Below are 57671 nucleotides of genomic sequence, written 5' to 3'. Positions count from 1 at the left end.
TTCTTGCTCGGGCTCACGGTTGGCAGGCCGTCGGGTGCGGCCTGCCGGGGCGATCAGGGAATGCGCCTCAGCACTCCACCCAGTTCACAGCCAGGCCGCCCCGTGAAGTCTCTTTGTATTTGTCATGCATGTCGGCGCCGGTATCGCGCATGGTGCGGATCACCCGGTCGAGGGAAATGAAGTGGTTGCCGTCGCCGCGCAGGGCCATTTGCGTGGCGTTGATCGCCTTCACCGCAGCGATCGCATTGCGCTCGATGCACGGCACTTGCACCAAGCCACCGACGGGGTCGCAGGTCAGGCCAAGGTTGTGCTCAAGGCCGATTTCGGCGGCGTTTTCCAGTTGCTCTGGCGTGGCGCCGAGCACGTCGGCAAGACCGGCAGCGGCCATGGCGCAGGCCGAACCGACTTCGCCCTGACAGCCAACTTCGGCGCCGGAAATCGAGGCATTTTTCTTACACAGAATGCCGACGGCGGCCGCGCCCAAAAAGAACGCGACGACGTCATCGTCAGACGCCTCAGGGTTGAATTTCATGTAGTAGTGCAGAACGGCCGGAATGATCCCGGCTGCGCCGTTGGTCGGCGCGGTGACCATGCGCCCGCCAGCAGCGTTCTCTTCGTTGACTGCGAGGGCGAACAGGTTGACCCACTCCATCGCCGACAGAGTCGAACTGATCACATTCGGCTTGCCGATTTCCAACAGGCTGCGGTGCAGTTTCGCCGCGCGGCGCGGCACATTCAGGCCGCCGGGCAGAATGCCTTCGTGGCGCAGGCCTTGTTCGACGCACTCGCGCATCACCGACCAGATGTGCAGCAGCCCTTGGCGGATTTCGGCGTCAGTGCGCCACGCGCGCTCATTGGCCATCATCAGTTCGGACACGCGCAGGTTGTGCTTCTTGCACAGTGACAGCAGCTCGGCGGCGCTGGAAAAATCATACGGCAACACCACGTCGCCGGCCGGCGCGACACCGGATTCGGCTTCCGCTGCCTCGATAATGAAACCGCCACCCACCGAATAGTACGTCTGCGTGAACAGCTCGGCGCTTTCGCCAAAGGCTGTCAGCGACATGGCGTTGGGGTGGTAGGGCAGGCTCTCGTCGAGCAGCAGGAGATCGCTTTGCCAGTTGAAGGCAATGTCTCTTTGACCCGCGAGAGACAGTGATCCGGTTTCGCGCAGTTGCTGGATGCGAGGATCGATGGTCGACGGATCAATGCTGTCCGGCCATTCGCCCATCAGCCCCATGACCGTGGCACGGTCGGTCGCGTGGCCGACGCCGGTGGCCGACAGCGAACCGTACAAACGGATTTCGACACGGCGCACATCGTTGAGCAAATGCTGGTCGATCAGCGCCTGGGCGAAGGTCGCAGCGGCGCGCATCGGGCCGACAGTGTGGGAGCTGGACGGACCGATGCCGACTTTGAATAGATCGAAAACACTGATAGCCATGCTAAAGCCTTACAAGGAATGGTAGAGGAATCGCCGCCATTTTTTGTAGGACAAGCGCAATGTCGGCGATACTGCCTACCTCGGTCCGACGTGACTAACGAAACTTCCTAAGTAAGCCTTTAGCAGGACTAAACGATGAGTCGTCAATTGCATGCCCAGACCTATGTCTGGCTGCAGGTGTTTTCCTGTGCCGCGCGGCACCTGTCATTTACCCGTTGCGCAGAAGAACTGCACATCACGCCGGGGGCGGTCAGCCAGCAAATTCGTCAGTTGGAGGAGCGTCTCGGGTTTCGCCTGTTCCACCGGCGCGCGCGCGGCGTGGAGCTGAGTGCGGAAGGGCAACGCCTGGCCATTACCGTCAACGAGGCGTACGGCAGCATTGATGCGGAGCTGCGCCGACTCGACGCCGGGATGATCAGCGGGATTTTACGTCTGCGATCGATTCCGTCGTTCCTCAGCAAATGGCTGACGCCGCGTCTGCCACGCTTGCAACAGCGCTATCCGGACATCCAGTTGCGGCTGGTCGCCGAGGACAGCAGCGTGCCGTTGCATGAGGGCGACTTTGATCTGGCGATTGATCTGAACGACGGCAGTTATCCAGGGTTGTTATCCACAGCCTTGCTCGACGAGCAGATTTTCCCGGTGTGTGCGCCGAGTCTGTTGCGCGGACGTCCGCCACTGCATGGCCCGGCGGACCTGCTGCATTTCCCGTTACTGCACGACATCACTGCCTGGCGCGGCAGTTACGAATATGCGGAGTGGGAGTTTTATCTGAATGCGATCGGTTTTGAAGGGGCCGACGTACGGCGCGGGCATACCTTCAATCGGAATCATCTGACCATCGAAGCGGCGATTGCCGGTATGGGCGTGGCGATTGCCCGGCGCACGCTGCTCAATGATGAGCTGGAGCGAGGGACTTTGATCGTGCCGTTCGGGTTGTCAGTGCCCAACCACAAACGTTACGTATTGCTCTATGCACCGGGGGCGTTGAGCCATCCGGGCGTGCGTGCGGTGCATGATTGGCTGGTCGAAGAGGCGGGGATTTTTCGCAGTTTGCACCCGTTGAATGACGGGCAATTGTGAGCAAATTTTGCAGGGTTGCGAGGCGACCCAACTCCCGACCTTACCAGCGCTTTGCTTGGTTGTCCGGCTTTTTTTGCGAATGAATATTTTTCTTTTTTCAGGGGTTGAAATGTTTGGCAGTCGGGCCGATTGTTGTAACCAAGGGGTCAGGAAATTCAATTCAAGGCCCCTCGCGAGCTAGCTGAAATAAGGGATGAACTATGCAAATCCAAGTCAACAGCGATAACCATATTCAAAGTAGTCAACGACTGGAGGAGTGGGTACGTACAACCATTGAGAGCACGCTCGAACGTTATGAAGAAGACCTGACCCGTGTCGAAGTCCACCTGAGCGACGAGAACGGTGACAAACCTGGTCCCCATGACATGCGCTGCCAACTGGAAGCGCGGCCAAAAGGCCATCAACCGATTTCCGTGACCCACAAAGCCGATTCGCTGGAACAGGCGATCGACGGCGCCGCCGAAAAACTCGAGCACGCCCTGGAGCACCTTTTCGGCAAACTGCGAGGTAAACCGCGCGCCGCTGTGGTGCCAATCACCGGCAAGGCCAACGACAAGCTGTTGGCGGAAGAGTTTGATGAGAACGAACAGGCAGCGATCAACAGCTGATACGCTGATTTTATAAGCCAACCTAATGAGAACGGGCCTGCGAATGCAGGCCCGTTTTTGTTTGCGTGGCGCTTTTTTGCGCAGGGCATTAGAGGTCAGCCCCTCACCCCAGCCCTCTCCCGGAAGGAGAGGGAGCCGACCGAGGTGTCTGAAGAGGTGCATCGACCTGAAAGACCGAGTCGATTATGGATTCGGCACAGTACTTTCAGGTCGATGTATTTCTGCGGCCCCCCCAATCAGCCACCTCTCCCGGAAGGAGAGGAAGCCGACCGAGGTGTTTGAAGAGGTACATCGACCTGAAAGACCGAGTCGATTATGGATTCGGCACAGTACTTTCAGGTCGATGTATTTCTGCGGCCCCCCCAATCAGCCACCTCTCCCGGAAGGAGAGAGGGCCGGCGAGGTGCCTGAAGAGGTACATCGACCTGAAAGACCGAGTCGATTATGGATTCGGCACAGTACTTTCAGGTCGATGTATTTCTGCAGCTCCCCCAATCAGCCAGCTCTCCCGGAAGGAGAGGGAGCCGACCGAGGTGTCTGAAGAGGTACATCGACCTGAAAGACTGAGTCGATTATGGATTCGGCATAGCACGTTCAGGTCGGCGAAAAATCATCAGCATCCCCCAATCTGTCCCCTCTCCCTCCGGGAGAGGGTTAGGGTGAGGGCGATCTTCGAATTGCCGCAATTCGCATGATCTGATCAAGTACTTCATCCATCTGCTGAATTACCTCCAGATTACTGAAGCGCACGACTTCAATGCCTTGCTTATACAGATGATCTGTTCGGCGCTGGTCGTACATCAATCCCGGCGTTTCATAGTGCTGGCCACCATCCAGCTCAATCGCCAATTTCAGCTCAGTACAGTAAAAGTCCAGCACGTAGGGCGGACAGGGAAACTGCCGACGAAATTTCAGGTGGGCGATTTGACGTGAGCGCAATCTCTGCCAGAGCAGATGCTCGCAGTCGGTTTGATTAAGGCGTAACTGGCGGGCGAATTGGGCGAGGGTGGGGCGAGTTTGCATGCTTCACGATCCTTGTGAAGTTGATTTGAAATTTTACTGTAGACCATGACCCTCTCCCCAGCCCTCTCCCGGAAGGAGAGGGAGCCGACCGAGGTGTCTGAAGAGGTACATCGACCTGAAAGACCGAGTCGATTGTGGATTCCGTACAGTACTTTCAGGTCGATGTATTTCTGCAGCCCCCCAAATCAGCCACCTCTCCCGGAAGGAGAGGGAGCCGACCGAGGTGTCTGAAGAGGTACATCGACCTGAAAAACCACGTCGACTATGTATTCGGCACAGCACCTTCAGGTCGGCGAAAAATCATCAGCATCCCCCAATCTGTCTCCTCTCCCTCCCGGAGAGGAGTAGGCGGGCGACGTTCCGATGAGGGGCTTTTCAATTTCAAAACGCTACGGAAGTCTGCACATAAACCGTGCGCGGTTCCCCCACATATTTACCTTTGTTGTTGTCATCAAACGAGCGCGTGAAGTACTGCGTGTTGAAGATGTTCTTCACGCCCACTGCCACGTTCAAATCCGATAACTGCGGGCCGAAGTCGTAGCCTGCGCGGCTGCTGAACAGCATGTACCCCGGGATTTTGCCGGTGCTGCCATCGGCGCTTTCTTTGGTGGTGTTGGCGTTGTCGGCGAACTGGTCGCTCTGGAAGCTGCTGTCCAGATTGAGCTTCCACGCCCCTTCGGTGTAACCCACGCCAATCGTGCCTTTGTGTTTCGAGGAGAACGGCACGCGATTGCCTTCGTTCGGGCCATCTTCGCGAATGGTCGCGTCAACGAATGCGTACGTGGCGTAGACATCGAAGCCGGCCAGCGCCGGGCTCAAGTCATCCAGCGCGTAGTTGACGCTGGTCTCGATGCCCTGGTGACGGGTTTCGCCACGGGCGATCACCGAGTCATTGGTCTGGTTGCTTTCGTACTGGTTATCGAAGTTGATCAGGAACGCACCGATTTCCGCGCGCAACGCACCGTTGTCGTAGCGAGTACCGAGTTCCCAGGTGCGCGCCTTCTCCGGTTTCACTTCGCCGCTGCTCACACGATTGGGCATCTGGCTGTATTGCACGCTGCCGAACGAGCCTTCGGTGTTGGCGTACAGATTCCAGCTGTCGGTGAGGTGATAAAGCACGTTCAGTGCCGGCAGTGCGGTGTTGTAGTCACCCTTGTATTTGACGTTGGTCAGGTTGTTGGTCTGTTGCGACTCGATCATCTCGTAGCGCACGCCCGGGGTGATCGTCCATTTGCCGATGTCGATGCGGTCATCGACGAAGAACGCGTTGGCCTCGGTGCCGCCGCGCGTATCACGGTCGTTGCGGCTATTGGTGGTCGGGTATTCATTGCTGGCGATCGGCGTGCGATAGCGCAGTTCGTGGCCGGCCTCGTTGATGTAACGATAGCCGACGCCGACCTCGTGGCTGGTCGGGCCGAGGTCGAAGCCTTGGGCGAAACGGGTTTCCAGGCCACGTACCCAGTACTCGCGTGGCGACAGCGAGAGGAAGCTGCCCTGATCCAGATAACCACTGCGCAAGGTCTTGGTGAAGAAGGTGTTGGCGGTGAACTCGCGGCGATCTTCCTGATAGCGATAGCCGAAGTTGAACATCGTGCGTCGGCCCCAGAACTGGTCTTTGGGGCGCGTCGACTGATAGGGATCAGCATCGTAGTCGGCGACGTTCAGGCCACCGGGCATATCGGCCTTGCCTTCGTAATATTGGGCCATGGCATTGAAGCTATTGGCTTCGTCGAGCTGGTATTTGCCCTTGAGGATCAGGTCGTCGATTTCGGTGTCGCTGTGTTCACGCCAGTCACCGCCGCGGGTGCCGGAATACAGCAATGCGCCACCCAGACCATTGTCGGCGGTGCCACCGGCCAACAGATTGGCGTTGGTCTTGAAGCCGTCATGGCTCGACGAAGGGCTGGTTTCAGTCTGCAAGCCACCTTTGACGGTGGGCTCATCGGGAAGTGCGCGGGTCACGAAGTTGACCACGCCACCGACGTTCTGTGGGCCGTAGCGCACCGCGCCGCCGCCACGCACGACGTCGACGGCGTCCATGTTGCCCATGCTGATTGGCGCGAAGGAAAGTTGCGGCTGACCGTAAGGTGCGAATGGCACCGGAATACCGTCCATCAGCACGGTCGAGCGTGCCGCCAGGCGTGGGTTCAAACCACGAATGCCAAAGTTCAGCGCCATGTCGTGGCTGCCGGTGCCATTGTTTTCCGGGGCGTTGACGCCGGGGATGCGGTTGAGCACATCGCGTGCTTGAGTCGCGCCCTGACGTTCAAATTCTTCGCGGCGGATCACGTCACGGGCACCGGGATGTTCGAAGACGTTGATTTGCGCGGCGTCACCGAGCCAGTCGCCGACGACTTTCGAGGTGTCCAGTTCCAGTGTCGCTTCGCTCAAGGGTTGCAGGCTGAAGGCGTTATTGCCTTCGGCGCGCGCTTGCAGGCCGGTGCCTTCAAGCAACGCATTGAGGCCTTGTTCCGGCGTGTAACTGCCTTCCAGACCACGGCTTTGCACACCACGGGTGACTTGCGAGCCAAAGGAAATCAGCACGCCCGCTTCACGGCCAAACTGGTTGAGCGCATTTTCCAGCGACGACGGCGCGATGTGATACGCCTTGGCGTCGGCAGCCAGTGCGGCGGGCAGGGCGCTGAAGCTCAGGCTGGCGCCGAGAACGAGATTGCGCAGGGTGCGCGCCAGTGGCGTGAGGCGGGTGGGGTGCATGGTGGGTGATCCTGAGAAGGTTGAATCAAGGGGGCTTTCCTTCTCTGTCACGCCAGATCTGAAAAACGGCTCATTTATTTTTTTGCAGATCAAAAGATCGCAGTCTGCGGCAGCGCTTGCATTGCAAACGCGTCCACCCAGGTAGGCGTTGCCGAAGGTTGCGATCTTTTGATCTTTGCGGGTTAAACCCGTGCCTCGACGGTCACCCAATAACGGGTAAAGCGCTTCACCTTCACCGGCAGACTGATTTCCAGCAGATCAAGAATCCGCTCACTGTCATCCAGTGGATAAGTCCCCGAGATCAGCAAGTCGGCGACGTTCTTGTCGCAATGCAACTGCCCGCGACGATAACGTCCAAGCTCATCAAGGAAGTCACCCAGACGCATGTGCGCTGCCACCAGCATGCCGTCGGCCCAGGCACCGCTGTTGGCGTCCAACGGTCTGGCTTCGCTGACCGACGTCGAGGTGAAGTTCAGTTGCCGGGCGACGGGCAGCAGCATTGGCGGGCGTCCGCTGGCGGTCAGCTCGACCCGACCTTCAAACACCGCCACCTGCGTGCGATCGGCAAACTGCCGCACATTGAGGCGCGCGCCCTGGGTTTTCAGAATGCCCTGAGCCGTGCGCACTTCGAACGGTTGCGTGGCCGTCAGGAGGATTTCGCCTTCGAGCAAGCGGATCAGCCGCTGCGCTCCATCGACATCCGCCGCACTGGCCGTGTTGAGTTGCAACTGACTGCCCGCATCCAACGCCACCTTGCGCCGTTGGCCAATCGGGCTGCGATAGTCGGCGAGCAGCGACGGCAGCGGATTGTGCTCGCGCATGCCCCAGGTCACTGCCGAGCCGGCGCCAAGAATCAGCAGCAGTTTCAGTGCCTGGCGGCGGCTGCCGGACTTCGGCGCGTTCAACGCTGCATGCGCCAGCGGCGAAGACACACCACGCAAGCGCTGGTTGACCCGTTGAATGTGTTCCCACGCCCTTCGGTGCTCGCTGTGAGCATCCATCCACTGCTGCCACGCCTGTTGCTGGCGCGGGGTGAATGCACCTTGCTGCATTTCCATCAGCCAGTGCACTGCCTGCTCGGCCACTAGCGAGGAAAAATCCGCAGTGCGGTTCATAGCGCGAAGTAGCAGCGCAGCGCCGCTTTGTTCAGGTGACGTTTGACCGTGGCTACAGATATGTCCAGTTCTGCAGCGATCTGTGGATACGTCAGGCCGTCGACCTGCGCCAGCAAAAACGCGCGTTTGACCTGACGCGGCAAGCCATCAAGCAACTCATCCAGCTCGATCAGGGTTTGCAGGATGATTGCTTTGTGTTCTTCCGACGGCGCGACCATTTCCGGCATTTGCGCCAGCGTGTCGAGATAGGCGCGCTCCAGATCCTGACGGCGGTAATGATTGAACAAAACCCGCTTGGCGAGCGTAGTGAGGAACGCGCGTGGTTCGATGATTACCGGTGGTTCGCGGGCGGTCAGTACCTTGATGAACGTGTCCTGCGCCAGATCTGCTGCGCTGTCCGGGCAGCCGAGTTTGCGCCGCAGCCAGCCGGTGAGCCAGCTGTGGTGGGCCTGGTAGAGCGATTCGACAGGGTGGGCGGACGACAACGGTATGACTCCGGGCGCTTTCGTGACGCGGTTGAGAGCATGCGTTAGAGAACAAGAACTGTTCGCATTGTAGGGGGCGAAGACCCTGGCCGGCAATCAGATGCTTTTGCGTATGAGAATATTTATCATTAATATTGCTCGCCTGTGGGTTCGGCTTGTCGGCCGGCCATTTTCGTTTCAGGGTCGAAACATGAAAGCCAAACTCGCCACACTTCCCATGTCCTATCGTCTGGCCGTCACCTCGCGGGTGCTGGCGGCGGTGTTTGGTGGTTATCTGGTAGCGGCGCTGGCGAGTGTCACGCTGACGCTGTGGTTGCCGATGAACCGCGCCGAAGCCGTGGTGACCGGCATGACCGTTTCGTTTCTGGTCTATCTGGTGGCGGTGCTCTGGTGCTTCGCCTGCCGCACCGCGTGGTCGGCGTGGGTCGGTTTGCTGGTGCCGAGCGTGATTCTGGCAACTGTCTCTGGCGCGGCGCGCGGCTTGGGTTACGCATGAAAGAGGGTTTTCGTCAGGCGATGGCCTGGTTGCACACCTGGACGGGACTGATCTTCGGCTGGCTGTTGTTCGCGATTTTCCTGACCGGCACCCTGGCCTACTTCAAGGATGAAATCAGTCACTGGATGCAGCCGGAAATTGCGGCGCGATCAGTCAATGCCGAAACCAGCCTGACGTTGGCCGAGGACTATCTGCAACAACATGCGGCCGGCGCCTCACGCTGGCTGATCGATTTGCCCGATGCCCGTGATCCCGGCCTCACGGTGCGTTGGCAGCAGGCACCGGCAAAAACCGGCGAGCGCGGGCGCTTCGAATCGAAAACCCTCGACGCGCAAACCGGCGCTGAAGTGCAGGGCCGCGAAAGCATGGGCGGCGAGTTCTTTTACCGCTTTCATTTCCAGTTGCAGATGCCTTATCCGTGGGGACGCTGGCTGTCGACCATCGCGGCCATGGTGATGTTTGTCGCACTGATCACCGGGATCATCACCCACAAGAAAATCTTCAAGGACTTCTTCACCTTCCGACCGCGCAAAGGCCAGCGTTCCTGGCTCGACGGGCATAACGCCGTGGGCGTGCTGGTGTTGCCGTTTCACTTGATGATCACCTACAGCAGCCTGGTGATTTTCATGTCGATGGTCATGCCCGCCAGCATCGTGGCGTCCTATGGCAGTGACGTGCGCACGTTCTATGACGAAGTTTTCCCGGCCTCGAAGACGCCGGAACGGGCGAATGTCGCTGCGCCGCTGGCAGCCATGGCGCCGCTGTTGAGCAAAGCCAGTGAGCAATGGTCAGGCGGCCACACTGCACGGCTTTCGGTGAACAATCCGGGGGATGCCAATGCCACGGTAGTGTTGTCCCGGGCGGGTGATCGCATCGTCCACGATTTCGGCAGTGCCGTGACCTTTAACGGTGTCACTGGCGAAATGCTCGGCAGCACACCTGATCAACCGGCGGCGATGGCGGTGGGTGGGACGTTCTATGGCTTACACATGGGGCACTTCGCCGGTCCGCTGTTGCGTTGGCTGTATTTCATCTGCGGTCTGGCCGGCACGGCGATGATCGGCACCGGACTGGTGATCTGGCTCGGCAAGCGTCAGCTCAAACACGCCAAGAGCGGCGTCATGCCGTTCGAACTGCGTTTGGTAGAAGTGCTGAACATTGCCAGCATGAGCGGCCTGGTGGCAGCGGTGGCGATGTTTTTCCTCGCCAACCGTCTACTGCCAGTGAGCATGGCCGAGCGTGCGGACTGGGAAGTGAATGCATTTTTCACCACCTGGGGTTTGAGTGTTGTGCATGCCTTGCTGCGTCGGGGGCGCAGGGCTTGGGTTGAGCAACTTGCGTCCGGCGCGCTGCTGTTTATTGCGCTGCCGCTGATCAATGCGCTGACTCCGTGGAATCTCGCGGCCACCTTGGCGCAGGGCGATTGGGCGCTGGCGGGGTTCGACCTGACGTGTCTCGCAACAGGCCTGTTGCTGGTTTGGGCGGCGATGAAAATGCACCGCGCCGGCAACACCGTCAGGGTCAAAAGAACATCGCGCGAAGCCAGTCGGCCGGTCACGCTTGAGCAAGGGGCAAACTGATGTTGTTGCCGCTATTGCTCACTTACGCCGGGTTCAGCGCACTGTGCCTGTCGATGCCTCGGCACCACGATGAATTGCTCGGCAACAAACCGTCTGTTCGCCGCGCTCAGGCCTTGAAACTGGTTGGCTGGTCGTTGCTGGCATTGTCGCTGTGGGCGGCGGTGGCGGCGGGCGGCTGGAGTTTCGGTCTGGTCGACTGGTTCGCGGTGTTGATGCTCAGCGCACTCGTGCTGGTGTTGCTGCTGCCTTACCGCCCGCGTCTGGCGTTGGCGTTGGCCGCTGCGAGCCTGTTGGCCAGTCCGGTCGCCGCATGGGCGCTGAGCTGAAATGCTGATCGGTCTGCCGCCGGATTCACGCGACGACGAGCCACGTGGCGCGCGTGCGCATTTTCTTCAGGTGTTCCTGTCCCAGCGTTCGCAAATGGAAGCCTTGGTCAACCGGCGAGTCGGCTGCCGGGCGACGGCGGCGGATCTGGTGCAGGATTTGTTTTTGCGTTTCTGGCGCCGGCCGTTGGTGCAGGTCGAGGAACTCGGCACGTATCTGCTGCGCTGCGCCGGCAATATCGCCATCGACCATTTGCGCAGCGAAGGCACGCGCACGCGCGTCAACGAAGGCTGGCAACCGGACGCGCCGGACAGTCACGGCAGCGAGCCGCAAGCCGCGCTAGAAGCGGGCAATGATCTGCGCCATGTCGAAGCGGCATTGCGCGCGTTGCCCGAGCGCACGCGGCAGATCTTTTTGCTCAATCGCATCCACGGTCGCAAATACGCGGAAATCGCCAAAGCCATGGGCCTGTCCCAAAGTGCCGTGGAAAAACATATGATGCGCGCCCTCGAGGCCTGCAAGGCCAGCCTGCGCGAACCCGCGCCACGCACGCCAGGGAAAGCACCGTGACTCACATCGACCGCGTCAGCCCGACGCCCGCTCAGGAGCAGGCGGCTTTTGCCTGGCTGAGCCTGTTGCATGATCGACCGAGTGCTGGCGATCAACTGATTTTCAGCCAATGGCTGCGTGCAGATCCGGCGCATGCCGAGGCGTACGCCCAGGCCCAGGTCGTGTGGGAATTGAGCGAAGGCCCGGCGCAGATTTTGGCCGCTGAAGACGCCTTGGCGTTGCAAGGCTATCTCAATGCCATGGAGCGTCCGCGTCGTACGCCGCTGCTGCGTTGGTCGGGAGTGCTGGCGATGGCGGCGTGTCTGCTGCTGATGGTCAGCCTCGGTACGGGATGGCAACCGCAACGCTGGGCCGACGATCTGGGCGCTGATTATGTCTCGGCACCTGGCGAGATCCGCACGGTGACCCTGGCGGATCAATCGCAAGTGACCCTCGATGCCGACAGCGCCATCGCCGTGGACTTCAGCAAAGGTGAGCGGCATGTTCAGTTACGTCGCGGTGCCGGTTTTTTCAGCGTCACGCACACGGGTGATCCGTTTGTAGTAGCAGCGGAAAAAGGTGAGGCGCGGGTGCTCGGGACGCAATTTGAAGTGCGTCTGCAGCCGCACGGCGCGCAGGTCACGGTGTTGTCGGGACGCGTTGGCGTGAAGGCGGATCGTCAAGGCGAACAGCAGATTGTTACGGCGGGGCAGCAAGTCGCCTACGGTCAGGGCGCAGCGCAAAAACTGCATGCGGTGGACAGTGAGGCGCAACTGGCCTGGCGTCAGGGCTGGCTGACTTACTACAAGTCGACGCTGGCGGATGTCGTGGAAGATTTGCGCCGGTATTACCCCGGACGGATCGTGCTACTCAACGATGAGCTGGCAGCGCGCAAGGTCAGTGGCAGTTTCCCGAGCAAGGATCCGCAGGCTGTGTTGAGTTCCCTGCAAGGGGTGTTGGGGTTTGAGCAGCATCAGGTGTTGGGGCATCTGATTATTTTGCGTTGAGGCCACTGGCCTCTTCGCGAGCAGGCTCGCTCCCACACTGGATCTGTTATCGATAAAAAATCCCTGTGGGAGCGAGCCTGCCCGCGAAGGCGTCGGGCCCGACAACACACCCCCAAAAATATTTTCAGATTTGTGGTGAGGTAAACCCGAGTCCCATCCGTGTAGTGACTGAAACTGCGAGTCATTCGCATCCGTTGCGGTTCTACACAGGTCATAGAGCAATGAAGTCCAGGGCAAAATCGGGTTCGGTCAAACAGTGGTTGGGCGTGTCGGCGTTGAGTTTTTCGGCGTTGGCGCTGTTGCCGATGAGCGTCGCTCTCGCGGCTGAAACCGTCAGCAGTCAGGCGCAGAAACAGTTCAATTTCGCACTGGGTGCCAAGCCGTTGCCGCAAGCCCTGAACGACTTCAGTCGGGTCACCGGGCAAAGCGTGGTCTACACCGATGAAGCGCCTTACGGTCTCACTGCCCCTGCGGTCAATGGTCAGATGAGCGCCGAGCAAGCGCTGCAACGGCTGCTCAGCGGCTCGGGTCTGAGCTTCCGTCGTACCGACAGCCACACCCTGGCGCTGGAGCCAAAACCGACCGAGGGCGCGCTCAACCTCGGCGCCACCACCATCACCTCGATGCGCGATGATTCGATGAGTTATCAGCCGCCGGAAACCAGTTCGGTGATGCGCTCCTCGGCGTCGTTGCAGGAAACCCCGCAGACCGTCAACGTCATCCCGGCGCAGGTCATCCGCGATCAGGCGCCGCGCAACCTCGACGATGCGCTGGCCAACGTCAGCGGTATCACTCAAGGGAATACGTTGGGCAGCACCCAGGATTCGGTGATGACGCGTGGTTTCGGCGACAACCGCAACGGCTCGATCATGCGTGACGGCATGCCGATCGTGCAGGGCCGTGGCATGAACGCCACGGTCGATCGCGTCGAAGTGCTCAAGGGGCCGGCCTCCTTGCTCTACGGGATCCAAGACCCGGGCGGCGTGGTCAACATGGTCAGCAAAAAGCCTCAGCTGGCCCAGTACAACGCCCTGACCTTGCGCGGTTCGACCTATGGCCACGGCAAGAACGGCAGCGGCGGCACCTTCGACAGTACCGGCGCACTGGGCGATTCCGGGCTGGCCTATCGCATGGTGCTGGATCACGAAGATGAAGATTACTGGCGCAATTTCGGCACTCACCGCGAAACGTTGATCGCCCCTTCGCTGGCCTGGTTCGGCGAAAACACCCAGCTGACGTTCGGCTACGAACACCGTGAATTTCTCACGCCGTTCGACCGTGGCACGCTGATCGATCCGCGCACCAATCACCCACTGGACATCTCGCGCAACGAGCGCCTCGACGAGCCGTTCAACAACATGGAAGGCCGCTCGGATCTGTACCACTTCGAAGCTGACCATGAACTGAATGACGACTGGAAAGCTCACTTCGGCTACAGCTGGAACCGCGAAACCTACGACGCCAGTCAAGTGCGCGTAACCGCTATCGACACCAAGAAAGGCACGCTGACCCGCAGCATGGACGGCACGCAAAACGCGATCAGCACCGACCGTTTCACCACGGCCAGCCTCGAAGGCAAAGTCAATGTGCTGGGCATGCAGCATGATCTGGTGTTTGGCGTTGACGACGAGTACCGCAAGATCTACCGCGCCGACCTGATCCGCCAGAAAAGCCTGAGCACCTTCAGCTACGTCAATCCGGTCTATGGCCGTGAAGTCGCAGGCACCACGGTCAGTGCCGCCGACAGCGCGCAGACCGATGAACTGCGCAGCGATTCGGTGTTCATGCAGGACTCGATTCACCTCACCGATCAGTGGATTCTGGTCGCGGGCGGGCGCTTTCAGGAGTACGACCAGTACGCCGGCAAAGGCGTGCCGTTCAAGGCCAACACCGACAGCAACGGGCAGAAATGGGTACCTCGTGCGGGTCTGGTCTATCGCTACACCGACGCCTTGTCGTTCTACGGCAGCTACACCGAATCGTTCAAACCCAACTCGACGATCGCGCCGCTGAGTGGCAGCAGCACGGTGCTCGACGGCAGCATTGCGCCGGAAGAAGCCAAGTCGTGGGAGTTGGGCGCGCGACTGGATCTGCCGGGGAGAATCACCGGCAACATCGCGCTGTTCGACATCAAGAAACGCAACGTGCTGGTGGCCAACGCTGAAGGCCCGACGACGATCTACAGCGCCGCCGGCGAAGTGCGTTCGCGTGGTCTTGAACTGGATCTGAGCGGTCAACTGAGTGAGCGCTGGAGCATGATCGGCAGCTACGCCTACACCGATGCCGAAGTCACCGAAGACCCGGATTACAAAGGCAAGCGTTTGCAGAACGTAGCGAAGAACAGCGGCTCATTGTCGGCGGTGTATGACTTCGGCAGTGTGATCGGTGGCGATCAATTGCGCGTCGGCGCCGGGGCGCGTTATGTCGGCGAACGTGCGGGCAACGCGGTGAATGATTTTGATCTGCCGAGCTACACCGTGGCCGATGCGTTTGCCACGTATGACACCAAAGTCGAGGGGCAGAAGGTCAAGTTTCAGCTCAACGTGAAGAACCTGTTTGATCGCACTTATTACACCTCGGCGGCGAGCCGGTTCTTTGTGTCGATGGGGGATTCGCGGCAGATTTCCTTGTCCAGCACCTTGGAGTTTTAGGTCAGAATCAAGAGCTGACCCTCACCCCAGCCCTCTCCCGGAGGGAGAGGGGGCCGACCACGGTGTCTTGCGTTGTCCTCCGACCTGAAATACCGAGTCGATTATGGATTCGGTAAAGTGTTTTCGGGTCGGTGTAATGCTTACGATGTCCTCCGACCTGAAATACCGAGTCGATTATGGATTCGGTACAGTGTTTTCAGGTCGGTGTAATGCTTGAGCATCCCCCATTCAGTCCCCTCTCCCTCGGGAGAGGGCTAGGGTGAGGGGAAAGGCCTCAACGCAAAAACGCCTGGCGATATTCGCCAGGCGTCCCACCCAACACCTGCTTGAAGCGATTGGTAAAGTGGCTCGCACTGGCAAACCCACAGGCCAGCGCAATTTCCCCCAACGGCAATGCCGTGCTGCGCAACAACTCCCGCGCTCGACTCAAGCGTCGCGCCAGCACGTACTGATGCGGCGGCAAACCGAAGCTCACGCGAAACATTCGTGCAAAGTGATATTCCGATAACGCACACAAACCGGCGAGTTGCCCAAGGCTGATCGGTTCGGCCAACTGACTGTCGATGAACTCGACCAATTGCCGACGCTGATGCGGTGCGAGGCCGCCCTTTAGCCGCAAGCCCTGACGCGCGCCAACCTGGCTGAGCAATGTGTGGCTGATCAGTTCGTGAGCGAGGCTGCTGATCAGCAGACGTTCAGCGGGTTCGTCCCAGTTCAGCGTCAGTAACTGCCGAAAGCGTTGAGCCTGCTGCGGGTCTTCGAGAAAGGTCTGCTCGCGCAACTGCATTTCTCGGGGTTCGCGATCAAGCAACGTGACACAACCGAGGGCGAACTGTTCTGCGCTGAAATACAGGTGCGCGAGACGAATGTCGCCATTGATCACCCAACCCGATTGGTGATCGGCCGGCAGAATGCACAATTTGTCCGGCCCACCCTTGAGGCCCGGTTGACCACGACGAAACGTGCCGGTGCCGCCGGCGATGTAGCAGGACAGCGTGTGGTGGCTGGGCGCTTCGTATTCCTGGGCGTCGTGGTGGTTGGTCCACAGCGCTGCAGACAAGCCGTCACCGAGCTCGGCGCTGTGCACAAGGCGAGCGTTCTGCGAGCGGTTAAGGGCTTGAAAGACTTGCAGGCTATCGATTGCGGTCATGATCGGTTCTCTCCAACGCCTTGCATCCTACTCCGTAGGCGTCGCGCTGCCAGCCAGCCGGCCGACAAAAGCGCAAGATTGTGCAAGCGCTCCAACCTTCGGTGCAGCACCCTGATTCTCAATTCAGCGCAAACCTTGTGGTGAGGGAGCTTGGCGCAACGTCCCGCTTGAGTGCGTAGCGCTCACAAGTTTTTGGGGCAGCTTCGCAGCCCTTCGGGGATAAATCCCCTCGCCACAACAGCGCTTGGCATTGCCTTCGGGAGTTCTCCATTATGAATCTGTCGTTGTATCTGTTGACCGTGCTGATCTGGGGCACTACCTGGATTGCCTTGAAATGGCAGTTGGGGGTGGTGGCGATTCCGGTGTCGATCGTTTATCGCTTCGGCCTCGCCGCGTTGATCCTGTTCGTGTTGTTGCTGCTGAGTCGTCGGCTGCAACCGATGAATCGCCGCGGGCATCTGATTTGCGTGGCGCAGGGGCTGTGCCTGTTCTGCGTGAACTTTATGTGCTTCCTGACCGCCAGCCAGTGGATTCCGAGCGGTCTGGTGGCGGTGGTGTTTTCCACGGCAACCTTGTGGAATGCCCTCAATGCGCGGGTGTTCTTCGGTCAACGCATCGCTCGCAACGTGTTGATGGGCGGAGCACTGGGGTTGTTCGGTCTGGGCATGCTGTTCTGGCCGGAGCTGGCCGGGCATCACGCCAGCCCGCAGACCTTGCTGGGCCTGGGTCTGGCACTGTGTGGCACGTTGTGTTTTTCGGCGGGCAACATGCTGTCGAGCCTGCAACAGAAGGCCGGCCTGAAACCGTTGACCACCAATGCCTGGGGCATGGCGTATGGCGCGGCGATGTTGTCGATGTGGTGCCTGGTCAAGGGCATTCCGTTCGACATGGACTGGTCGCCGCGTTACGTCGGTGCGCTGCTTTACCTGGTTATTCCCGGTTCCGTGATCGGCTTCACTGCGTACCTGACGCTGGTCGGGCGCATGGGCCCGGAGCGCGCGGCATATTGCACGGTATTGTTCCCGGTGGTCGCCCTTAATGTTTCGGCGTTTGCCGAAGGTTATCAGTGGACTGCGCCAGCGCTGGTCGGGCTGGTGTTGGTGATGCTGGGGAATGTGCTGGTGTTTCGTAAACCGAAAGCCACGATCATGCCGAGAGCTTATAGCGCTGAAGTTTGAGTGGGGCTGTTGTTGAATTTCAAGTTGTGTAGTCAGTTGGAACGGGCAAGTGCATGTTTGCACTTGCCCGTTTCTTTATCCGCGCCAGACTTGTGGGTTGACCAGATCCTGCGGGCGTTCGCCGAGCAGGGCGCTGCGCAGGTTGGCGAGGGCACGGTTGGCCATGGCTTCGCGGGTTTCGTTAGTTGCGGAGCCAATGTGCGGTAGGGTCACGGCGTTTTTCAGCTGGAACAGTGGCGATTCGGCCAGCGGTTCTTTTTCGTAGACGTCCAGACCGGCGCCGCGGATGCGGTTGTTTTGCAGGGCTTCGATCAGCGCGGGTTCGTCGACCACCGGGCCACGGGAGATGTTGACGAGGATGGCGCTTGGTTTCATCAGGGCCAGTTCGCGGTGGCTGATGAGGTGGCGGGTTTTGTCACTGAGTGGCACGACCAGACAGACGAAATCGGCTTCGGCGAGCAGTTGGTCGAGGCTGCGAAATTGTGCGCCGAGTTGCTGTTCGAGTTCGGTTTTACGGCTGTTGCCGCTGTAGAGGATCGGCATGTTGAAGCCGAGGTGGCCACGGCGGGCGATGGCGGCGCCGATGTTGCCCATGCCGACAATGCCGAGGGTTTTGCCGTGGACGTCACAGCCGAAGAGGGGAGCGCCGACGCTGGCTTGCCATTGGCCGGCTTTGGTCCAGGCGTCGAGTTCGGCGACGCGGCGGGCGCTGCTCATGATCAGGGCGAAGGCGAGGTCGGCGGTGCTTTCGGTGAGGACGTCGGGGGTGTTGGTGAGCATGATCCCGCGTTGGTTGAAGTAGGCGAGGTCGTAGTTGTCGTAGCCGACGGAGACGCTGGAGACCACTTCGAGTTTTGTCGCGGTTTCGAGTTGGGCCTGGCCGAGTTTGCGGCCGACGCCGATGAGGCCGTGTGCGTGGGGCAGGGCTTCGTTGAATTGGGCGTTGATGTCGCCGGCTTTTGGGTTGGGGACGATGACGTCGAACTCTTGTTGCAGGCGCTCGATCATTGGCGGGGTGATGCGGCTGAAGGCCAGGACAGTCTTTTTCATTGCTGAGGGCTCGACGGGCTTGATTGCAAGCAAGCTAACATTTTCTCGCTTTGATTGTCTTGGTGGGCTTGGCGGCCTTTGGGCCGACCATGCTCTTGGGGGGTTGGGTGTATATCCGTTTTTTTGGTGATGGGGGATTAAGGTTTCGCCCTTACGGCGAGTCACCTTTTCCAAACGCCGAAAAGGTAACCGAAAAGGCTTTGCTCCTGCGTGCGGCCCGCTCGCTGGGGCTCGGGGTTCCTTCGCTGCGGGATTGATCCGGGCGCATCGCCTACGGTTTGCTGCGCTGCACCTCCTCTCGATGTGTTTGGCTGCGCCAAACGGTCGCTGCGCTCCCACCCCCGGATCATTCCCTCCACTCAGCCTTCCGACGTCGCCCTTGGATCAAGATCAAGGGCTGCTGTCGAGCTAACGCTCATCCTGTTGAGTGGGGCGGCTGCGCCGCGAATTTTTTGTAGGAGCTGCCGCAGGATGCGATCTTTTGATCTGGCGTTTGATCTGGCGTTTGATCTGGCGTTTGATCTGGCGTTTGATCTGGCGTTTGATCTGGCGTTTGATCTGGCGTTTGATCTGGCGTTTGATCTGGCGTTTGATCTGGCGTTTGATCTGGCGTTTGATCTGGCATTTGATCTGGCTTTTGTAGGAGCTGAGCTTGCTCGCGATGGCGGCCTGACAACCGACCAATCTCTGACTGAATGCACCCTGTCCACTTGTGGGAGCTAGCCCTGCTGGCGATAGCGGTGTGTCCGCCACCCTACATGTTGGAGTTCCCGACGCCTTCGCGAGCAGGCTCGCTTCCACAAGGCTCGGTGCTGAGGGCTGGCGAATTTCGACGTTATCCAGCACCTGACTCACCGCCAGTTCCGCGAGCATGATGATCTGCTGAATGCAGTTCACCAGAGACGGCGAGCTGTTGATGGTGATCATTTCCCGGCCACTCAGCCTTCCGACGTCGCCTGTGGATCAAGACCAGGAGCGGCAGCCGAGCTATCGCTCATCCTGTTGAGTGGTCAGAAGGGTGCGCTGAGCTTTTGATGGTTTTCTTATAACAATAAGACTTTGTTTTGTCGTGGTTTATTGCGGACTGATATATAGGCCTGTTAGTTCTGACAGGTGTGGAAGAGGACTAATTACGGCAGTCTTCTGTTTCGTAATCTTGCGATGATTAATTTCTGATAAAGGGACTTCTTATGAAAAATGAATTTTTTCTAACTTCAAAAAAACAAATGGCCGTGAAAGGTACAGCCAGTGTACTCATTGATAGTCTTGCTCCATTCACTGGAGTGGTTGACACCTTCGCCACGGATGGTGAGTACGTGGTTGTAATTGCAAAGCAGCAGTTTGATGCAAAACGATCAGCGAGCCTGCACTGCGAATTCAAGGCTGACATCACCAATGGCAAGCATAATTATGAGGAGGACTCGGGACTGCGTATTAGTTATATGCTGTCCGAGGAAGTCGAATTGGGAACTAAATTCACTCCGTATCCGGCTGTTTATGGGAGTGGGACGTTAGATGTGACTTTCGATTTAGTTAAAGGTACGTTGGCGCTTGGATTTGACCTGGATGTTCAAAACAATCCAACGGAACCACGGTTGAAAGCGAAGGGCGCATTCCGAGATGTCTCTGATCTCGATCATCTCAAGAAGTAACAGATCTGTTTTTACGCAATACGGGCTTTGCTGACTGCCATGGTCCAGCGGGACTTCCTCGTTGATCAATAGACGTGGAAGTTCCGTTCTGAACAGAGGCTGCTCTAAGGGATCAGCGGTGCATGGCTGGCAGTATCACTTCCAAATGATCCAGCCCCGATCCACCGGCAATTCCGCCAGCATTATGATTTGCTGAATCGCCAGAATCGCATTCCGCTGTGGCGGATCGACGTCAGCAGCAATGTCACTGCGCTGGCCAAAGCCTGCATCCCCCGAAAACATATTCAACTCACTTGCGAGGGACAACCGAGGCGACCCGTCGCAAACGTCCAAACATTCACCCGCGTCTGCAGAGCGCCAATTTCAGTTCGCCACCCGAGCACCCGCCAGACTTCCACTCAACTCATATGCCGCCAGTTCCGCCTGATGCGCCGCCAATATTTCTGGCAGCGACCCGCGCAAATACTCGACCCACGTCTTGATCTTCGCATCCAGATATTGCCGCGACGGGTAGATCGCGTACAGGTTCAGCTCCTGTGAGCGGTAGTTCGGCATCACGCGAACGAGAGTGCCGTTGCGCAACCCTTCAATCGCTGCGTACACCGGCAATACGCCAAGGCCCATGCCGCTGATGATCGCGGTTTTCATCGCGTCGGCGGAGTTCACCAGAAACGGTGAGCTGTTGATGGTGACCATTTCCTGGCCTTCCGGGCCGTCAAAGGCCCATTTCTCCAGCGGGATCACCGGGCTGACCAGACGCAGGCAGGCGTGGTTGAGCAGGTCGCTGGGCTTTTGTGCGCAGCCGTTGGCTTTCACGTAGGCCGGGGAGGCGCAGACGATGCTGTAGGTGATGCCGAGGCGTTGCGAGACGAAGCCTGAGTCCGGCAGTTCGCTGGCGAGCACGATGGAGACGTCGTAGCCCTCGTCGAGCAGATCCGGCACGCGGTTGGCCAGGGTCAGGTCGAAGGTCACGTCCGGGTGGGTTTTGCGGTAGCGGGCGATGGCGTCGATGACGAAGTGCTGGCCGATACCGGTCATGGTGTGCACTTTCAACTGCCCGGCCGGGCGGGCGTGGGCGTCGCTGGCTTCGGCTTCGGCCTCTTCGACGTAGGCGAGGATCTGTTCGCAGCGCAACAGGTAGCGCTTGCCGGCTTCGGTCAGGGCGATGCGCCGGGTCGTGCGGTTGAGCAAGCGGGTTTGCAGGTGGGCTTCCAGATTGGAGACCGCGCGCGAGACGTTGGCGGTGGTGGTGTCGAGTTGCACGGCGGCGGCGGTGAAGCTGCCGGCTTCGGCGACGCAACAGAAGGCGCGCATGTTTTGCAAAGTGTCCATGGGGTGCTCTCAAGGGAGATGGCAAATTGTGACACGAAGTTTCAGGGGCTGAGACCCCCGACCAAGGGATTATCTCGTTAACGGTAACAAAGATTCACAAGAATCCCAGCTTATCGCCATTGAGGGCGCCCCCTAGAATTGCGCCGATCCCTGTAGGAGCTGCCGCAGGCTCGGGCCGCGTTCGGACGATCTTTTGATTTTGGTTTAAGGGAATCTAGATCAAAAGATCGCAGCCTGCGGCAGCTCCTACAGAGGAACCCTCGATGTCCCCTCTTCTCAGGAATTCGCAGCTGTGCCGCGTCGCATCAACAGAGCGCTTTTGCCGCTCAGTGTTCTGGCTTTAATCTTCGGTCTCAGCGGCTGCATTTCAACGCAAGGCATTGCCCCGCAGGGCAAAGCGCTGGAAGCCAATGCGCTGGCCACCGACGACGCCATTGCCCACGCCGCCCGCGATGCAAACTGGCCCACCGGGCAATGGTGGCAAGCCTACGGCGACCCGCAACTGAACCGCTGGATCGAGCTCGCCGTACAAGACAGCCCGAGCATGGCCATGGCCGCTGCGCGCGTGCGTCAGGCCAAGGCCATGGCCGGCGTCGCCGAAGCGGCCGAGTCGTTGCAGATCAATGGCGAGTCGACGCTCAAGCGCCACAACTGGCCGACCGATCAGTTCTACGGCCCGGGCGAGCTGGCCAACACCACCACTTGGGATAACAACGCCGCGCTCGGTTTCAGCTACGCGCTCGACCTTTGGGGCCGTGAAAGCAACACCAGCGAACGTGCTGTGGACCTGGCGCACATGAGCACCGCCGAAGCGCGACTGGCCCAGTTGGAATTGCAGAGCAACATCGTCCGCGCCTATATCGAACTGTCGCTGCATTACGCGCAGCGCGACATCGTTGCGGCGACGCTCAAGCAGCAACAACAGATTCTCGATCTGGCGCAGAAGCGTCTGGACGGCGGGATCGGCACGCATTTCGAGGTCAGCCAGGCGCAAACGCCGTTGCCGGAAACCCATCGGCAACTCGATGCGCTGGACGAAGAGATTGCCCTCAGTCGCAATCAGCTTGCCGCGCTGGCGGGAAAAGGGCCGGGCGAGGGCGCGCAGTTGCAGCGCCCGACTCTGTCGCTGAGTGCTGCGCTGAAATTGCCGTCAGCGTTACCGGCGGAACTCATCGGCCAGCGTCCGGATGTGGTCGCCAGTCGCTGGCAAGTGGCGGCGCAGGCACGCGGGATCGATGTGGCGCATGCCGGTTTTTATCCCAACGTCGATCTGGTCGGCAGCCTCGGTTACATGGCCACCGGTGGTGGTGCCCTGGAGTTTTTGACCGGCAAGAAACTCAACTACAACGTCGGGCCGGCGATCTCGTTGCCGATCTTTGACGGTGGGCGTTTGCGTGCCGAGTTGGGTGAAGCGTCGGCCGGTTATGACATCGCCGTCGCGCATTACAACCAGACGCTGGTGAATGCGCTGAAGAACATCTCTGACCAGTTGATCCGTCGTGAGTCGATGGACAAGCAGCAGGGGTTCGCCGCCGAGTCCGTGGCCACGGCGCAAAAGACTTACGACATCGCGATGATCGCTTATCAGCGTGGCCTCACCGATTACCTCAATGTGCTGAATGCGCAGACGCTGTTGTTCAAGCAGCAGCAAGTGCAGCAGCAAGTGCAAGCGGCGCGCCTCAGTGCCCATGCTGAATTGGTGACCGCGCTGGGTGGCGGCCTCGGCGCCGGCAACGACGTACCGACTGCCGAAAAAACCCAAGCCCCGAAAACCCCGGCGCTGCTGCGGTGAACCCAAAATCTCTGGTGGGAATGCCCACCCTTGGAATGAACCGCAAAACCTGTGGCGAGGGGATTTATCCCCGTTCGGCGGCGCAGCCGTCGCAAAGCCAGTGCACGCGGTGTGACTGTGGGAATCGGGTCGCAGGTTTTGGGGCCGCTTCGCAGCCCAACGGGGATAAATCCCCTCGCCACAGGGACTGTGTACGCCGTAGCAAATTCTTCAGTTCTCGATCATTGAGCAGGATTTAATGACTCCCTTAAAAACCCAAGCCCCGAAAACCCCGGCGCTGCTGCGGTGAACCCAAAATCTCTGGTGGGAGTGTCCTCCCTTGGAGTGGACCGCAAAACCTGTGGCGAGGGGATTTATCCCCGTTCGGCGGCGCAGCCGTCGCAAAGCCAGTGCACGCGGTGTGACTGTGGGAATCGGGTCGCAGGTTTTGGGGCCGCTTCGCAGCCCAACGGGGATAAATCCCCTCGCCACAGGGGCTGTGTACGCCGTAGCAAATTCTTCAATTCTCGTTCATTGAGCAGGATTTAATGACTCCCTTAAAAAATCAAGCTCCGAAAACCCCGGCGCTGCTGCGGTGAACCCAAAATCTCTGGTGGGAGTGTCCTCCCTTGGAATGGACCGCAAAACCTGTGGCGAGGGGATTTATCCCCGTTCGGCGGCGCAGCCGTCGCAAAGCCAGTGCACGCGGTGTGACTGTGGGAATCGGGTCGCAGGTTTTGGGGCCGCTTCGCAGCCCAACGGGGATAAATCCCCTCGCCACAGGGGCTGTGTACGCCGTAGCAAATTCTTCAGTTCTCGTTCATTGAGCAGGATTTAATGACGCCCTTAAAAACCCAAGCCCCGAAAACCCCGGCGCTGCTGCGGTGAACCCAAAATCTCTGGTGGGAGTGTCCTCCCTTGGAATGGACCGCAAAACCTGTGGCGAGGGGATTTATCCCCGTTCGGCGGCGCAGCCGTCGCAAAGCCAGTGCACGCGGTGTGACTGTGGGAATCGGGTCGCAGGTTTTGGGGCCGCTTCGCAGCCCAACGGGGATAAATCCCCTCGCCACAGGGGCTGTGTACGCCGTAGCAAATTCTTCAGTTCTCGTTCATTGAGCAGGATTTAATGACGCCCTTAAAAACCCAAGCCCCGAAAACCCCGGCGCTGCTGCGGTGAACCCAAAATCTCTGGTGGGTGTGTCCTCCCTTGGAATGGACCGCAAAACCTGTGGCGAGGGGATTTATCCCCGTTCGGCGGCGCAGCCGTCGCAAAGCCAGTGCACGCGGTGTGACTGTGGGAATCGGGTCGCAGGTTTTGGGGCCGCTTCGCAGCCCAACGGGGATAAATCCCCTCGCCACAGGGGCTGTGTACGCCGTAGCAAATTCTTCAATTCTCGATCATTGAGCAGGATTTAATGACTCCCTTAAAAACCCAAGCCCCGAAAACCCCGGCGCTGCTGCGGTGAACCCAAAATCTCTGGTGGGAGTGTCCTCCCTTGGAATGGACCGCAAAACCTGTGGCGAGGGGATTTATCCCCGTCCGGCGGCACAGCCGTCGCAAAGCCAGTGCACGCGGTGTGACTGTGGGAATCGGGTCGCAGGTTTTGGGGCCGCTTCGCAGCCCAACGGGGATAAATCCCCTCGCCACAGGGGCTGTGTACGCCGTAGCAAATTCTTCAATTCTCGATCATTGAGCAGGATTTAATGACTCCCTTAAAACCCCAAGCCCCGAAAACCCGGCGCTGCTGCGGTGAACCCAAAATCTCTGGTGGGAATGCCCACCCTTGGAGTGGACAGCAAAACCTGTGGCGAGGGGATTTATCCCCGTTCGGCGGCGCAGCCGTCGCAAAGCCAGTGCACGCGGTGTGACTGTGGGAATCGGGTCGCAGGTTTTGGGGCCGCTTCGCAGTCCAACGGGGATAAATCCCCTCGCCACAGGGACTGTGTACGCCGTAGCAAATTCTTCAATTCTCGATCATTGAGCAGGATTTAATGACTCCCTTGCCCGCACCTCTGCGCTGGCTCTACTCCCTGGAATGGCGTCGGGGTTTCTTTGACTGGGCGCGCAGCGATGGCGTGACCTGGGTCTACATCTTCAAAGTATTGGTCGCCGCCTTCCTCACGTTGTGGCTGGCGATGCGGCTGGAGCTGCCGCAACCGCGCACGGCGATGATCACCGTGTTTATCGTCATGCAGCCGCAGAGCGGTCAGGTGTTCGCCAAGAGTTTCTATCGCTTCCTCGGCACGTTGGCCGGGTCGGCGATGATGGTCACGCTGATCGCGCTGTTTGCGCAAAACACCGAACTGTTCCTCGGCTCACTGGCGATCTGGGTCGGCATCTGCTCGGCCGGTGCCGCGCGTTGCCGTAACTTCCGCGCCTACGGGTTTGTCCTGGCCGGCTACACCGCCGCGATGGTCGGACTGCCGGCGCTGGCGCATCCGGACGGCGCGTTCATGGCGGCGGTATGGCGGGTGCTGGAAATCTCCTTGGGGATTCTTTGCTCGACCGTGATCAGCGCGGCGATCCTGCCGCAAACCGCCAGCGCGGCGATGCGCAATGCCTTGTATCAGCGCTTCGGTGTGTTCGCACTATTCGTGACCGATGGTTTGCGCGGGCGCAGTAAAGCCGAGGCGTTCGAGGCCAGCAACGTACGTTTCATCGCCGAAGCGGTAGGCATTGAAGGCTTGCGCAGCGTGACCGTTTTCGAGGACCCGCACATGCGTCGGCGCAATGGTCGCCTGAGCCGTTTGAACAGCGAATTCATGGGCATCACCACGCGCTTCAACGCCTTGCATCAATTGCTCGAACGCCTGCGCGTCAATGGCGAAGAACATGTTGTCGCGGCGATCAGACCGGGCCTGCAGGATCTCGCCGAAGTGCTCGACGGTTTCAGCGGTCGCGCCCTGACCAGCCCCGATGCGGCGCGTCTGGCGGCAGCGCTGGCGACCTACAAAGAAGGTTTGCCGACACGCGTGCGAACCCTGCGCGGGATCTTTCAGTACACCGACCCGAGCGAAGCCGAACAGCTGGATTTCCACACCGCCTACGAGTTGCTTTATCGCTTCGTCGATGACCTGCACAGTTATGCACAGACCCACGCATCCTTGGCCGATCACCGCCACGAACGCGAGCGCTGGGACGAGCCCTTCACCCCGCAAACCAACTGGTGGGCGGCGGCCGCGTCGGGCATCCGCGCCTCGTTCATCCTCGTTGTGCTGGGCAGTTATTGGGTTGCCACCGCATGGCCAAGCGGCGCGACGATGACCCTGATTGCCGCCGCTACCGTGGGCCTCTCCGCCGCTACGCCGAACCCGAAACGCATGGCATTTCAAATGGCCTGCGGCACTTTCATCGGTGCGCTGATCGGCTTCGTCGAGATGTTTTTCATCTTCCCGTGGATCGACGGTTTCCCGCTGCTGTGCGTGATGCTCGCGCCGGTGATCGTGCTCGGTTCGTTCCTCACGTCGCGGCCGCAATACGCCGGTGTCGGCCTCGGTTTGCTGATCTTCTTCAGTACCGGTTCGGTGCCGGACAACCTGACTGTCTACAACCCCTACACCTTCATCAACGACTACATCGCTATGGTCATGGGCATGCTGGTCTGCGCTGCCGCGGGGGCGATTATTCTGCCGCCGAACAGCCGCTGGTTGTGGAAACGTCTGGAGCAGGATCTGCGCGGCCAAGTGGTTTACGCGATCAGCGGCAAACTCAAAGGCCTGGCCTCGAGTTTCGAGAGCCGAACCCGCGACTTGTTGCATCAGGCCTACGGTCTCGCGGCCGGGGAACCGAAGGTGCAAAAGAACCTGCTGCGCTGGATGTTCGTGGTGCTGGAAGTCGGCCACGCGATAATCGAGTTGCGCAAAGAACAGGCGATTCTCCCGGTGCACCCGGCCTATGCCGAATCGCAGCCGTGGCGCCAGGCGATCCGCGTGATGGGGCGTGCGCTGGTACGCCTGTTTCTGCAACCGAACGCCAGCAATCTCGAACGCGCACTGGTTGCTGTCGATCATGCTATCAGCCGAGTTGCAGCGACCGATGAGCCGTTCGCGCCGCACTTCGATACCTCCGCGTTGCGCCGGGTGAAGAGCTATCTGCACTTCATCCGCACCTCGTTGCTCGACCCGCAATCACCGCTTGCCGCGCTTGCTCCCGCCAAGCCCGAAGGACTTGCCCATGCCTCGTGAAATCGCCTTCCACGGCGTGTACATGCCGACCATGACCCTGATGTTTTTCATCGCTGCGGCACTGGCCTGGGCGGTGGATCGGTTTTTGTCGGGGTTCGACCTGTATCGCTTTTTCTGGCACCCGGCGCTGCTGCGCCTGAGCCTGTTTACCTGTCTGTTTGGCGCGATGGCGCTGACTGTTTACCGTTGACTTTCTATCTCTGAAGAAGGCCCTGATGAAAAAGTTTTTCAGCCTGCTTGCGACCCTGCTGGTGCTGGCCCTTGCGTTGTGGATCGGCCGCACGTTGTGGGAGCACTACATGAACACGCCGTGGACTCGCGATGGTCGGGTTCGTGCGGACATCATCAACGTCGCCGCCGACGTCACCGGCGAAGTGATCGACGTGCCGGTGCGCGATAACCAACTGGTGAAAAAGGGCGACTTGCTGATGCAGATCGACCCCGAGCATTACCGTATCGCCGTCAAACAGGCGCAGTCGCTGGTCGCTTCACGCAAGTCGACGTGGGAGATGCGCAAGGTCAACGCCCATCGGCGCGCCGACCTCGACAACCTGGTGATCTCCAAGGAAAACCGCGACGACGCCAGCAACATCGCCGACGCCGCACTGGCCGACTATCAACACGCTCAGGCACAACTGGAAGCGGCCGAGCTCAACCTCAAACGCACCGAAGTGCGCGCGGCGGTTGATGGTTACGTGACCAACCTCAATGTGCATCGTGGCGACTATGCACGTATCGGCGAAGCGAAAATGGCCGTGGTCGACATGAACTCGTTCTGGGTTTACGGCTTCTTCGAAGAGACCAAACTGCCGCACGTGAAAGTCGGCGACAAGGCCGACATGCAGTTGATGAGCGGCGAGGTGCTCAAGGGTCATGTGGAAAGCATTTCGCGTGGCATCTACGACCGCGACAACCCGGAAAGCCGCGAGTTGATCGCCGACGTGAACCCGACCTTTAACTGGGTGCGGTTGGCCCAGCGCGTGCCGGTGCGCATTCACATCGATGAAGTGCCGGAGGGTGTTTTGCTGGCGGCGGGGATTACCTGCACGGTGGTGGTGAATCAGGGCGCTGTGGATAACTGATAGACCGAGTCGTCTGAATCGCGAGCAGGGGCTTCTGCGTGACGCAGATCCAATGCAGGAGTGAGCCTGCTCGCGATAGGAGCCACTCGGTATTTCAGACAAATACCGAGCAATCACGCACTGCAAAACGTCTCATGTAAATACCGCCAGACCACCCGCCCGCAAACGGATTTTTCAAACACCACTGTCGAGCGCCGATCCGTGTGCAAACCGCTCGCATCGGTCTGCTGCTCGCGGTAGCTCACCGTCGCACCGCGTTCATGCAACGCAATCATGCGTAACTCGCTGAGCGCGATGTTGAAGCCAGTTTTCTTGCCGCCAGCCATGCGGAACAATCCGCTCAAGGCTTCGAAATCCAAGACCCGGCCCAGCGGCGAAACCATGCAAAACGCCGGCGAAAACCGGGTCAGCAACCGGTCAAGCGCGTCCTGTTCTTCCGCCACGGCAAACCATCGCTCGATGGCCTCGTGTGCCTGAATCACTTCCTGAAAATATTCGTTGTCGTCAGTCATGGGGATTTTTCCTTGAGGGGTGTTGGCCTCAACAACGCCAGCACGGTTGTCGAGTCGAAGCGCAGGACGCTGATCATTGGCAGCAACGTGAGCAGCGCAGCGGCGATAAAACAGGCTCGGAAACCAGTGCCACCCGAAGCGCCCAACAGTGAGCTGAGCAGCGCCGCACCAAGGCAGAAACCGAGTTGTCGGTTGATATTCCACAGCGCACTGGAGTGGCCCATTTTGTCTGCTGCGATGCCGACAAAGGCCAACGTCTGCGCGGTGACGCTGCACAGGCTGCCGCCCAGGCCCATCAGCGCGTAAGCGATGATCAGTGGCGTGCTGGCGGGTTGTTCGATGCGCATCAGCAGCACAATGCCGAGGCATTGCAGGAGCATGCCGGCGCTCAGCAAAGGTTTGGGGCCGATACGATTGAAACTGCGTTTGCCGAGCATGATCGCCAAGCCCGAAGCGACCGCCCATGGCAGCATCAATGCGCCGGTTTGCGCCGCCCCGAAGCCGAGGCCGTGCAGGTACAGCACGGCGATCATGTGAGTGCCGGTGAACACTCCGGGCACGCACAGGTAGATCAGCATCGCCAGGCGCAGTGACGGATTTTTGATCAGTTGCAGGTCGAGGATGGCGCCGGGTTTGTGCCAGCCATCGCGCAGGTAAAGACACAGGGTCAGCAGGCTGAGCAACAGCACCAGGACGCCGAGGGTTCGGTTAGCGGATTCGCTCACCAGGCTGACGGCGATCAACAACAAGCTGAGCGCCGCAGCCGCCAACAGCAGGCCACGAGCGTCCAGTGTCGGCCGTTCGCCGGCGGGTTGATCGGCTTTCAACCAGAACAGGCCGAGCCCGAAAGCGAGCAGCGCCACCGGCAAGTTGAGGTAGAAAATCCACCGCCACGACAACGCCTGCACGATCAATCCACCCGCCGCTGGAGACAGTGCAGGCACCATCAGCGCGACCAATAAAACCACGCCAGTGAAATGCGCGCGCTGCGCCGGCGCAAACTGCCGATAGGCCAAGGCCTGCCCAACCGGCAGCAACAGTCCGCCACCGAGCCCTTGCAGCAGGCGCCAGCCGATCAGGCTTTCAGTCGATCCTGCTTGCGCCACCAGTGCAGAGCCCACCCCGAACAACAGCAGCGAAGCAAGAATCAACCGTCGCTCGCCGACCCGTGCGGCCAGCCACACGCTGAGCGGAATGATCAAGGTCAGGCCGAGCATGTAGGCGTTGGTGATCCACGCCAGTTCGGTCACTGACGCGTGCAATTGTTGAGCGATGTCGGGGTAGGCAATGCTCGCGACGAACATGTTCAGCAAGTCGAGGGCAAACCCCAACAGATACACCAGCGCGACTTTCGAGCGATAAGCCATGGCAGCTTCCCTGTGATAAGACGTGCAGGGTAGGGCGCTTCAGGTGATAGGAAAACGCTGGTTTGGCTGCTAGTTTGTCAAAATTATTTTGACAAGGAGTGCCGCGAACATGGTCAGTCTCGACCGTTTCGACACGTTCAAAGCGGTGGTTGAGGCCGGGTCATTGACCGCTGCCGCCGATACATTGGGCCAGACGCGTGCGGTGGTGAGCTTCAACCTCAAGCGGCTGGAGGAGGAGTTGGGCGTAACCTTGCTCACGCGCAACACTCGGCAACTGGCGCTGACCGATGCGGGCGAGCGTTTTTATCGACGCTGCTTGCGCACGTTGGACGAAGCGCGGCTGGCCATTGAGGAGGCTCGCTCCGAGCATTCACAGCTCAAGGGCACGTTGCGTATTACCACGACCGTCGAGTTCGCTCTGGCGCAGGTGGTGCCGGCGCTGGAGGTGTTTCGTCAGCAGCAGCCGCAACTGAACATTCACTTGTCGACGTCTTCAACCCATGCCGATCTGATCTCCGAGCGTTTTGACATGGCGATTCGTCTGGGCCGCATGTACGACTCCAATCTGCGTGCGGTGCAGTTGTCGACGTTCGAGGTGTTTGCGGTGGCCGCGCCGAGTCTGGTCGAGCGTTATGCGCCGGTTGCCACGCTGGCCACGCTGGAGTCGATGCCGACCTTGGGGCATGGGCGGGTGCCTGAGATGACCGTGACCGATCCTTCCGGGGTCGAGCATGTGTATCAGCCGAAACCGGGCACCACTGCGATCGTCGCCGACAACTCGGCGACGCTGCGGGCGTTTGCCTTGACCGGGCAAGGTGTGGCGATTTTGCCGCAATGGCTGATTCAGGAGGATTTGGAGGCTGGGCGATTACAGCGCGTGTTGACCGATTTCCGCTTCGCGCAGCAAGGCGTGTATGCGCTGTACCCGGACACCCGGCATTTGCCGTTGAAGGTGCGCGCGTTTATCGACTTCATGAAGGGCTGGGGTTAAGGGTTTGTGGTGATTGTTTTGGCCTCTTCGCGGGCAAGCCTTGCTCCTACCGGTTTTGCGTTATTCCCTGATATTCGGAATAACGCCGAGTCCTGTAGGAGCAAGGCTTGCCCGCGAAGGCGACACATGGCCTTTCGCAATGCGCCCCGAAACGTCGCCACGGCTTTTGGTGAACGGCTAGCGGCTGAGTAGCGGCCGACGTCTTCATCACGCGCCTCATCGAACAAAGTTTTCTTGCTGGTGACCTGGGTGACCCGTTCGCTGTAGAGCTGGTCGCCTTCAGCCATCTGCGCAGCATTGTTACGCCAGCGATTCCATGCTGCCTGAGCCGGGCAAACGCCGCGAAGGTCTCAAGTGCGCGCATTCTACTGAATGCACCGAAGGCACAACCGCGAGGACGCGCAAGGGTTGTTGGCAAAGGGCAGGATCGTTATATTGCCGGCCCTTTCGAGCCTGCAAGGAGCAAGCGGATGAAGTACATCGGGGGATTTATCTTCGGACTGATGTTGCTGTTCAGTACCGTCGGCGCCGTCTACCAAGGCTACGATTGGTTCGATCTCAGAATCAGAGGCCTCAAGGCTCCAGCACAAGTCTTGACCACCTCCAGCTCGAGGATGACTCATGTCGGGAGCGGCAACAGTTACACCACCACCCGAAGGGTTGCCTTTGTCACGGCGGACGGTACGCCGGTCATTCATGAGTTCACAGATGAGTTCTCCGGCGCCGTGGCGGGAGACAAGGTCAGCGTGTTCTACAACCCCGCCAACCCCCGTGAAGTCATCGCGGGCACGTTCTTTGGACTTGGATTGTTTCTGGCATTGATCGTCTTCGCACTGTTGAGTGTTTTGGGGATCAAGATAGCCTGGGAGGAATGAGTGTTTTCCCAGGCTCAGATCTGACGATTCAAGCCGAAGCGCTTCATCAGCGTTGTCTCCAGCAAACCCTGGGGCAGCAACGCCGCCAGCAACGGCAACGCCCGGCTGCCATTACCGATGCGGATCAGTCGGGGCGGTTTGCTCTGCTGTACGGCTTTCAACAATACGGCGGCAAACTCGCCGGTCGGGGTTGGGTTGTCCTGCGACGCTTTGGCCCGCGCGCGGATCCCTTCACGCAGCGGAAACCATGGCGATTGCTCGTTGATCAACTGCTCGGCCTCGTGCCCGGCATTCTTGGCGAAGCTTGATTGAATGGCCCCCGGTTGCACTTCCATCACCCGAATGCCGAACGGTGCCAGCTCCATGCGCAAGGCGTCGCTCAACGCATGCACCGCCGCTTTCGACGCGCAGTAGGCACCGGCGAACGGCGTGACCAGCACACCGGAAACACTGCCGATATTCACCACCAGCCCTTTGGCTCGGCGCAACACCGGGAACAGCGCTCGGGTGACACCGACAATCGAAAACACATTGGTTTCGAACTGGCGCTGCATGGCCGGTACGCCGCCGTCGAGCAGTGGCCCCATGGCGCCGTAACCAGCGTTGTTGACCAGCACATCGAGGCCGCCGTGTTGCTGGTTGATCCGCTCGCCGAGTTGTTGCAGTGCTTCGCCGTCATTGACGTCCAGTTGCACGGCGGTGAATCCGGCAGCGCTGAGCGCGGCCACATCGTCAGCCTTGCGCGCACTCGCCCAGACTTCGAAACCGGCGGCTTTGAACGCATCGGCGAGGGCGCGGCCGATGCCGCTGGAGCAACCGGTAATCAACGCAACGGGCATGGCGCATTCCTTGTGCAAAAAGTGGGGGAGGGAGATCAGTCGGAAAAACTGCCCTGCAAACGCTCGGCGCGGAATTCCAGGGTTTGCGGACGATAACCGGGGCGCAGTGGCGGCATTGGCAGACAGTCTTCCCAATTGCCGCCAGCCTGCAATTCACCGGGGCCACGATAGCGTGGGGCGGTGTACTGATTGTCAGCGAGGTTGACCGTGTCACCCGGTGCATAGGCTGCAATGCGCCAGCGCAGTTCGGTCAGCGGCACACTGTTGCCGTTGTTCATCTTCAACTGCAATGGGCGATCAGCCGGGCACTGCTCAGGCGCGTAGGCGATGCGCAGCTCAAGGCGTGCCAGTTGCTTGATCTCGCGGTTGTCCAGCCATACCACCCAAACGGCTACAAGGCCAAGGCCAATCGCCGCCGCCACCGAGACCGGCAAGGCCTTGGCCGGATAGCGCAGCAACAGGATCAGCCAGGTGATGACCAGCAGGATGCCGATGAACATGTTCGAGTCTCCGCAAGCACGTGAACTTCATCCTACCGAAGGGTGAGGGAAATGGACATTCAGGGCGTTGAGTTTTGCCGTCGGTCGGTACTGTCATTTCTGTCAGTAGCCAGCCACCCCCGCACCTGCTCCCATGTTTTCAGGACTCAAAATTTCCGTTGTCGTGTTGGAGCAGGTTCATGGATGCGCATTTCAGAACGCCAAGAGTTTTGTTATTCGACCCACGCGGTCTGACGACATGCGCCGTTGACTACTGGCGTGCAGACGCCAGTCTCCCAGCTGAATCCCGTGTCAACCGCACGACGTATGACACCGCCGGGCGTGCGACGCGTCAGTGGGATCCGCGACTGTGGCTGCTGCAAAAAACCGACCCGCAAACGCCGCCCAATCTGACCACGGTGTACACCTTGAGTGGTCAGGTATTGCGCTCGGACAGTGTGGATGGCGGAACGCAAGTCATGCTGTCGGGCCTAGCGGCTCAAGTGCTGATGAGCTGGGACAGTCGCGGTACTGTTCACGAAATTGACTATGACCAGATGCTGCGTCCGCTGGCGGTGTTTGAAGCGTCTGTTGCGCAGCCACGGCAATGTGTCGAGCGTTTTGTCTACGGTGCGGCGGGGCAGGGCGAGCAGGCGCGCAACCAGTTTGGTCAGTTGATCCGCCACGATGATCAGGCCGGCAGCGTGCTATTCAATAGCTTTTCAATCACCGGCCAGAATTTCGAAAGCACCCGCCACTTCGCGCTTGATCCGAACAACCCGGATTGGCCCGAACCGATCGACGAGCGTTGGCAATGGCTCGAGCCCGGCGACGGCGCGACCACTGGCTGGCGTTTCGGTGCGCAAGGGCAAATGCTTGAACAAGTTGATGCCCGAGGCCATCGGCAGCGATTCGAGCAGACCGTCGATGGCCGGTTGCGCGCCTGCCGCTTGCAGCTCAAGAATCAGCCCGTTGAGCAGAGTCTGGTCAGTGAAATCCATTACAACGCCAACGGTCAGGTCGAACAGGAAACAGCCGGCAACGGCGTGCGAACGACGTTGAGCTATCGGCCGCAGGACGGTCGGCTCATGCGACGTCACGCACATAAGGCTGACGGTGCGCTGTTGCAGGACCTGACCTACGCCTACGACCGGATGGGTAACGTGCTGAGTATTCGGGATCAGGCGCAGCCGATCCGCTACTTCGCCAATCAGCGCATCGAAGCGTTCAGCGAATTTTTTTACGACAGCCTCTACCAACTGATCGATGCGACCGGCCGGGAGGCGGGTGCAGCGTATCAGGGGCCGGGCTCGCTCGGTCGAGTCGATCCGGCAGCGCTCAGCAACTATCGGCAGACGTATCACTACGATGCCGGTGGCAATTTGCTTAAGCTCAGTCACGTAGGCGTGCAAGGCCCAGGGCGTGAGTTGCAAGTTGCCCGCTACAGCAATCGCGGCTTGCCTTTCCTCAACGGTGTACCGCCCACCGAAGCGCAGATCGCGGCGGCGTACGACGCTCGCGGCAACTTGCTGATGCTGGATCAAGGGCGCTTTGTGCAATGGAATCTGCGCAATCAGCTGCAATCGATCAGCCCGGTGCAAAGGGTTGGCGGGGTCAACGACCGTGAGCTGTATGTGTACGACGCCAGTGGTCAGCGAGTGCGCAAGATCCGTTCGTTGCAGACCAGCGCCCGCACCGTGATCAATGAGGTGCGCTACCTGCCGGGGTTGGAGTTGCGTGTCGACAGTGCTGGCGAAGTCCTGCAGGTGATCTCGGCACAGACCGGACTCAACAGCGTCAACGTCCTGCACTGGGAAGGCCCGCCACCGTCGGGAAGCAATGATCAGTATCGGTACATCTTGGCCGATCACCTTGGGTCGGCCAACCTGGAATTGGCCGAGGACGGGCGGATCATCAGTCAGGAAATCTATTACCCGTTTGGCGAAACGGCGTGGAGCCGTGAGTCCGAAGTGGGTTACCGAACGATTCGATACTCGGGCAAGGAGCGGGATGCAACGGGGCTGTATTACTACGGTTTACGCTATTACATCCCGTGGTTGCAGCGCTGGATGAACCCGGATCCCAAAGGTTTTATCGATGGAAGCAATCTCTACAGGATGGCGCTGAACAACCCGATTACCTATCTCGACAGCGACGGAGCGATCACGCGAAAACCGTTGGCCAATGGCTTATGGGAACCCGTCATTGCGTCAGCTTCCAACCGCGAAATTTCCGCCGTCGCATTCAAGGATAAAGGCGAACCGAATCGGTTTGTACCTGCAATGGGTAACCCCACCAATATCGGGAAAGCATTGCAAGTGCCTGAGTTCGGCAAGGTGGTGGTCGACACCAAGTTTTTAGACCCGACGCCCGGGCGTTATTCCAAAGCGGTCGTCAACGGCCTCAGTAATACTGCGGGGGGAGCCGAATTCATATTCACCATGGATAAGCTGACTTACTCAGGAGCAAGCAATGGTGCATTCAACGCATTGAGAATCATCGACATCGCCGCCGGCCAGATGCCTGATAAAACCAATGCGGTTTCCGGCTATTGGGCGCCTCAGGGCGGGTATGTCGATATCCCCGTCAATCCGTCCGGGACCCAGCCAGATCACGTCTTCACCCCTGCCTTCAGTGGCTGCTCGCTGACGGTCGAACAGTTGAACGAAAACGTCCTTCGAGTGCGTCACGTGGAAGGTGGCAAGGAAGATGCCCAGTTCAATAATCTGCCTCGCAGCGAGCATGGTTTAGGCCTCGGTGCGGCAATGGAGTATCCCGATTACGGCTATGCCGCTAACGACAGCGGACAAATGCAGGAGTTTAAGAACGCTTTCGCCTTCATGAAATTCGATCAAAAACAGCAGGCATGGAATATCCACTATCAGACCGTTGAGGGAACCGCCAGCATTACACGTTACGAACCGGCCAACAGGGGCTTGTTCACCAGAACCAATGCCAGTGTGTCCGCGCATGCTTCTACCAAAATCCGCCAGTCGATGAGCAAGCGTGTGGCGATTGCGCGGTAACTGACAACTGTATGAAAAAAGCCCCCGCCCAACCCACTGCGGATAGGGGACGCAGTGGGCTGGGCGAGGGCTTTTTGTCTTGCTGAGCGGTTTACTGCGCGATGGTTTTCACCGACACGCCGCGTTCGATCGGGGTGGAGCGACCGTAGATATCTTCGAAACGTTCGATATCGTCTTCACCCAGGTACGAGCCCGATTGCACTTCGATGATTTCCAGCGGGATCTTGCCCGGGTTGCGCAAGCGATGCACCGAGGCGATCGGGATGTAGGTCGACTGGTTTTCGCAGAGCAGGAACACGTTTTCGTCGCAGGTCACTTCGGCAGTACCGCTGACCACGATCCAGTGTTCGGCGCGGTGGTGGTGCATCTGCAGTGACAGGCACGCGCCCGGTTTGACCGAGATGTGCTTGACCTGGAAACGCCCGCCCATGTCCACCGAGTCATACGAACCCCACGGACGATAGACTTCGCAGTGGTTCTGGGTTTCGCTGCGGCCCTGTTCGTTGAGGGTGTTGACCATCTGCTTGACGCCTTGGACCTTGTCCTTGTGGGCGATCATCATGGCGTCCTTGGTTTCGACCACGACAATATTTTCCAGGCCGATCACCGACACCAGTTTGCCGTTGCCGTGGATCATGCAGTTCTTGCTGTCCTGGATGACCACATCGCCTTTGGTGACGTTGCCGTTGGCGTCTTTCTCGTTGACTTCCCACAGCGACGACCAGCAACCGACATCGCTCCAGCCTGCGGTCAACGGCACTACGCAAGCGCGCTGGGTTTTTTCCATCACGGAATAGTCGATGGAGTTGTCCGGGCAGCAGGCGAATGTAGCTTCGTCCAGGGTGACGGTGTCGGCGTCTTGCTCGCTGCGCTCAAGGGTCAGCAAGCAGGTGTCGTAAATGTCCGGATCGTGTTTTTTCAGCTCTTCGAGGAAGCGGCTGGCGCGGAACAGGAACATGCCGCTGTTCCAGTAGTAACCGCCCGACTGGACATATTCGGTGGCGCGTTTGACGTCGGGTTTTTCGACGAAGTGCGAGACGCGGCTGACGCCTTCGGGCAGCAGCGAATCCGCCGTGGATTTGATGTAGCCGTAACCGGTTTCCGGTTTGGTTGCCGGCACGCCGAACAGCACCATTTCACCATTTTCGGCAGCGACGGTGGCCAGCGCCAAGGCGCGTTGCAGGGCTTTCTGGTCTTCCAGCACGTGGTCGGCCGGCAGTACCAGCATCAACTCGTCGCGACCTTCATTGACCAGCATCATCGCGGTCAGCGCCACGGCTGGCGCGGTGTTGCGGCCGAACGGCTCCATCAGGATGCGCTGGCATTCCAGATTGCGGTTACTCAACTGCTCGTTGACGATGAAGCGGTGATCCTTGTTGCAGACCACGATCGGGGTGTCCATGCCTTCAAACACCAGGCGCTCGAGGGTCTGCTGGAACAGGGTGTGTTCGCCGGTCAGGGCGAGGAATTGCTTAGGGAACTGCTTACGCGAAAGCGGCCAAAGACGTGAACCGCTACCACCTGACAAGATCACCGGAATCATATTGTTTACTCCATAAAATCGATTGGTTAGAGGCACGAACGCTGTGTCGTTTCACTCTTGTTTTTGTCTCGTATCCGAACGGTCACTGCGATCCCCTGTAGGAGTGAGCCTGCTCGCGATTGCGGTGGGTCAATCAACACATTCGGTGAATGTGAAACCGATATCGCGAGCAGGCTCACTCCTACAAAGGGAGCTGCGTCAGTTCGGGAAATTTGTTAGCGGGTCGACACCGGGCGTTTTACCCAGACTGGCGACAGGCTGCTGCCGCTGCCGGTGACGTACAGCACCGCAGCCTCACCGCGCTCCAGCGCGACCGGCTTCACGTCGCCGACTTTCTTGTCGCCTTCGTACAGCGCCAGGCTGACTTTCACCGGGTTGATTTCACGTTCGCCACGGCCCTTGGCGGCGACGTTCGGCACCACGTCGGTCTTGCCGTCGGCGGTCTTCAGGGTCAGCGGCTTGTCGCTGAGGTTCTGCACACGCACCAGGGATTTCTGCTTGTTCTTGAACGGCGGTTCTTCGATCAGTTGCGGCGCGCCGGAAGCGTTGTTGACCAGGGTGTAGTAGTGGTCACCAGCGAGTTTCACCGGCAGGGTCTGGCTGCCGACCTTGGCGCTGTAGTCGCCACCCGGCATGAAGCTGAAGTCGCTGCTGGCCAGTGGCGCAACGTCGCTCAGGTTGGTGCTGCCCACGGTGGCGCTGATTTCCGCGTTGCTGGCGTTGTAGACACGGACGAAGGTCGAGCCTTTCGGTGCGGTCGGGCCGTAGAGCGCGGCGTCGCCACCGGCAAAGGCAGGCACGGAAAGCACGCTGAGGCCAGCAACCAGAGCGAAGCTTTTAGCGAGACGACGAGGAGTAGTCGTGAAAGTCATGGTGTTACCTCTCTTTCAGTTTTGCGCCCGATCGGGCGTCTCGGATTTAGTGTTGATTGCTACGTTTTGTTGGCGCGCGCCGGCTTGTTTAAGCTCTGCGACCCACTGCGGGTCGGCGTCGCCGATTTCGTTGTTCACAGGCAGATATCGTTCAGGAAACTCCCAGATCAGCACCTGTGGCGGGCTGTTCTTGAAGTCATCGCTTTTCAGGTAGCTGAGCATCGGCAGGATCGGCCCGTGGCCGTCTTCGGCGTAGCTCACCACGTCGCTGTGCAGCGCTTGTTTCAGTGCACCGACGAAGTTCCAGTTGGGGTTGGCGCTGTAGCTGGTGCCGACCAGTGCCACCGGCACTTCATTGCTGGCGAACAGCGCGTCGTCACCGGCAGGCTGATCGCCGGCTGCGACGGTGTTGCGCTTTTGCAGCGGCTCTTGCGCCGGCATCAGGTTTTCGAACAGCGGATCGAGCGGAAGGAACAAGCGCAGATCGCCCTTGTGCGTGACCTTCTCGGCCGGCGTAGTAACGAAGCGCTGCGGCTCGCCGCTGAGCGGGAACTTGTCGGCGATGGTTTTCGCCAGGGTGTTCGCCGCAATCTCGGCGCCTTCCGGCGTCCAGTGCGTGTCGGTACGCAGGAACACTTGCTCACCGTTCTGCTTGGCCTGTTGGAAGGGCTTGAGCAGGTCAGGGGCGAGGATCTTGTCGGCCGCGACGCGGTTATGGAAATCCTGATAAAGGTTGGCGTGAATGCTCGCCGGTTTCACGTCACCGAGATGTTCCGGGTACAGGCGAACCTTGGCCGGCACGATCGCCATCACCAGTTTCACGCCTTTCGCTTTGAGGGTCTGGCGCACGCCTTCGACCAGCGCGTAGTTGCCTTGCAGGTTCAACTCTTCGTTGACGATCGGGTTGAATTCTTCATCGCTATACAACCACTGATCGCGACCGAGCACGACGCCCGGACGACCTTCGTTGAACAGTTTGAAATCCAGCGCGGCCCAGAGGTTGGTACCCAGACGCTTGATCGGGAATTCATCGTCGTAGTGAGTTTCCACAGCCTTGGTCCAGCGGCCGTTGAGCACCGTTGCATCAGCGTTGGTGCTGAAGCCGAAGAAGCTGCGTACCGACCACAGACCGAGGACCAACAGGGTCACCAGGAACAGGGCGATGTAGAAGATGCGTAATGAGCGGGTCATGTCAGATCCCTCAGAACTGGAAGTAAAGGAACGGCGAGAAGCTTTGCGCCGAGAGTTTGAGAATCGAGGCGATGAACAGCAGCAGGATCAGCCCGCGCATCACATAGCGCGACCAGTCCGCGCTCCAGTAGGCCGGTTGCACCTGGGCTTCGACGCCGACGGTGTAGCCAGGCTCATGGATGTTCGCCGGGTTTTCGCCAGGCGCTGCCTTGATCATTCCCGGAGTCGCCGTCGCTGGGCCGTTGGCCTCGACGTTGACTTCAGGTTTGACCTTGGCCGGCGGCTGGTTGGTGTACAGGTCACGCAGACCGAAGAACGCCAGCGTCACGTAGGCCACGACCAGAGTCGCCACTTGCAGGCCGGTGAGGCTGGCCTGATTGAGTTCCGACAGCGACCAGTCGCCGAAGCTGAACATCGCGCCGTACATGCGCCCGGCAACGTGCAGGTTCTCGGCTCGGAAGATCACCCAGCCCATGACCACGAGCAGGAAAGTCAGCGCCCAGCGGATCGGGTTGAGGCTGCGCGGCGAGGTGTTCAGGCCCAGCGCTTTTTCAATCGCCAGCCACATGCCGTGCCAGGCGCCCCAGACGATGTAAGTGATGTTCGCGCCGTGCCACAGACCGCCGAGCAGCATGGTCAGGAACAGGTTGCGATAGGTCATCAGCGTGCCTTTACGGTTACCGCCGAGGGTGATGTACAGATAGTCACGCAGCCAGGTCGACAGGCTGATGTGCCAGCGGCGCCAGAACTCGGTGATCGACTGGCTGATGTACGGCTGTTTGAAGTTTTCCATGAAGCGGAAACCCATCATCAAGCCCAGACCGATGGCCATGTCGCTGTAACCGGAGAAGTCGAAATACAGTTGCGCGGTGTAGGCCAGCGCGCCGAGCCAGGCGTCGCCAGTGGTCGGGTTTTGCAGGGCAAAGCAATGGTCGGCAACGACGGCGAGGGTGTCGGCGATGAAGACCTTTTTGATGAAACCCTGCATGAACCGCGTGCAGCCCTCGGAGAATTTATCGAGGGTGTGTGTGCGGTTGTTGAACTGATCGGCGAGGTCGCGGAAACGCAGAACCGGGCCGGCAATCAAGTGCGGGAAGATCGCCACGAACGCGGCGAAGTCGATCAGGTTGCGCGTGGCCGGGGTGTCGCCGCGATACACGTCGATGATGTAGCTGATCGATTCGAAGATGTAGAACGAGATACCGATCGGCAGCAGTACGTGGGTGAGGATGAACGGCTCAAGACCGACCGACGTCATCATCGCGTTGATGCTGTCGACGCCGAAGTTGGCGTACTTGAAGTAGCCGAGGATGCACAGATCCACCGCGACGCCGGCCAGCAACCAGCGCTGGGCCGGTTTGGTGCGAACACCGGCGGCACCGACTTTGAGGCCGATCCAGTAGTTCCACAGCGTGACGGCGGCGAATAGCGCGAGGAAGTCCACGCGCCACCAGGCATAGAACACGTAGCTGGCGATCAGCAGCAGCAGGTTGCGATAGCGTTGCCCGCTCAAGTAGTACAAGCCGAGAAAGATCGGCAAGAACAGAAACAGGAACACGTTGGATGAAAATACCATCCCGATCTCTCCATGTTTGAACCAACAGTCAAGGGCCAAAGCCCCCCCAAACCCCCCGTGGTAGTGGAGGGGTGAAACGGTGTTTCTGTCAGGGTCGAGCAGGGCCTTGAAATCTTTCCCTCACCCCCCGCCCTCTCCCGGAGGGAGAGGGAGCCTGATCTCCAGGGCTTTCAAAAATGGAGATCGACTCGGTATTTCTGTGCAGCCTGATCTTGGTTGTTTTTCAACGCCTGAGATCGACTCGGTATTTCATTTCGGCGTAACTCGCACAGCCACCTCAATCAGTCCCCTCTCCCTCCGGGAGAGGGTTAGGGTGAGGGGCTTTGCTTCATGAGCCTTTGTTGCCCTTTTCATGGGACGGGTCGTAGACCTTGGTCAGGTCCCCGCCGAGGCGGAAGGTCTTGAACGGCTGCATGCCGCGCTTTTTCTCGATCACATCCGCCGGGCAGGTGTAGAGCGTGCAGAATGGTTCGAGCCAGGCGAATTTCATGTCCTCTTTCAAGTCGGTCATGTCCTGCTCTTTGCCGTTCTTCTTCTCGAATTCATCCGGGTCTTTCACTCCCGACAACACTCGATCACCCAGGCGTTTCAGCGCGCCGTTGTTTTCCTGACGCAAATCGACACCGTTGACCTGAGCGAAACTGGCGATCATCGCCAGCGGCGGCAGGGCATAGTTGTGATAGGCGAGGGCGCGTTGCTGGCGCTTGAGTTCGTTTGGCAGGAAGCCGTCGGCATCTACCTGATTGGCACCGACCTTGTATTCCTTGACCGCCCAATCGAACAGGTCACGGCGGTTGGTCGCGACCGACGTCGCCATTACCGACCAGGCTGCCCAGTACGAGTGGTTGTTGGTTTTTTCCAGCGGCAGGTTGTCCCAGTCGCTGACGACTTGGTCAGCCATTTTGCTGAACCAGGCTTCGATCACCTGCGCTTCCTGCTGATGCTGCGCCAGCGGATGCGAGTCGGAGAATTTCAGGCGAATGTACGAAGAGGCCATGCTGCCCAGCGCCCATTTGCGCATCGACTTGCCGGTGTGGTTGAAGTCTTTCGACATCAACGCATCAGCCTTGGCCCACGCGGTCAGCCAGTTCAGCGTGCAATCGAGCTGTTCCGGACGACCATCGCGCATGAACTGCATCACCCGTTTGGCGGTGCCGCGTTCCAGCGTGGTGATGTCTTTGGTGGTGTCTCGAAAGGCTTTTTCCGACTGCACGTTCAGTGTCGAACGGGCCTTGTCCGAGCCTTCGTATTTGCTGCGAAATTGCAGCGGGCCGGTGTACGGCGTCGGCATTGCATCGCAGCCTTCGCTTTTGTCACCGGTCTTGAATTTATCCACAGGCGCAAAGTAACCCTGCGGTGGACGCAGTGGGGCGGCGGCCTGAGTGGCCCCGGCGAACATCGCCAGGCTCAACAGGGTGGGGGCCAATAAAGATTTCAATTTCGGATTTCGCATAGCAGACCTCATTGCCCGACCTGAGCGGTTTGTTGCCCAGCACCCGGGAATACGTTGCGTTTGCAGATTTTCGCTTCGACTTTCTGTGGCGCGGCGCCCGCTTCCGGGCCCTGAACTTCGACCGCCAGCAGGTTTTGCGAGGCCCAGTCTTCGTCCGTGCGCAACTCAAAGGCGAAACGACCGTCGGTGTCGGAGGTTTCCGGTTTCTCGATCTTGATGTCCTCGTGGCGACCGTTCATGTACCAGAGGGTGGCTTGCAGGGTTTTCACCGAAGTGTCGGCGAAGCGGATGTCGACCTGATGGCTGCTGTTCTGCAGGTTCAGGTTCTTGCTGTTGACCAGCAGTTCTTGTTTGCTGCCCGCTTTCAACGTAGTGCTGGCGGACATCTGTGCATCTTTGCCTTCGCAGCCGTTGTCGAGCAGGGACATCATCTGGCGATAGATGGTTTCCTGGTCGAGGCGATACAGCGGCGAGAATTCCCAGATGAGAATCTTCGGCGGAGTCTTCTGGAATTCGTCGCTGCCGAGGTACTGCAGCATCGAACCTTCCAGACCGCCGCCGGGGAAGGCGACGTTGAGAATGTCGGCGCCGATGGCTTCTTCGAGGAAGCCGGCGAAGTTGTAGTTCTTGCCGCTGTGCGAAGTACCGACCAGGGTGATTTGCGGGTTGCCGGAATCGCCGAACAGATCGCCATCGCCAGCCTCGCCCTTAGGCTCGGTGGTGAACTGGTCCATGTACTGGATCGCGTAGCTGGTGCCGCACAGTTGCCCGGCCATGTTGTGCAAAGTGCCGGTCTTACCCATGCGCCCGGAGCGCTTGGTCTCGAATTCACGCTTGGGCACGTCGGCGAAGGCCGGGATCTGCTTGACCTTTTCGGCAACGATTTTTGCCGTGCGCTGCGCGCCGTATGGCGTCCAGTGTTGGTCGCCGCGGAAGTAGAAATCGTGGGCGGGCAGGGTGTCCGGCAGCGATTCGTTGGTCAGCGGCGACAGGTCTGGCACCACATAGCCCATCTTGGCGAAACGGCCGAGCATGGTCTTGTAATTGCCCAAAGCCTTCTCGTAATCGAACGCGGCTTTTTCCTGCGGGTTGAGCTTGTTGCGGTTCACCAGGCCACGGGTCGGCTGGTAAACGATCACCAATTCAACGCCTTTGGCCTTGAACGCATCGTGCAACTGTTGCAGGCGTTTGTAGCCGGCCGGCGTGGTGTTGAACTCGGTGCGCAGGTCTTCCTGGGTACGGAACAACCAGTCGCCTTGCGCCTGCACCAGCGTGGTGAAGTTCTGCTGATAACGCGTGGTGTAGTTCTTCGCGTCATGCGCAGCCGGGCACAGGTTGCAGCACGGTTCGGCGCTGAACTTTGGCGGCGTGGCAGCGGCACCTTCATCGGCGCGGGCGCCGTTGCTGGCCGCGAGAATGCCCACGGTCAGGGCCGACAGGCTGAGTAATTTGATCAAGTGTGGGTGCATAAAATTATCCTCAGTCCTGCATTTCGGTCTGGCGTTCGACAGGGTCGATCAGCACGGCTTTCTGCTGGCGCACCAGCAGGTCGAGAATTTCATCCTGGCGCTCACCGAGGATGCCGTTGAAGCTGATGCCACTGGATTTGGTCGGCGCCAGCATCGACACGCGATACAGCTCGACGCTCAACGGCGAATCGATCGACAGCGGGCCGCTGCCATTGGCTGCCAGTTCACCGCCAACGACGATCAGCGACACCTGCGCATCGAACGGATCGAGCTTGATGTCACGGTCGGTGTCGGTGAGGTCTTTGATGTGGCCGTAGACGCCGGTCAAACCGTTGGCCATGGCGACGTTTTCGTAGAGGCGGATGTTCACGCTGTTACGAATGCGAATGCCGTGGCGCTTGTTGCTGATGACCTTATTGCCCCACAGCAGGTTGTCGGCGGACTCGTAGAGCGTGATGCCGTCGGTGTGGTTCTTGTAGATCTCGTTGTAGGCAATGATGTTGTTGACGCTATTACGGTCGATCACCAGGCCCGAGAGGTGGTTGTCGAAGCTCTTGTTGTTGAAGATGAAGCTGTCGTTGACCTCACGGGAAATAATGATCCCGTGCTTCTTCTTGGTGCCGTGCACGGTGTTCTCGGCAATGATCAGGCCGTGGGAACGGTCGTGCGGGTCGATGCCGTAGACGATGTTGTCTTTGTAGGTGTTGCCCTTGACCACGAAGTCGCGAGTCTCGTAGCAGTAGAAGCCGTACCACATGTCCGAGAACTCGGAACCGACGATCCAGCCTGTCGGCTCAGGACGCTTGAGCACCTTCGCCATGTTCGGCGTGTACTGGGAAATACTCACGCCGTACGACTTACTGTTGGCGTAGCCGAAACTGGCCATCTTGCTGTTGACGATGTAGGTCTCGGTGCCACCCCAGGCCAGCAGGAACGGACGGAATTCCTTCGGCGAACGGAAGGTGGCCGGGCCGTTTTCCTTCTCGCGCCAGCCGGTGATTTTGGTGTCGCGCACGAACAACTGACCATCGTTGACGAGGAACGAGCCGGCTTCTTGCGACAGGCGCAATTCCTGGGTCTGGCCATCGATTTCGAGGATGCCTTTACGGCCGACGACGATCGGCAACTTCGACAGGTACACGCCCGGCGAGGTCTCGCTGAAGTACTGCTTGGGCAGTTTCTGCGCCAGCTCTTTCAGGTTGATGTAACCGTCGTCGACGAAGATCGCTTGCGGGATGCCGTGCTGACGCACCACCCATTCGGCCATCTTGTTGTCGCCGCCGATGAAGTCCTTCAGCGCGTCTTCCTGCATCATCCGGCGCACGCTGATCTTGCCCGCTTTGCTGCGGACGATCTTCGCGGCAGCGGCTTCGGCGGTGTAGCCGGAAATGTCCGGCAGTTTCGGCGCGGCCAGATTCAACGCGTCGGTTGGCGCGCTGCTGACGGTGTAGGTTTTGGCCTGTTGCAGCTCTTTGGCCATGGTCGCCGGCTTGCCCGGTTGCGGTGCGGCCGGTTCAACCGTGGCGAAGGCGCCGGCGCTGGCCAGCAGCATCGCGCCGGCCAGCAGGCTGAGTGAGCCTATCCTGGTGCTGATCATGTCGGGCACTCCCTTGGCGGTTTGCATCAGAAGCGCCAGATCACGTCGATGAACGCGCGGTGCATGTACGAATCAACCTGCTTGCCGTAGGCATCGCCCGGCTTGAACACACCGCCACGGAAACGCACCAGCGCCGAAGGTTCGTCGATCGACTGGCTCAACGCCGCCGGCAACAGGCCTTGCTTGAAGTATTTGGTGACGACCAGGTCCATCTCCTGGCCGAGATCCTTGTTGCCGTCTTCAAGCGGCAAAGAGGTGCTGGACAGAATCGCGCCGGTCGCATCGTCGGTGTTGTTTTCCACCGCGTTGATGCCGTTGCTGCCCACCGGCTTGTTGCCGTCGACACGCCAGAATTTGTGGTAGATCAGGCTGGCGTCGTATTCGTCGTTGACCATCCACGAACCGAACAGCGTCGCGGTCTGCATGTTGTTCATTTCGCCACGGAAGGCTTCGCCGAAACGGTGAACCCGCGAGCGCGTACCGGTGTAGTTGGAGCGGTTACTTTCCAGACCGTTCTGCTCGTAATCAGCACTGGCGCGGGCATACGCACCGCCGACTTGCCATTGCGGATCGAGGCGCAGACGCACACCGATGTCGGTGGCCCAGCCGTTGACGTCTTCGCTGCGTTTGGCTTGGGTTGGAGCGCTGCCGTCGGCGTTCAGCGGGTTGACTGTGTCGCGGTCGCCACTCATGCCGGTGATGCTGCCCCAGTAGTTGACGGTGTTGGTGTTGCGCCAGTTGTAGGCGTCGCTGTCGGCGGTCAGGCCGAGCCAGCTGATGTCGCCGTTCTGGGTCTTGTCGAGCGAGTCACGCGGGACACCCGGCTCGGCGTAATCGAGTTTGCCGTCATCGTGTGTGTGGTGACCGCGAATGCCGACCCATTGCCCCGGCGTCCACTGGTAAGCGGCGTCGGCGTAGGCGTGCAGGCGATCCTTGTCTTTCGGCGCCAGCTCTTTGAGGTCGGTGCGGTATTCGCTGAAGCGTTCGGCAACACCGGCGTTGGCGCGCAACAGGGTGGTGTCGAAGGTCCAGTTCAGCGCTTCGATGTTGGTGTCGCGCCACTGGCCATCGTCATTGCGCAGACGCTGGCGACCGAGCTTGAGCATTTCGCCCGGATACGGCGTGAGCCCGCTGTAGCCGACCCAGAACTCGCGCATCGCCAGGTAGTTTTTCTTGGTCTTGCGATCACCGTTGTCGGTGGTCTGCGTGCCGTCGGTGTCGGACTGTTGCAGGGTGTCGGTCTCGATGATGTCAGTCGAGGTCACGGCCTGGCCCATGGCGTAGGCGCTCCACGCGCCGCTTTCGCCATAGATCCATGGACGCAGGTCGAGGCCCACGCCGTTGACGTCGCCACCGGGTGCGGTGCCGAGGTCACGGTCGTCTTCGGACTGGCCGGTGATTTTCACTTCGAGGCCGAAGTTTTTGGTTTCAGTCATCGCGGCCAGTGTCGGGCAAGACCAGATCAGCGCGAAGGTGAGGCCAATACCGGCCTTCACGAATGGATTCAACTTCATAATTTTTCCTCGCCGTCTTCTTCTTGCAGGGCGTGCAGTTGCAGCGTGTTCTGGTTCAGAGCGCCACGGCTGGCTTGCTCCTGTTGCAGCAGACGCTGGGCTTGGGCCAGACGCTCGGGCGGCAATTGCGCGGCGAGGGTGGTCGCCAGCTCATCGGCTTGCGGGGTGTTTTGTGCCTTGGCCAATTGGCTGAACACGTAGGCATTGACTGGGTCGGGCTGGGTGCCCTTGCCTTGGGAGAACAGCTGGGCGATGGCGAAATCGGCGCTGTTCTGGCCGTTGCGTGCAGCGGTCAGCAGATGGTCGAGGGCCTTTTGCGGATAGACCTTGCCGAGGTAGCCACGGCGATAGATCTGCCCGAGGTAATAGTCGGCGGCGACTTCGCGGCCGACGGCTTTCTGGAAATGTTCTTCGGCAACTTTGGCGTCGGCCGGAACCATTTTGCCTTCGTAGTAGAGCTTGCCCAGCAACAGCTCGGCGCGTGGCTGGTCGGCGGCGCGGCCGTTGTCGAGGTACTTCATCATCTGGTCGACATCGCCCAGTTCCGGGTAGTCGTAGAGCAATTGCGCGAGGGTTACCCACGACGCCGGGTAGCCCGGAGCAATCGGCTCGAGCAACGACTGCGCGGTTTTCTCGTCAGTCTTGCCCAGGGTCGAATCGGCCAGTACACGGGCCACGGAATCGACGCGCTGCGCGGTGACGGTGCCACGGGCGTGACCGGCCTGCAGCTGCTTGATCAGCTCGGCCTGTTGTTCCGGCTGGGCACGTTTCTGATAGACCGTGGCCAGTTCGACGTAGCAGATGTCGGTGGTGTTGAGCGCGGCTTTGCAGATTTTTTCCACGTCATCCAGGTGCTGGTCGTAAGTGCCTTGGGTGCGATACAGCAGCACCTGCGCCAGACCCGCTTCCGGGTAACCGGATTTGCGCCACTGATCGATCTGCTGCTGCGCGTTGATGTTGGGGAAGCTGTGCGGGTATTGCAGGTAGAGCATCGCCAGCGGAATCAACGTATTGCCTTCGCCATTGGCGGCGGCTTTTTTCAGCAGGCTTTCGGCTTCGTGGTGCTCGGCTTCGGTGGAACCCGGTTTGGCCACCAGCAGGCGACCAAGACGCGCCTGCGCGCGCGGCGAAACACTGGCGGCGGCGCGATAAGTCGCTTCGGCCTGTTTCATTTGCTCGGGGTCGCGGCTGTCGACCTGGATATCGGCGAGGCCGACTTGTGCTTCGCTGTAACCGAGATCGGCCAGTTGCTGATAATTCTGCGCAGCGGTAGCGGTGTCGCCACGCTTGAGCGCTTCGTTGGCCAGACGCTGATCGGGCAGGCCGGCGCAACCGGCCAGACTCACCGCCAGTGCCAAGGCACACACCGTTCCCTTGTGGGAGCTGGCTTGCCAGCGATTCAGGCGACTCGGTGTTTCAGCAAGACCGCATTGATCCAATCGCTGGCAAGCCAGCTCCCACAGGGATCGCGGTGTTTTCAGGATGGGTGGAGTAGTCACAGGCATGTCCTCGACTTAAAGACCGGCAGCCATGGCTTTGTCGATCAGCCAGTTCAGGTTCGGTCCACGGTCGCTGTTCACTTCCACCGGGCGACCGGCGAGGCTGCTGTCGAGCGGCTCGTCAGGCTGGATCTGCACGCGGATGTCGGAGGACAGGTCAGCACTTTTCAGGCTGGTGCTGCTGACGATCTTGCCGGTGCGGGTTTTGTCTTCGCCGGCGATCTGGAAGCTCACCGGGGTGCCCGGACGCACGTCGCCGAACTGGCGATAGGAGAAGCGCGCATCAACCGTGGCCTGGGTGTTGCGCGGCACCAGCGAGAAGATCACGTCGCCCTTGCTTGCGTATTGACCGTCGGCCACCAGTTGCTGGGCCACGGTGCAGTCGCAAGGGGAGGTCAGGGTGCCGGTCATTTGCTTGCCGAACAGTTCTTCAACCTTGGCCGGGGCCAGTTGGTCTTCGTCCAGATGGCCCTTGAGCACGTCGAGCATGCTGGTGCTGAAGGTCGCCAGTGGCGCGCCTTTCGCTGCAACGCCGTCAGACTTGACCAGGCTTTGCACGGTGCCGTCGCGCGGCATGGTGATGTTCATCCCCGGCACGCTGACCAGACCGGCTTGCGCATGGCTGACGAAGTACATGCCGTACACCGATTTGAAAATGAAACCCGCCGCGACCAGACCGACTGCGAAAATGCCGGCGCTGAACGTCACGGCTTTCAGGCGGCCGAACGGGGTCATGCCGGAGCCGCCGTCCTTGACCTTGCGTGCCTTGGTGAAGTTGTCGCGCTGCAGAGTCGCCAACACTTCGCCGATGCTGACGATGTCGCCGGCCAGGTGCGACGTGATCAAGTGGCGCAGGGTGGAAATGTCCTGCTGCTCAAGGTTCTGGAACTGGCAGCCAACACGGCCGGTCTGGCGGTCGTAGGAGCGCACTTGCAGCTCAACGTCCATGGCCAGGCCGAGGTTGTCGATGACGAATTGCAGACGCGCCTTGTACACCTCGCCGATAGTCAGTGGCATTTGCCCGGCGTTGAACGCCAGACCACCGGCAGACAGGTCGATGACCCGCGCTTCAACCGGCGTCCGGTCGGGACCGAAAAAGCGCAGCTTGGCCGGGATTTTCACGCGGGCGTGTTGGCGCTGGGCTTCGGATTCATGCACTACGTTGGCGTTGACGGCGGTATTCATAGGGGCGATTTCCTTGTTAATTCAATAAGGGGGCGGTCAGACCATCATCAGCAGCACGGCGACGAAAATGCTGCCGGCGGAGAAGGTCATGGTCCGAGACGACCAGGTGTTGAACCAACGTTGAAAGCTGGCGAGATCACGGGTCAGGGATGTGGGTTGGCGAGTCCAGGACTGTTGGTCGAGGCGGAAGAACACGTAGATCTTCACCAGCGCACCGACGATCTGGTTGTAATAAAGAATCGCTGGATAAGCCGGGCCGATCCGGTGACCGGAGCACGACAACAGCAGGGTCAGGATCAGGCGGGTGATGCCGATCCACAGCAGGTAAACGAGGATGAACGCGGTGCCGTATTTGAAGCTGGCGATGATCGCCACGGTCAGGCCGAGCAGCGACGTCCACATCGATACGCGCTGGTCGAACAACACCACCGACGTGAAGGCGCCGAGGCGTTTCACACCCAGACCCAACGCGCGGGAGTTCTGGCGCAGGTTGTTGCCGTACCAGCGGAACATCAGTTTGCGGCTGGCCTTGATGAAGCTTTTTTCCGGCGGGTGTTCAACGGTGTTGATCGCCGCGTCAGGCACGTAAAAGGTGTCGTAGCCGAGGCGCATCAGGCTGAACCAGCTCGACTTGTCGTCGCCGGTCAAGAACTTGAAACGGCCCAGGCGCCAGTGTTGCAGCGAGTCGCTTTCAACGTCGGCGATGAATTCCGGGTTGGTTACCACTGACGCTTTGAACACCGACATGCGCCCGGTCATGGTCAGTACGCGTTTGGATAGGGCCATCGAGCACATGTTGATGTGGCGCTGGGCGAAACGCAGCTTGTGCCATTCGCTCATGATGTAGCCGCCGCGCACTTCGCAGAACTCGTTGGTGGTAAGGCCGCCGACGTTGCCGAACAGCTGGAACCACGGCACGGTCTTGCGCACGGTGCCTTCGCCGAGCACGGTGTCGCCATCAATCACGGCAACCACGGCGCGGTCGTCCGGCAGGTGACGGGAGATCGCGCGGAAACCATAGGCCAGGCCATCACGTTTGCCGGTGCCGGGAATGCGCACGAAGTCGAGTTTGACGCGTTCTGGCGGATTCATCCGCGCCCACATTGCTTTCACCAGCAGCTCATCGGACATTTCGACGATCGAGCAGACCACGGTGGTCGGCAGTTCGCAGTCGATGGCTTCGCGGATCACCGAGCTGTAGACCTGCGCAGTCGTCAGCGCGTCGATACGGAAACTGGTGACCATCAGAAACACATGCGACGGATCCGCCGCTTTACCCAGCTTGCGCACTTTGCGGCGCAGGTGCGGGTAAACGATGTAGAGAAAAATCATGCCGCGCACAAAGTGCGTTGCGCCCATCGAGTAGCGCCAGATACCCACGGCGCCAATCAGGAAAATGAAGTCCTTCGACTCGGAGTCGAATGTGGACGTGGGCAGCATCAAGGCCAGGCCCATCAACAAACTTAGGTAGAACAGCCAACCGGCGGCCTGAAGTAGGCCGTGTTTTAGCCTGTGCATAATCTGCATCCGTCTCTATCTCGGGCCGGGCCCGATGGGGTTAAGGCAGGCTTACAAAAACTTGCAAGGACATGCAGGAGCTGCCGAAGGCTGCGATCTTTTGATCTTTCGCTTGGGATTTTGGTGTTCCCGAAAAGATCGCAGCCTCGTTTCACTCGACAGCTCCTACAGGGCTGCCTTACCAGCAGATACCTTCGGTGCGCGTACCGGCGTCGGTGGCTTTGGCCATGAAGCCGACCAGGTCGATGACCTGTTTGCCGTGCGGTGCTTGCTGGGCCAGCGCGCGGAATTTCTCGTCGCGGTTGCCGAGGATGATCACGTCGGAGTTGTCGATTACCGAATCGAAGTCCGCGTTGAGCAGGGACGATACGTGCGGGATTTTCGACTCGATGTAGTCTTTGTTCGCGCCGTGAACACGGGCGTACTCGACGTTGCTGTCGTAGATGCTCAGGTCGTAACCCTTGCCGATCAGCATCTCGGCCAGTTCCACCAGCGGGCTTTCGCGCAGGTCGTCGGTGCCGGCCTTGAAGCTCAAGCCGAGCAGGGCGACTTTGCGTTTGTCGTGGCTTTCAACGATGTCGAAGGCGTTCTGCACTTGTGATTCGTTGCTGCGCATCAGCGAGTTGAGCAGCGGTGCTTCGACGTCCAGGGAACCGGCGCGATAGGTCAGAGCACGCACGTCTTTTGGCAGGCACGAACCACCGAAGGCGAAGCCTGGGCGCATGTAGTACTGGGACAGATTGAGGGTCTTGTCCTGGCAAACCACTTCCATCACCTCACGGCCATCGACGCCGACCGCTTTAGCGATGTTGCCGATCTCGTTGGCGAAGGTCACTTTGGTTGCGTGCCAGACGTTGCAGGTGTACTTGATCATCTCGGCGACGGCGATGTCCTTGCGGATGATCGGCGCGTCGAGTTCTTCGTACAGCGATTGCAGAACGTCGCCCGACGCCTTGTCGAACTCGCCGATGACGGTCATCGGTGGCAGGTCGTAGTCGGCGATGGCGGTGGATTCACGCAGGAACTCAGGGTTGACCGCGACGCCGAAATCAACGCCGGCTTTCTTGCCCGAGCAGTCTTCGAGAATCGGGATGACCACGTTGGCAACAGTGCCCGGCAGTACGGTGCTGCGCACAACGATGGTGTGACGGGTGGTTTTTTCACGCAGGACAAAACCGATCTCGCGGCATACCGCTTCGATGTAGTTCAGTTCCAGGTCGCCGTTCTTCTTGCTCGGCGTACCAACGCAGATCATCGACAGGTCAGTGTCACGAATCGCTTCGGCGAAGTTGGTCGTGCCACGCAGACGACCGGTCTGGATACCCTGTTGCAGAAGTTCGCCCAGGCCCGGTTCAACAATGGGGGATTTGCCAGCGTTGATCATGTCGATCTTGTCTTTGGCAACGTCGACGCCAACCACGTCATGGCCCCGTGCAGACAGGCAGCCGGCACACACTGCGCCAACGTAACCCAAACCAAATATGCTGATGCGCATCGCAATTACCTCTGTATATATCAGGCCTTAGAAGGCCGGAGTTAATGGTGTTCAGCGTTCACTAGTGCACTCGAAAGTGCGGCTTACAGGCGCCACAATGCCGTGTGCAGGCATACGAAGTTCCGAGTGTCTAAATAAGTGCACTCAAGATGTGCGCAACCAGGCCTTATAGTTATGACGTGCCCTGTTATGCAGCGGATCTTCCTTGTGGAAGACTCTGGTGCAATCGTCTTGCGCGCTCGATGTCAGGCGAAAAGCCCGTGGATCAAGCGGTTTGGTGCTCAGGCGAGCACGTTTATAGGGGCGCGGCCTTGGCCTTGCAGGGGATATTAATGATGCATATCTCCTGTCCATCTAGTTGTTTTCAGACTGGTTAGTCATCTAGGCAAGTTGCTGTGACAACTTGGTTACATGGCTATCTGCCTAACGTAAGTTATCTCGTACAAACTCGGCGAGAATCGTTACCGGTGGTATGAGCTATGCATTTGGACATAGTTCCTGTCCACTCATCGCGAAATCTGAAATTTCTTGAAATATTGTCAAAGATGGCACTGGTCTCAATTTGATAGCACTTTTGCTTTCGCCCTTTATATATAGGCGATTAATCGCAGTAGATAGTTTTGTGCCACTACTGTGAAAAAAATTAGGTGCCACTACTGAAAAAAATGATCAGTGTCGAGTGAAACAAATCTTAGAAAAGACAGGGATGAAAAACTGGCGCCATTAAAATGGCGAAAAACGGCGAGGGATTTTTGACATCGTGCGAGGTGCACGACTCTTTATAGAAAGAGTCGTGCATTGGGCATGCTTTATTCGGGGGCGTGGTCGCGCAAAAATACCAGATTATCGGGTTTCGATTGCTCGGCGCTGTAGCGATAACCCTGCACATCGAATTGCTTGAGCTGGGCTGGATCGTTGATTTTTTCCTGGATGACGAAGCGGCTCATCAGGCCACGGGCTTTTTTCGCGTAGAAGCTGATGATCTTGTACTGGCCGTTCTTCTGGTCCTTGAACTCGGTGTTGATGATCCGTGCGTTCAAGGCTGTACGTTTGACCGCTGAAAAGTATTCGTTGGACGCCAGGTTGAGCAGCACGTCGTCACCCTGGTCGGCCAGTGCCTCGTTCAGCCATTCGCTGATGCGCGTGCCCCAGAAGGCGTAGAGGTCTTTGCCACGGGCATTGGCCAGTTTGGTGCCCATTTCCAGGCGATACGGTTGCATCAGGTCCAGCGGGCGCAGCAAGCCATAGAGGCCGGAGAGCATGCGCAGGTGTTTTTGCGCATAGTCGAAATTGGCTTCGCTGAAGGACTGCGCGTCGAGACCGGTATAAACGTCACCCTTGAACGCGAGCAGCGCCTGCTTGGCGTTCTCTGGCGTAAACGCGGGCGTCCAGCTGCCGAAACGCGCGGCGTTGAGCCCGCCGATCTTGTCGGACACGTGCATCAGTTCGCTGATCTGCGCCGGCGTCAGGTCGCGCAGTTGCTGGATCAGTTCCTGGGAATGGTCGAGGTATTGCGGCTGAGTGAAGCGCTGGGTCGCCGGCGGTGTTTCGTAATCGAGGGTCTTGGCGGGGGAAATCACCATCAGCATGAAGTCGTCTCCTTTAATCGTGGGGGCGATTCTAGGGGGTTGTCCGAGTTGACTCCAGCTATGGGGGCTATAGGTGTGGGGAAGCTCGGGCATTTGCGACGGCTGGTGGATTTTTCCCTCACCCTAACCCTCTCCCAGAGGGAGAGGGGACTGACCGAGTGATTCTTTCGATTTACGCCGACCTGAGCTATCGAGTTGAACTCAAATTTTAAAATCAACGGAGATCGGCTCCCTCTCCCTCTGGGAGAGGGCTGGGGTGAGGGCAGCGTCCGTGAATTTTGCACATCAGCTATAGTGCCGCGCGGGTTTTGTTATGGAGACGCCCCTTTGCGCATTGTTCTTTTATTCACCGCGTGGCTGTTGAGCTTCGGTGCCGTTGCGGCGCCGGGCGATGTGGCGACGCTGGATCGCAGCACCTGGCCGGAGCAACTGACCAGCCCGACGCTGTTCGACGTCGCCTCGCGGGCGGAAATCCTCATGTTCGCCCGTGGCCTGCTCGGCACCGAATCGATGGACGAGGCCGCCCTGGCCCAGCGTCTGGGCTTGCGTACGGTCAATATCGACGCGATCAACGGCCTGCGCCAACGCCTCTGGCAGCGCTTGTTGGCCAACTACAACTACGCCCAGCAAAGCTGCGATCAGGATGCCTCGTTCTGCTTCCTCGTCGAAGACTTGCCGACCCTGCGCGAGCAAGCCGCCAAATTCGTGGTCAGCGATGACAGCTATTACACCAAGTGGGCCGAACCGAGCCGGATCTTCCATCTGCAGTATCTGGATGAGTTGATGCGCAAGGCCGCGCTGTCGCCGCAGACCAGCAACGAATTCGATCGTTTCGGCGACTACGAGCGCAACGGCGAAGACATGCACGATCGGCTGTTTCTGCTGACCTTCGACAGTGCCGCCAACGTGCAACCGGACAACACCGACTGGCTGACTGAATACCTGCGCAAGTCGAACCTGAGCGGTACGTTCTTTGTTTTGGGCAAGGACATTCAGGCACGCCTGGCCGAGCGTTCTGTGAGCAGCCTGCAAGCGGCGTTCTCGCAACAGTGCGTCGGCGTGCAGGGCTGGGAGTTTCGCTCCCACAGCCATTGGCAGGATTGGCAGGACTCGGTGCGCCGCAGCGCTGATCTGGTCAGGAACAAGCTGCCGGAGAACTACGTGCCGCTGTTCCGCCCCCCGGAGGGCCAGCGCCGCAGCGATGCGCAAGGTTTCTTCAATTCTCAGGGCCTGCAAGTGGCGCTGTGGGACATTGATGCCCAGGACGGCGCCGGCAAACTCAAGGGTGCCCCGAGCGCGCAACGGGTGCTGACGCTGATGTTGTTGTGGCGGCACGGGGTGATCAATTTCAACGTCAAGCAGGACGCGGTGAAGACGTCGATGCCATGGCTGATCACGCAAACGGCGCAAAGTGGGATTGGTTGGGAAGACTGTCAGGACGCGTTTCGCTGAGAAACGGCAAAAGCCCGGAAACATTGGGCTTGAAGTGATTTTTTTGCGGAATTCGATGCAGGCGGACTTCCGACTTTAGCGGGGTCTGGGCAGTCCGCCAAGGGCTTTTCGTCACTCTGCAAAATAAACTTAAAAAAACCGTCAAAGTACTTTTTTATGTCATCGGTTTTGGAGTATTACGAAGACAGACCGCCGAAACCTGCAACACAGGTGGCGTCTTCCAAGACCCGTTTGTTTGCAGTCACTTGAATCTCCGCAGGTGAGATTTCGGCAGTCACTTCGAGGCGCAGCACCGCCCAGGTATTGCGTCTACTGGCTCTGACAAAGGTGACCGAGTATGGATGATCACGGACGTAGCCCTTCTTCCAACCAGCCAATCCTTTATGTACTCGATACCAACGTATTGATTCACGATCCAAACGCCCTGCTTAATTTCGAAGAACACCACGTCGCGATCCCGATGACCGTGCTTGAGGAACTGGACAAGCTCAAGAGCGGGCATCACAGCGTGGCCGCCGAATGCCGTCAGGCCATCCGGCTGATTGACAAGACCTTGGGCGATGCTTCCCCGGAAGACGTCGAACTGGGTGTGCCGATCCAGCGCGGCAAGGGCGGACCGAAGGGCTTGCTGTCAATTCTGATGAGCAAGCAGGCTGAGTCGAACCTGATTCTGCCCGAGCACCTGAACGACAACAAAATCATCAACCAACTGATCGACCTGCATACCCGCGACCCGCAAAAACCTGTGGTGCTGGTGACCAAAGACATCAACATGCGCCTCAAGGCACGCGCCTGCGGAATCGCGGCCGAGGACTACAGCACCGACCAACTGGTCGATGACGTATCCCTGCTGCCCAACGGCTACCACAACATGACCGGCTCGTTCTGGGACCGCGTGAGCAAGGTCGAAACCCGTCAGGACCATGGCCGCACCTGGCACCAGGTGCAACTGATCGACAACCTGCCGGCGGTGCACATCAACGAGTTCATCATTGATGAGCAGGGCTTCGTTGGCTGGATCAAGGAGATTGAAGAAGACCGCTTGCTGATTCTCGACCTGCATCAGGAACCGTTGCTGCACCAAGAGGCGTGGGGGCTCAAACCACGCGACATCTATCAGAGCCTGGCGCTGTACGCGCTGCTGGATCC

Annotated in this window: 45 protein-coding genes (1 of these 45 cut by a window edge); 19 read left to right on the top strand and 26 right to left on the bottom strand. The window is 59.4% G+C overall.

Translation table 11 applies throughout. The features are described from left to right. Positions 1-67: 67 nt before the first annotated feature. The gene (locus tag JFT81_RS15070; RefSeq protein WP_201227904.1) at positions 68-1444 is read right to left on the bottom strand and encodes an L-serine ammonia-lyase; all 1377 of its coding nucleotides are present in this window, start codon (positions 1442-1444) and stop codon (positions 68-70) included. A 135-nt stretch (positions 1445-1579) separates the two neighbouring features. Here JFT81_RS15070 and JFT81_RS15065 point away from each other — a divergent pair, with 135 nt between their 5' ends. Continuing rightward, positions 1580-2527, top strand: a complete 948-nt coding sequence (locus JFT81_RS15065) for a LysR substrate-binding domain-containing protein (protein WP_201146939.1) — start codon at positions 1580-1582, stop codon at positions 2525-2527. 200 nt (positions 2528-2727) lie between these two features. Then, positions 2728-3135, top strand: coding sequence for an HPF/RaiA family ribosome-associated protein (locus JFT81_RS15060; protein WP_201227903.1), 408 nt, complete (start codon positions 2728-2730; stop codon positions 3133-3135). Between the two features lie 654 nt (positions 3136-3789). On the opposite strand, the gene JFT81_RS15055 is transcribed toward JFT81_RS15060, so the two are convergent. The 4 genes from JFT81_RS15055 to JFT81_RS15040 form a co-directional block, all read right to left on the bottom strand. Next, positions 3790-4158, bottom strand: coding sequence for an endonuclease domain-containing protein (locus tag JFT81_RS15055; RefSeq protein ID WP_201227902.1), 369 nt, complete (start codon positions 4156-4158; stop codon positions 3790-3792). Positions 4159-4539: 381 nt separating this feature from the next. Further along, a complete protein-coding gene (gene fecA, locus JFT81_RS15050) occupies positions 4540-6873 on the bottom strand; it encodes a TonB-dependent Fe(3+) dicitrate receptor FecA (RefSeq protein ID WP_201227901.1) in 2334 nt (777 codons plus the stop codon). Between the two features lie 182 nt (positions 6874-7055). Further along, positions 7056-7988, bottom strand: a complete 933-nt coding sequence (locus JFT81_RS15045) for a FecR domain-containing protein (protein WP_201227900.1) — start codon at positions 7986-7988, stop codon at positions 7056-7058. Further along, a complete protein-coding gene (locus JFT81_RS15040; protein ID WP_201227899.1) occupies positions 7985-8473 on the bottom strand; it encodes a sigma-70 family RNA polymerase sigma factor in 489 nt (162 codons plus the stop codon). The genes JFT81_RS15045 and JFT81_RS15040 overlap by 4 nt, the downstream gene beginning before the upstream one ends. A gap of 190 nt (positions 8474-8663) precedes the next feature. Here JFT81_RS15040 and JFT81_RS15035 point away from each other — a divergent pair, with 190 nt between their 5' ends. The 6 genes from JFT81_RS15035 (at position 8664) to JFT81_RS15010 (ending at position 15080) form a co-directional block, all read left to right on the top strand. Further along, positions 8664-8969, top strand: a complete 306-nt coding sequence (locus tag JFT81_RS15035) for a DUF3649 domain-containing protein (protein WP_201200712.1) — start codon at positions 8664-8666, stop codon at positions 8967-8969. Further along, positions 8966-10549 (top strand): PepSY-associated TM helix domain-containing protein, encoded by a 1584-nt coding sequence (locus JFT81_RS15030; RefSeq protein WP_201227898.1) that lies wholly within the window; start codon positions 8966-8968, stop codon positions 10547-10549. The genes JFT81_RS15035 and JFT81_RS15030 overlap by 4 nt, the downstream gene beginning before the upstream one ends. Continuing rightward, on the top strand, positions 10549-10875 hold the full coding sequence (locus JFT81_RS15025) for a DUF3325 domain-containing protein (protein ID WP_201227897.1): 327 nt from the start codon (positions 10549-10551) through the stop codon (positions 10873-10875). Before JFT81_RS15030 ends, JFT81_RS15025 begins: the two co-directional genes overlap by 1 nt. Position 10876: 1 nt before the next feature. Next, on the top strand, positions 10877-11443 hold the full coding sequence (locus JFT81_RS15020) for an RNA polymerase sigma factor (RefSeq protein WP_201227896.1): 567 nt from the start codon (positions 10877-10879) through the stop codon (positions 11441-11443). Continuing rightward, complete coding sequence (locus JFT81_RS15015; protein WP_201227895.1) at positions 11440-12429, top strand: FecR family protein; 990 nt, start codon at positions 11440-11442, stop codon at positions 12427-12429. Before JFT81_RS15020 ends, JFT81_RS15015 begins: the two co-directional genes overlap by 4 nt. Positions 12430-12650: 221 nt before the next feature. Beyond that, the gene (locus JFT81_RS15010; RefSeq protein WP_201227894.1) at positions 12651-15080 is read left to right on the top strand and encodes a TonB-dependent receptor; all 2430 of its coding nucleotides are present in this window, start codon (positions 12651-12653) and stop codon (positions 15078-15080) included. Positions 15081-15354: 274 nt separating this feature from the next. On the opposite strand, the gene JFT81_RS15005 is transcribed toward JFT81_RS15010, so the two are convergent. Continuing rightward, positions 15355-16230, bottom strand: coding sequence for an AraC family transcriptional regulator (locus JFT81_RS15005; protein ID WP_201227893.1), 876 nt, complete (start codon positions 16228-16230; stop codon positions 15355-15357). A gap of 272 nt (positions 16231-16502) precedes the next feature. On the opposite strand from JFT81_RS15005, the gene JFT81_RS15000 reads away from it, so the two are divergent. Further along, a complete protein-coding gene (locus JFT81_RS15000) occupies positions 16503-17408 on the top strand; it encodes a DMT family transporter (RefSeq protein ID WP_201227892.1) in 906 nt (301 codons plus the stop codon). A 75-nt stretch (positions 17409-17483) separates the two neighbouring features. Here the strand turns inward: JFT81_RS15000 and JFT81_RS14995 are convergent, their stop codons facing one another. Both JFT81_RS14995 and JFT81_RS14990 read right to left on the bottom strand, forming a co-directional pair. After that, positions 17484-18458, bottom strand: coding sequence for a D-glycerate dehydrogenase (locus tag JFT81_RS14995; RefSeq protein ID WP_201227891.1), 975 nt, complete (start codon positions 18456-18458; stop codon positions 17484-17486). 408 nt (positions 18459-18866) lie between these two features. Beyond that, entirely contained in the window at positions 18867-19385 is a 519-nt protein-coding gene (locus JFT81_RS14990) for a hypothetical protein (protein WP_201228112.1), read from the bottom strand. A gap of 263 nt (positions 19386-19648) precedes the next feature. Here JFT81_RS14990 and JFT81_RS14985 point away from each other — a divergent pair, with 263 nt between their 5' ends. Continuing rightward, entirely contained in the window at positions 19649-20110 is a 462-nt protein-coding gene (locus tag JFT81_RS14985) for a hypothetical protein (RefSeq protein ID WP_201227890.1), read from the top strand. Positions 20111-20473: 363 nt separating this feature from the next. On the opposite strand, the gene JFT81_RS14980 is transcribed toward JFT81_RS14985, so the two are convergent. Continuing rightward, a complete protein-coding gene (locus tag JFT81_RS14980; protein ID WP_201227889.1) occupies positions 20474-21442 on the bottom strand; it encodes a LysR family transcriptional regulator in 969 nt (322 codons plus the stop codon). A 292-nt stretch (positions 21443-21734) separates the two neighbouring features. Between JFT81_RS14980 and JFT81_RS14975 the strand changes: the two genes are divergently transcribed. The 4 genes from JFT81_RS14975 to JFT81_RS14960 all read left to right on the top strand — a co-directional run bounded on the left by JFT81_RS14975 (position 21735) and on the right by JFT81_RS14960 (position 28480). Beyond that, a complete protein-coding gene (locus tag JFT81_RS14975; RefSeq protein WP_201227888.1) occupies positions 21735-23234 on the top strand; it encodes an efflux transporter outer membrane subunit in 1500 nt (499 codons plus the stop codon). Between the two features lie 1971 nt (positions 23235-25205). Then, positions 25206-27398: an FUSC family protein gene (locus tag JFT81_RS14970; protein WP_201227887.1), complete on the top strand. Its 2193-nt coding sequence runs from the start codon at positions 25206-25208 to the stop codon at positions 27396-27398. Next, on the top strand, positions 27388-27588 hold the full coding sequence (locus JFT81_RS14965) for a DUF1656 domain-containing protein (protein ID WP_007914106.1): 201 nt from the start codon (positions 27388-27390) through the stop codon (positions 27586-27588). The genes JFT81_RS14970 and JFT81_RS14965 overlap by 11 nt, the downstream gene beginning before the upstream one ends. A 25-nt stretch (positions 27589-27613) precedes the next feature. Then, positions 27614-28480 carry an HlyD family secretion protein gene (locus tag JFT81_RS14960; protein WP_201227886.1) on the top strand — a complete coding sequence of 289 codons (867 nt, stop codon included), beginning with the start codon at positions 27614-27616 and terminating at the stop codon, positions 28478-28480. A gap of 113 nt (positions 28481-28593) precedes the next feature. On the opposite strand, the gene JFT81_RS14955 is transcribed toward JFT81_RS14960, so the two are convergent. Together JFT81_RS14955 and JFT81_RS14950 are read right to left on the bottom strand one after the other, a co-directional pair. Beyond that, positions 28594-28992: a DUF4440 domain-containing protein gene (locus tag JFT81_RS14955; protein WP_201227885.1), complete on the bottom strand. Its 399-nt coding sequence runs from the start codon at positions 28990-28992 to the stop codon at positions 28594-28596. After that, a complete protein-coding gene (locus JFT81_RS14950; RefSeq protein ID WP_201227884.1) occupies positions 28989-30359 on the bottom strand; it encodes an MFS transporter in 1371 nt (456 codons plus the stop codon). Before JFT81_RS14950 ends, JFT81_RS14955 begins: the two co-directional genes overlap by 4 nt. A 109-nt stretch (positions 30360-30468) precedes the next feature. Here JFT81_RS14950 and JFT81_RS14945 point away from each other — a divergent pair, with 109 nt between their 5' ends. Further along, entirely contained in the window at positions 30469-31350 is an 882-nt protein-coding gene (locus tag JFT81_RS14945) for a LysR family transcriptional regulator (RefSeq protein ID WP_201227883.1), read from the top strand. A 470-nt stretch (positions 31351-31820) separates the two neighbouring features. Next, positions 31821-32225 carry a DUF3592 domain-containing protein gene (locus JFT81_RS14940; protein WP_201227882.1) on the top strand — a complete coding sequence of 135 codons (405 nt, stop codon included), beginning with the start codon at positions 31821-31823 and terminating at the stop codon, positions 32223-32225. A gap of 14 nt (positions 32226-32239) precedes the next feature. On the opposite strand, the gene JFT81_RS14935 is transcribed toward JFT81_RS14940, so the two are convergent. Beyond that, positions 32240-33064, bottom strand: coding sequence for an SDR family oxidoreductase (locus tag JFT81_RS14935; RefSeq protein WP_201227881.1), 825 nt, complete (start codon positions 33062-33064; stop codon positions 32240-32242). Between the two features lie 35 nt (positions 33065-33099). After that, entirely contained in the window at positions 33100-33564 is a 465-nt protein-coding gene (locus tag JFT81_RS14930; protein ID WP_201146624.1) for a multidrug transporter, read from the bottom strand. 179 nt (positions 33565-33743) lie between these two features. Between JFT81_RS14930 and JFT81_RS14925 the strand changes: the two genes are divergently transcribed. Then, positions 33744-36569, top strand: coding sequence for an RHS repeat protein (locus JFT81_RS14925; RefSeq protein WP_201227880.1), 2826 nt, complete (start codon positions 33744-33746; stop codon positions 36567-36569). Positions 36570-36660: 91 nt separating this feature from the next. Here the strand turns inward: JFT81_RS14925 and JFT81_RS14920 are convergent, their stop codons facing one another. The 13 genes from JFT81_RS14920 to yaaA all read right to left on the bottom strand — a co-directional run bounded on the left by JFT81_RS14920 (position 36661) and on the right by yaaA (position 55070). After that, positions 36661-38112 (bottom strand): mannose-1-phosphate guanylyltransferase/mannose-6-phosphate isomerase, encoded by a 1452-nt coding sequence (locus JFT81_RS14920; RefSeq protein WP_159812211.1) that lies wholly within the window; start codon positions 38110-38112, stop codon positions 36661-36663. Positions 38113-38327: 215 nt separating this feature from the next. Next, complete coding sequence (locus JFT81_RS14915) at positions 38328-38984, bottom strand: alginate O-acetyltransferase AlgF (protein ID WP_201227879.1); 657 nt, start codon at positions 38982-38984, stop codon at positions 38328-38330. Positions 38985-38999: 15 nt separating this feature from the next. After that, on the bottom strand, positions 39000-40175 hold the full coding sequence (locus tag JFT81_RS14910) for an alginate O-acetyltransferase (RefSeq protein ID WP_201227878.1): 1176 nt from the start codon (positions 40173-40175) through the stop codon (positions 39000-39002). 10 nt (positions 40176-40185) lie between these two features. Then, positions 40186-41751, bottom strand: a complete 1566-nt coding sequence (locus JFT81_RS14905; protein ID WP_201146620.1) for an MBOAT family protein — start codon at positions 41749-41751, stop codon at positions 40186-40188. A 328-nt stretch (positions 41752-42079) separates the two neighbouring features. Continuing rightward, positions 42080-43204, bottom strand: coding sequence for a mannuronate-specific alginate lyase (locus JFT81_RS14900; protein ID WP_201227877.1), 1125 nt, complete (start codon positions 43202-43204; stop codon positions 42080-42082). Between the two features lie 8 nt (positions 43205-43212). Next, the gene (locus tag JFT81_RS14895) at positions 43213-44673 is read right to left on the bottom strand and encodes an alginate O-acetyltransferase (protein ID WP_201227876.1); all 1461 of its coding nucleotides are present in this window, start codon (positions 44671-44673) and stop codon (positions 43213-43215) included. A gap of 10 nt (positions 44674-44683) precedes the next feature. Then, entirely contained in the window at positions 44684-46270 is a 1587-nt protein-coding gene (gene algG / locus JFT81_RS14890; protein ID WP_201227875.1) for a mannuronan 5-epimerase AlgG, read from the bottom strand. Between the two features lie 26 nt (positions 46271-46296). Beyond that, entirely contained in the window at positions 46297-47784 is a 1488-nt protein-coding gene (locus JFT81_RS14885; RefSeq protein WP_201227874.1) for an alginate export family protein, read from the bottom strand. Continuing rightward, positions 47781-49283 carry an alginate biosynthesis TPR repeat lipoprotein AlgK gene (gene algK, locus JFT81_RS14880; RefSeq protein WP_201227873.1) on the bottom strand — a complete coding sequence of 501 codons (1503 nt, stop codon included), beginning with the start codon at positions 49281-49283 and terminating at the stop codon, positions 47781-47783. Before algK ends, JFT81_RS14885 begins: the two co-directional genes overlap by 4 nt. Positions 49284-49298: 15 nt before the next feature. Continuing rightward, complete coding sequence (locus JFT81_RS14875; RefSeq protein WP_201227872.1) at positions 49299-50468, bottom strand: alginate biosynthesis protein Alg44; 1170 nt, start codon at positions 50466-50468, stop codon at positions 49299-49301. Between the two features lie 36 nt (positions 50469-50504). After that, a complete protein-coding gene (gene alg8, locus JFT81_RS14870; protein WP_201228103.1) occupies positions 50505-51989 on the bottom strand; it encodes a mannuronan synthase in 1485 nt (494 codons plus the stop codon). A 175-nt stretch (positions 51990-52164) separates the two neighbouring features. After that, on the bottom strand, positions 52165-53481 hold the full coding sequence (locus JFT81_RS14865; protein WP_008087506.1) for a UDP-glucose/GDP-mannose dehydrogenase family protein: 1317 nt from the start codon (positions 53479-53481) through the stop codon (positions 52165-52167). A gap of 809 nt (positions 53482-54290) precedes the next feature. Then, positions 54291-55070, bottom strand: coding sequence for a peroxide stress protein YaaA (yaaA, locus tag JFT81_RS14860; RefSeq protein WP_053117306.1), 780 nt, complete (start codon positions 55068-55070; stop codon positions 54291-54293). 327 nt (positions 55071-55397) lie between these two features. Between yaaA and JFT81_RS14855 the strand changes: the two genes are divergently transcribed. After that, positions 55398-56522 carry a polysaccharide deacetylase family protein gene (locus tag JFT81_RS14855; RefSeq protein WP_201227871.1) on the top strand — a complete coding sequence of 375 codons (1125 nt, stop codon included), beginning with the start codon at positions 55398-55400 and terminating at the stop codon, positions 56520-56522. 337 nt (positions 56523-56859) lie between these two features. Continuing rightward, on the top strand, positions 56860-57671 hold the 5' portion of the coding sequence (locus tag JFT81_RS14850) for a PhoH family protein (RefSeq protein WP_201147663.1). The gene runs 583 nt beyond the window's last position; only the first 812 of its 1395 coding nucleotides appear in the window; its start codon is at positions 56860-56862; its stop codon lies beyond the right edge, outside the window.

The organism is Pseudomonas sp. TH43 (assembly GCF_016650635.1).
In the GTDB taxonomy this organism is placed as follows: domain Bacteria; phylum Pseudomonadota; class Gammaproteobacteria; order Pseudomonadales; family Pseudomonadaceae; genus Aquipseudomonas.
Note: the sequence above shows the minus strand (reverse complement) of the source record. Positions and strands in the feature narration are given on the sequence as shown.

Bases quoted from the DNA above. Each gene is read 5' to 3' on its own strand.
- JFT81_RS15070 (WP_201227904.1), bottom strand. From the start codon at position 1,444: ATGGCTATCAGTGTTTTCGATCTATTCAAAGTCGGCATCGGTCCGTCC.
- JFT81_RS15065 (WP_201146939.1), top strand. From the start codon at position 1,580: ATGAGTCGTCAATTGCATGCCCAGACCTATGTCTGGCTGCAGGTGTTT.
- JFT81_RS15060 (WP_201227903.1), top strand. From the start codon at position 2,728: ATGCAAATCCAAGTCAACAGCGATAACCATATTCAAAGTAGTCAACGA.
- JFT81_RS15055 (WP_201227902.1), bottom strand. From the start codon at position 4,158: ATGCAAACTCGCCCCACCCTCGCCCAATTCGCCCGCCAGTTACGCCTT.
- fecA (WP_201227901.1), bottom strand. From the start codon at position 6,873: ATGCACCCCACCCGCCTCACGCCACTGGCGCGCACCCTGCGCAATCTC.
- JFT81_RS15045 (WP_201227900.1), bottom strand. From the start codon at position 7,988: ATGAACCGCACTGCGGATTTTTCCTCGCTAGTGGCCGAGCAGGCAGTG.
- JFT81_RS15035 (WP_201200712.1), top strand. From the start codon at position 8,664: ATGAAAGCCAAACTCGCCACACTTCCCATGTCCTATCGTCTGGCCGTC.
- JFT81_RS15030 (WP_201227898.1), top strand. From the start codon at position 8,966: ATGAAAGAGGGTTTTCGTCAGGCGATGGCCTGGTTGCACACCTGGACG.
- JFT81_RS15025 (WP_201227897.1), top strand. From the start codon at position 10,549: ATGTTGTTGCCGCTATTGCTCACTTACGCCGGGTTCAGCGCACTGTGC.
- JFT81_RS15020 (WP_201227896.1), top strand. From the start codon at position 10,877: ATGCTGATCGGTCTGCCGCCGGATTCACGCGACGACGAGCCACGTGGC.
- JFT81_RS15010 (WP_201227894.1), top strand. From the start codon at position 12,651: ATGAAGTCCAGGGCAAAATCGGGTTCGGTCAAACAGTGGTTGGGCGTG.
- JFT81_RS15005 (WP_201227893.1), bottom strand. From the start codon at position 16,230: ATGACCGCAATCGATAGCCTGCAAGTCTTTCAAGCCCTTAACCGCTCG.
- JFT81_RS15000 (WP_201227892.1), top strand. From the start codon at position 16,503: ATGAATCTGTCGTTGTATCTGTTGACCGTGCTGATCTGGGGCACTACC.
- JFT81_RS14995 (WP_201227891.1), bottom strand. From the start codon at position 18,458: ATGAAAAAGACTGTCCTGGCCTTCAGCCGCATCACCCCGCCAATGATC.
- JFT81_RS14990 (WP_201228112.1), bottom strand. From the start codon at position 19,385: ATGATCACCATCAACAGCTCGCCGTCTCTGGTGAACTGCATTCAGCAG.
- JFT81_RS14985 (WP_201227890.1), top strand. From the start codon at position 19,649: ATGAAAAATGAATTTTTTCTAACTTCAAAAAAACAAATGGCCGTGAAA.
- JFT81_RS14980 (WP_201227889.1), bottom strand. From the start codon at position 21,442: ATGGACACTTTGCAAAACATGCGCGCCTTCTGTTGCGTCGCCGAAGCC.
- JFT81_RS14970 (WP_201227887.1), top strand. From the start codon at position 25,206: ATGACTCCCTTGCCCGCACCTCTGCGCTGGCTCTACTCCCTGGAATGG.
- JFT81_RS14965 (WP_007914106.1), top strand. From the start codon at position 27,388: ATGCCTCGTGAAATCGCCTTCCACGGCGTGTACATGCCGACCATGACC.
- JFT81_RS14960 (WP_201227886.1), top strand. From the start codon at position 27,614: ATGAAAAAGTTTTTCAGCCTGCTTGCGACCCTGCTGGTGCTGGCCCTT.
- JFT81_RS14955 (WP_201227885.1), bottom strand. From the start codon at position 28,992: ATGACTGACGACAACGAATATTTTCAGGAAGTGATTCAGGCACACGAG.
- JFT81_RS14950 (WP_201227884.1), bottom strand. From the start codon at position 30,359: ATGGCTTATCGCTCGAAAGTCGCGCTGGTGTATCTGTTGGGGTTTGCC.
- JFT81_RS14945 (WP_201227883.1), top strand. From the start codon at position 30,469: ATGGTCAGTCTCGACCGTTTCGACACGTTCAAAGCGGTGGTTGAGGCC.
- JFT81_RS14940 (WP_201227882.1), top strand. From the start codon at position 31,821: ATGAAGTACATCGGGGGATTTATCTTCGGACTGATGTTGCTGTTCAGT.
- JFT81_RS14935 (WP_201227881.1), bottom strand. From the start codon at position 33,064: ATGCCCGTTGCGTTGATTACCGGTTGCTCCAGCGGCATCGGCCGCGCC.
- JFT81_RS14930 (WP_201146624.1), bottom strand. From the start codon at position 33,564: ATGTTCATCGGCATCCTGCTGGTCATCACCTGGCTGATCCTGTTGCTG.
- JFT81_RS14925 (WP_201227880.1), top strand. From the start codon at position 33,744: ATGGATGCGCATTTCAGAACGCCAAGAGTTTTGTTATTCGACCCACGC.
- JFT81_RS14920 (WP_159812211.1), bottom strand. From the start codon at position 38,112: ATGATTCCGGTGATCTTGTCAGGTGGTAGCGGTTCACGTCTTTGGCCG.
- JFT81_RS14915 (WP_201227879.1), bottom strand. From the start codon at position 38,984: ATGACTTTCACGACTACTCCTCGTCGTCTCGCTAAAAGCTTCGCTCTG.
- JFT81_RS14910 (WP_201227878.1), bottom strand. From the start codon at position 40,175: ATGACCCGCTCATTACGCATCTTCTACATCGCCCTGTTCCTGGTGACC.
- JFT81_RS14905 (WP_201146620.1), bottom strand. From the start codon at position 41,751: ATGGTATTTTCATCCAACGTGTTCCTGTTTCTGTTCTTGCCGATCTTT.
- JFT81_RS14900 (WP_201227877.1), bottom strand. From the start codon at position 43,204: ATGCGAAATCCGAAATTGAAATCTTTATTGGCCCCCACCCTGTTGAGC.
- JFT81_RS14895 (WP_201227876.1), bottom strand. From the start codon at position 44,673: ATGCACCCACACTTGATCAAATTACTCAGCCTGTCGGCCCTGACCGTG.
- algG (WP_201227875.1), bottom strand. From the start codon at position 46,270: ATGATCAGCACCAGGATAGGCTCACTCAGCCTGCTGGCCGGCGCGATG.
- JFT81_RS14885 (WP_201227874.1), bottom strand. From the start codon at position 47,784: ATGAAGTTGAATCCATTCGTGAAGGCCGGTATTGGCCTCACCTTCGCG.
- JFT81_RS14875 (WP_201227872.1), bottom strand. From the start codon at position 50,468: ATGAATACCGCCGTCAACGCCAACGTAGTGCATGAATCCGAAGCCCAG.
- JFT81_RS14865 (WP_008087506.1), bottom strand. From the start codon at position 53,481: ATGCGCATCAGCATATTTGGTTTGGGTTACGTTGGCGCAGTGTGTGCC.
- yaaA (WP_053117306.1), bottom strand. From the start codon at position 55,070: ATGCTGATGGTGATTTCCCCCGCCAAGACCCTCGATTACGAAACACCG.